We start from the raw sequence: 57,671 nt of genomic DNA on the forward strand, positions 1-57,671 counted from the left end.
CCGGGGACATCGCCGCCGTCGAGTTCAACGTGTCCTGCCACAACGTGAACTTCGACTTCAACGCCATCATCGAGCAGGTGCTGGCGCAGGCGGTGCCGCGCAGCAACCACCCGGTGATCCTCAAGCTCTCCTCGGACTACGACTACATCGGCCACGCCAAGCTGGCCGCCAAGCACGGGGTGTCCGCGCTGACCGCGATCAACACGGTCAAGGGCCTGCGGCTGGACCCGAACACCGGGCAGCCGCTGCTGAAGAACGGTTTCGGCGGGCTCTCCGGGCGGGCGATCAAGCCGATCGGGCTGCGCGTGGTGAAGGAGCTGCGCGACTCCGGTTCGAAGCTGCCGATCATCGCCACCGGCGGCATCCGCAGCTTCGACGACTGCCGCGAGTACTTCTGGGCGGGCGCCGACGCGGTGAGCATGGGCAGCGCCAGCTGGTTCGCCAGCTACCCCGGCTACGCGCTGTCCCCGGTGCACGCCGCGCGCATCCGCAGCGTCCTGCGCCGCATCGAGCACTACCGCCCGCCGAACGGCTGATCGGGTGGTGAATCCCCGATTTCCGGGGATGCCGGGAGCGCGGTGCCGCTACCTTCCGTGATTCGACGTGATCGGATCGCGGGGGTGGCGGATGGCGGGTCTGGACGACGACGTGGGGCTCGTCGGGCGGGAGACCACGGCTGAGCTGATCGATCACCTGGTGCGCCACGTGCGGGACCGGCCGATGCCGATCGTGGTGCTGCACGGCGCGGGCGGCGTCGGCAAGACCGCCGTGATCGAGCACGTGGAGCGGCGCTACGACAAGGCCGTGCCGATGGCGCGCGTCGACTTCGACGAACCCCGCTCGAAGAGCACCTGGGACGTCCTGGAAGCGGTGTACCGGCAGCTCGGCGCCGAGTCGCACCGCGAGTTCGGCAGGCTGGTGCTGCCGCGCTACGAGCTCGCCCGCACCGTCCACGCCACGCTGCGCTTACCGGAGCACGGCCCGGTCCCCGAGGACGACGCCGAGCGCGGCGATCCGGCCGAGGTCGCGACGTCCGCGCAGCGCCGCCGGCAGGTCCGGGAACAGCTCGCGCGGCGGCTCGCCAGCGTGGAGCTGATGACCGACGTGGTCGGGGAGGCGGGCGACTCGGCCCCGGCACCCGTCGCGGGGCTGCTGCTGCGGATGGCGCGGCCGATCCTGCACCGGCTCACCGCGATCGGCGTGGGGGCGCCGCGCTGGGCCCGGTGGATGCTCGCCGGGCCGCGCAGCGCCGCCGCGCTGAGCTGGTTCGAGACCACGGCTGCGGAGCCGCGGCACTTCGGGGGGATCAGCGATCGGGTCCGCATCGACGACGTGGTGCTGCACATCCAGGGCCGGTTCGAGTCCTCCGACGCCCGCGCGTCGGACGCCGCCGAGAAGTGGCACCGGCTCGCGCTGGCGGCGCTGCTGGCCGATCTGCGCGCCGCCTACCTGCGCAGGCGCACGCGCACGGTGAACTGCGTGCTGCTGCTCGACGACGCGGACCTGCTCTCCCCGGACAAGGCGGAGCGGGTGGCGCTGAGCACGCCGCCCACCGAACCGGGCGGCGACCCGGACTTCCTCGACCTGCTCGCGGAGGAGATGCGGGCCGATCCGCGGGTTCCGCTGCTGGTGGTGGCCACCAAGCAGTCCGGTGCGGGCGCGGGCGCGGCGGCGGAACCGGGACCGCCCGGCACCGATCCGGGACGGCAGTGGCGGAAGCGCTACGACGAGTGGGCGGCGCAGTTCCGCGGCGGCGGGCCGCGGACACCGGAACTCGCCACCCGGCTCACCAACTTCGGCCTGGAGGACACCCGCCGGTTCTTCATCGAACGCAGCCGCAGCGAAGAGGCCACCGTGCTCAGCGAGCGCTACGTGCGCGAACTGCACTGCGCCACGCACGGCCACCCGCTGGCGCTGACGCTGGTCAGCGACCGGATCGACTGGAGCTTCCGCCGCGACCGCCGGGTGCCGTCGGCGCGTTCCACGATGGGCATGCGCGTGCCACCGGGGCTGCGCGGCGCCGACCTGGAGGACACCGTCCGCGGCTACCTGCTGATGCGGATGCTGCACCGCTTCCGGACGAACGCGCCGTCCGAGGACGAGGCCGAGGACGCGCACGGCGGGGTGCGGGACCGCACCGTCACCCTGTTCGCGAAGCTGGCCGCGCCGCTGCTGCTCGACGAGCCGGTGGTGCGGTTGCTCGCCGGTGACCGGGGCACGGCGGGCGTCCGGCAGATCGTCGAGGCGCTGGACATCTTGAGCTTCGTGCGCCCCGGCCCCGCCGAATCGGGCGGGAATCGGACCTGGGCGTTGGATCCGCTGCTGCGCGACCTGCTGGTGCGGGAGCTGCTCGACCGGTCCGACCACTCCTACGAGCAGGTGCACCGCGACCTGGCCGAGCACTACGAGTCGATCGAGCGCCACGATTCCGCCGCGTACCTGCGCGCCCAGTACCACCGGCTCGCGCTCGGCGAGGTGAGCCGCGTCGCCAGGGTCCTGTCCACCCGCGCGGACAGCGGGGACGTGAGCTGGCAGCGGGACCTGGCCCGAGTGCTGGCGTGGGCGCCGGTCGCGGTGTTCCGCCGGCCGTACCAGGTGCGCGAGCTGGTGCAGCGCGCCTGGTCACCGGTGGTGCGCGGCGAGAGCACCGAGGCCATCGCGGACCTGCTGCGAGCCGTGCAGGCGCTGTGCTCCTGCACGGTCGTGGGCCCGTGGGACGACAAGGCGTTCGCGGAGGTCGCCCGCGCGCAGCGGGAAGCCCCCGGCACGGCGGGCGTGGACCTGGGGAAGTGGAACTCCGCGTTCGCGCGGCTGCGCCCGCTGAACTCGCAGGACGAGCGCGGCCTGCCGGACAGCTCACTGGCCAAGCGCAAATTCGGTTACCCGGCCGTGTGGCCGCGCCGGGGAGCGATTCCGCGCGGCGCCGCCGCCGTCCTGGTCACTGCACTGGTCGCCTACGGCGCCGTGTACGCCGTGCACGTCGTGCAGGACTGCGATGCCGACGGCAACCCGCTGGACGTCGCGGAGGTGAGCACCACCGCGCTCCGGGATCCGCTGCGGTTGAACAAGGTGGGAGCCCAGTGCATCGGCGTGACTGACCGCGCGAACTCGTTCACCACCGAAGCGGGGGATTCGTCCGCCGTCACCGCGGAGATCGCAGCGCTCAGCGCGGCCGTGGTGCGGGAGAACGGTCGAGTCGCGGGTGAACGCGCCCCGTACCGCAGGCCGCTGGTCAAGGTCGCGGTGGCGACGATGCTCAGCAGCGACCAGGAAGGCGAGCGGCGCGAACTGGCCGTCGGCGTCAACGAGCTGCGCGGGGCGCTGCTGGCGCAGCGGGCGTGGAACTCCGGCTTCCTGACCGGCGGTCTCACACCTGAGGTGAAGGTGCAGCTGCTGCTCGCCAACTTCGGTGGCAGTTCGGACCACGCCGTCGAGGTGGCCGGGAACCTGCGCGAGCTCGCGCGTCGTGATCCGTCGTTGGTTGCGGTTACCGGGCTCGGGCAGAGCCGTCCCTCCACGGTCCGCGCCGTGGAGCTGCTGGGCGTGCGGGACGGTGACGGCGGCTCGTTGCCGATGATCGCGTCGGCGGCCTCGGCCCACGCGTTCAGCGGCAAGCCCGGTTTCTTCCGCGTCGCGGCCACCAACGAACGCCAAGCTCGGGCCGCCGTCGAGTTCGCCGCCGGAAGGTTCCCGCAGCACCCGTCATACCTGCTGACCGATCCTTCGGACGAGTACAGCCTCGACCTCTACTCGCAGCAGTCGAACGCGCTGCTGGAGAAGGGGAAACTGCCGAAGTACGTGAGTTACCAGCCGGGCTCCCGGTCGCTGATTGACGCGATCAAGGGGATCTGCGGTGCTCCGGGCGACCCGCTGATCTTCTACAGCGGCCGGGCGAACGACTTCCCGTTGGTGGTGCGTGAGCTGAAGAAGGAGGCGTGCGCCGAGCGGGCCACCGTAATAGCGGGGGACGACCTCACCCAGTTCGCCAACGGGGAGTGGGAGAGCTCTGTCTCGGTACCCGGTGGTTATCCGCAGGATCGGTTGTTCTACACGGGTCTGGGCCCGAGCGTGCCGGAACCGCTCGGGCCGGATCGCGCGGAGGAGCTGTGCAGGCGACCCGAGCCGATCGGCGGTTTCGAGCGGTGCCGGTTCTTCGCGAGCTACGCGAAGCTGCAGGACGAGCCGGGGAAGATGATCGGCCGGACCGGGCCGACCGGTCACGTGCTCGTGGCCTACGACGCGGTGCGCCTGGCGATGGAATCGGCGCGACGGGTCGCGGCGGGCACCGGCGGCGAGGTGGCGGGGCGGCCGATGTCCGTGGATCGGGCCGCGTTGCTCGGGGAGCTGGCCGGTACTCGCGGCGACGACGAGTTCGCGGGCGCCTCGGGGGTGATCGACTTCAGCGCGTCACCGCCGTCCGAGCTGACCGGGGACCCGGTGGAGAAGTTGATCGTGGTGCAGCGGATCGAGATCACGGCGGACGGCGCGGCCCGTTCGGACGTGGTCACCCACGTCGGGCGTCCGTGAGAGCGCGGTCCCGGCTCGAAAACGGTGATCTTGGGAAATGCCGATCGGATGAATGATCTCGACACGAACGGGTTGAAGATCGTTGACTTTCCGGAGGGGGACCTCACCGGGCGGGCCGGTGAGCGAGCAGCGGTGATCGGGGAGGGGCGCATGTCCGGGTACGGGACGTTCGGGAGCAGCTTGCGGGATCTGCCGAGGCTCCGGCAGTCCAAGCGGGGGCGGGTGTCCAGCTGGGACCGGACCGGGGGCAACACCGACAACATCCGGCTGCAACCGGGGGAGAGCCGCGAACTCGCGCGCCTCACCGGGCCGGGCGCGGTGACCCACATCTGGTGCACCGTGGCGGTGGAGGACGGGCCGCACCGGGCCGAGGTGGAGGGCGACTACCTGCGCAGGCTCGTCCTCAAGATCACCTGGGACGACGCGGCGCACCCGAGCGTGCTGGTACCGCTGGGGGACTTCTTCGGCATCGGCCACGGGCGGACCGAGAACTTCGTGTCCGCGCCGCTGCAGATGAGCCCGCAGGACGGCAAGGGCTTCAACTGCTGGTTCGCGATGCCCTTCGCCGAGGGCGCCCGGTTCGAGCTGATCAGCGAGATGAGCCTCAAACCGGTGATCTTCTACTACTACATCGACTACGAGCAGTACCGGCAGGTCGACCCGGAGCTGGGCTACTTCCACGCGCAATGGCGCCGCGAGGACCCCACCGACGGCGTGGAGCAGGGCGACCAGACCAACGACGAGTTCCTGTTCGGCGGCATCAACCTCGACGGGACCGGCAACTACACGATCCTGGAGGCGGAGGGCCGCGGGCACTACGTCGGGTCGGTGCTCAACGTGCACAACCTGCGCTCCACGACCGACTGGAACTGGTACGGCGAGGGCGACGACATGATCTTCATCGACGGTGAGCCGTGGCCGCCGAGGCTGCACGGCACCGGCACGGAGGACTACTTCAACACCGCTTGGTGTCCCAGCCAGCCGTACCACGCGCCGTACCACGGGCTCACGTTGCCGGGCGGGCGGAACTGGAGCGGGCAGGTGTCCTACTACCGGTTCCACGTGGAGGACCCGATCACCTTCGACTCCTCGATCCGGGTGAGCATCGAGCACGGGCACGCGAACAAGCGCAGCGACGACATCTCCTCGGTCGCCTACTGGTACCAGGCCCTCCCGTCGAAGCCCTTCGGCCTCCTCCCCGTCCAGGACCGCCTCCCGCACCCCCTCTGAGCCACCAGCGGACCACTCCCGCAATTTCGCGAGAAACGTGCCCACCCCAACCGCTCTCGAAGATCACCGAGCGAGCCCATGAACTGGGTTTTCGATGACGATCGGACGGGTTCTCGGTGCGAGCACCCCCGCAATTCCTCGCGAAATTGCGGGGGTTGGGCAACGTTCGGCCGGGTTGTCGGGGGTGCGGTCGTCAGTCCTCGGGCGGGCGGCCGTGCACGGCGAGGGCCCAGATGACGGCGACGTCCACGGCGATGATCAGCAGGGACCACAGGGGCTGGTACGGGATGAACAGGAACGCCGCGAGCGCGCTGACGCCCACGACGACCATGGCGGGCACCCGAATGCCGGGCAGGCCGGCCAGCAGCGCCGTGCCCGCCACCGCCGCCACCACGCCCAGCGCCAGGTGCAGCCAGCCCCACGCGGTCACGTCGTAGCTGAAGACGTAGCTGTTGAGCACCACCGCGAACGACTCCTGGAACAACGTCGCCGTCGCCACCCCCGCGTGGAACACGCCGATGATCACCATGACGATCCCGGCGAACTGCGCCAGCCCGTCCTCGCGGCGCACGGCGTGCGCGCTCGCGCGCCCGGCCTGAGCCATCCGGACCATCTCCTCCGATCCCGCGCCCCGACGTGCCGCCGGGTGACCGTCCGTGCACCCTCCGCCGCAGTTCGCCGCGGGTGCGCGAACACCGCCGAGCTCGGCCCCCGCGGCATCGTGCCGCCCTGCGCACGAGCCCGAAGCCGGATACTCAGGACAACGCACGCGGCTCCGATGACCAAGGGGCGAAGGTCCGCGCGCAGGCCGCGATGCCGTGACGGGGAGTGTCGGTCGCGCACGTAGGGTGGAGCCGTGGCCGACCCGTCGACGTACCGCCCCGCACCCGGAACCGTTCCGGACGCGCCCGGCGTGTACCGCTTCCACGACGCCGAGGGGCGGATCATCTACGTCGGCAAGGCGAAGAGCCTGCGCAGCCGGCTCGCGAACTACTTCGCCGACCTCTCGGGGCTGCACCCCCGGACCCGCCAGATGGTCACCACCGCCACCGGGGTGCGCTGGACCGTGGTCGGCACCGAGGTCGAGGCGCTGCAGCTGGAGTACTCCTGGATCAAGGAGTACGACCCCCGGTTCAACGTGCGCTACCGGGACGACAAGTCCTACCCGGTGCTCGCCGTGACGCTGCACGAGGAGTACCCGCGGCTGCACGTCTACCGCGGTCCGCGCCGCAAAGGCGTGCGCTACTTCGGCCCGTACGCGCACGCGTGGGCGATCCGCGAAACGCTCGACATGCTGCTGCGCGTGTTCCCCGCCCGCACCTGCTCCAGCGGCGTGTTCAAGCGCCACGGCCAGATCGGGCGGCCCTGCCTGCTCGGCTACATCGGCAAGTGCGCCGCGCCGTGCGTGGGCCGCGTCGACGCCGACGAGCACCGGGCGATCGTGGACGACTTCTGCGACTTCCTCAGCGGTCGCACCGACACGTTGACGCGCAAGCTGGACCGCGAGATGAAGCAGGCCTCCGCGGAACTCGAATTCGAGCGCGCCGCCCGGCTGCGCGACGACCTCGAAGCGCTGCGCCGCGCGATGGAGAAGCAGGCCGTGGTGCTCGGCGACGGCACCGACGCCGACGTGATCGCCTTCGCCCAGGACGAGCTCGCCGCCGCCGTGCAGGTCTTCCACATCCGCGGCGGCCGGGTGCGCGGGCAGCGCGGCTGGGTCATCGACCTGGACGCGGAGACCGGCCTCGGGGAGCTCACCGGCCGGTTCCTCAGCCAGTTCTACGGGGAGCAGGCCGCGCTGGCCGATCAGGCCGACGCGGGCGGAACCCCGGTGCCGCGCGAAGTGCTCGTCCCGGAACTGCCGGAGGACTCCCCGGCGCTGGCGCAGTGGCTCGGCGAGCTGCGCGGCAGCCGGGTCGACCTGCGGGTGCCGCAGCGCGGCGACAAGCGGGCCTTGATGGAAACGGTGGAGCGCAACGCGAAGGAGGCGTTCACCCAGTACAAGCTGCGCCGCGCGGGCGACCTCACGGCGCGCTCCGCGGCGCTGCAGGAGCTGCAGGAGGCGCTGGACCTGGACACGGCGCCGCTGCGGATCGAATGCGTGGACGTGAGCCACGTGCAGGGCAGCGACGTGGTGGCCTCGCTGGTCGTGTTCGAGGACGGGGTGGCGCGCAAGTCCGAGTACCGGCGGTTCTCGGTGCGCGAGGGCGCCGAAGGCGGCGACGTCGGCTCCATCGACGAGGTGGTGCGCCGCCGGTTCGCCCGCTACCTCAAGGAGACCGGCCCGGACGCGTCGGAGTCCGAAGTGGACGCCCCCAACGTGGCGGCCGCGCACGGCACCGGCGCGGACCAGGCCGAGACCGACGGCGGGACCGCGCCCGGCATCGACCCGGAGACGGGCAGGCCGCGCAAGTTCGCCTACCCGCCGAACCTCCTGGTCATCGACGGCGGCGCCCCGCAGGCGAACGCGGCGGCCGACGCCCTCACCGAACTCGGCATCACCGACGTCGCCGTGATCGGCCTGGCCAAGCGCCTCGAAGAGGTGTGGCTGCCCGCCGAACCCGACCCGGTCATCCTGCCGCGCACCAGCGAGGCGCTGTACCTGCTGCAGCGGGTGCGCGACGAGGCGCACCGGTTCGCCATCAACTACCACCGGCAGAAGCGCTCCAAGCGGCTCAGCCGGTCCGTGCTCGATTCCGTACCCGGACTTGGGGAGGCCCGGAAAACCGCTTTGCTCAAGCACTTCGGTTCGGTGCGCAAGCTGAAGCAGGCGGGGATCGAGGACATCATGGCGGTGCCCGGCTTCGGCCGGCGCACCGCCGAGACCGTGTGCGCGGCCCTGGCCACTGAGGCCGGGGCAGGCGGGGGAGACACCAGCACTGAAGGGGAGAATCAGTGAGCGAGGAGAAATCGGGCATCGAGGTCGCCGTGGTCAGCGGCCTTTCCGGCGCCGGGCGCAGCACCGCCGCCAAGTGCCTGGAGGACCTGGGCTGGTTCGTCGTGGACAACCTGCCCCCCGAACTGATCGCGACGATGGTGGAGCTGGGGGCGCGCTCCAGCGGCGCGATCACCCGCGTCGCGGTCGTGATGGACGTGCGCAGCCGCGCGTTCACCGAAGACCTCGGATCGGTGATCAAGGACCTGGACGCCCGCGGCTACAAGCCGAAGGTGCTGTTCCTGGAGGCCACCGACGAGGTGCTGATCCGCCGCTTCGAGCAGGTGCGCCGCGGCCACCCGCTGCAGGGCGAGGGCCGGTTGGCCGACGGCATCGCCAACGAGCGCGCGCTGCTGTCCCGGCTGCGCTCCGAGGCGGACCTCGTGGTGGACACGACGGGCCTGTCGGTGCACCAGCTGCGCACGAAGATCGAGGACGCGTTCGGCACCGAGGCCGAGACCCGCACCCGGGTCACCGTGCTGTCCTTCGGCTACAAGTACGGCCTGCCGATGGACGCCGACCTGGTGATGGACTGCCGCTTCCTGCCGAACCCGTTCTGGATCCCGGAGCTGCGCGAGTTCAACGGCCTCGACGAGGAGGTCCGCAACTACGTGCTCGGCCAGGAAGGCGCCGAGGAATTCCTGGAGAGCTACCAGGGATTGCTGCGGCTGGTCGGCGCCGGCTACCACCGGGAGGGCAAGCGGTACCTGACGCTGGCGCTGGGTTGCACCGGTGGCAAGCACCGCAGCGTCGCCCTCGTCGAGGAGATGGCCCGCAGGCTCGCCGACGACGAAGGGATGATGGTCAAGACCGTCCACCGGGACCTGGGGCGCGAGTGAGCACAGCCGCACCACCGAACGACCCGCCCGCCGAGCGCCCGCTGCGCGCGGTCGCGCTCGGCGGCGGCCACGGCCTGCAAGCCACGCTGGCCGCGCTGACCCGGTTGACGCCCGACGTCACCGCCGTGGTCACCGTCGCCGACGACGGCGGTTCCTCCGGGCGGCTGCGCCGAGAACTCGGCATGCTGCCACCCGGTGATCTGCGCAAGGCGCTGGCCGCGCTGGCCGCGCCGGACGACAACGGCAGGCGCTGGGCGCAGGTGTTCCAGCACCGCTTCGGCGGCAACGGGGCGCTCGCCGGGCACGCCGTCGGCAACCTGCTGCTCGCCGGACTGCTCGACGTGGTCGGCGATCCCGTCGACGTGCTCGACGAGGCCTGCCGGCTGGTCGGCGCCCGCGGCCGGGTGCTGCCGATGTCCGTCGAACCGCTCGACATGGAAGCCGAAGTCGTCGGCCTCGACGCGGATCCCGATGCGGTGCGCACCATTCGCGGCCAGGTCGCCATCGCGAGCACCCCGGGACGGGTCAAGCAGGTCCGCCTCGCCGCCGCCCACGGCGACCAGGGCACCCCGCGCGGCTGCCCCCAAGCGGTGCGCGCCGTGCTCGACGCCGACATGGTGCTGCTCGGGCCCGGTTCCTGGTTCACCAGCGTGCTGCCGCACCTGCTCGTCCCGGAACTGCACGAGGCGCTCGTGACGACCACCGCGCGCCGCGTCGTGGTGCTCAACCTGATCCCACAACCGGGCGAAACCGCGGGGTTCTCCCCGGAACAACATCTCGACGTACTCTCGCAGCACGCACCCCGGCTGACCGTGGACGCTGTTCTGGCGGACGCCGGATCGGTGCCGACACCTGATCGGCTTCGTGCTGCGGCGACCGGGCTGGGTGCGCAAACTCTGCTCGACACAGTCGCCTCGCCCGCCTCGCCGGGCAGGCACGACCCGGAGGCGCTCGCGGCGAGTCTGACGGCCGCGCTGGAGAGGAGGACTGACCGGTGGCGATGACCGCGGCGGTCAAAGACGAACTGAGCCGGTTGCCGGTGACCAAGACCTGCTGCCGCAGATCCGAGGTCTCCTCGCTGCTGCGGTTCGCGGGCGGGCTGCACATCGTCGCCGGCCGCGTCGTGGTGGAGGCCGAGCTCGACAGCGGCTCCTCGGCCCGCAGGCTCCGCAAGGAGGTCCACGAGCTGTTCGGGCACCACTCCGACGTGCACATGATCACCTCCGGTGGGTTGCGCAAGGGCACCCGGTACGTGGTGCGCGTGGTCAAGGACGGCGAGAGCCTTGCCCGCCAGACGGGCCTGCTCGACCCGCGGGGACGCCCGGTGCGCGGTCTGCCCGCGCACGTCGTCTCCGGCGGATCGTGCGACTCGGAATCCGCGTGGCGCGGGGCGTTCCTCGCCCACGGCTCGCTCACCGAACCGGGCCGCTCCTCGGCGCTGGAGGTGACCTGCCCCGGACCGGAGGCGGCGCTCGCCCTCGTCGGCGCGGCGCGCAGGCTCGGCGTGCAGGCGAAGTCCCGCGAGGTCCGCGGTGCCGACCGCGTCGTGGTCCGCGACGGCGACGCCATCGGCGCGCTGCTGACCAAGCTCGGCGCGCACTCCAGCGTGCTGTCCTGGGAGGAGCGGCGGATGCGCCGCGAGGTGCGGGCCACCGCGAACCGGCTCGCGAACTTCGACGACGCGAACCTGCGCCGCTCCGCCCGCGCGGCGGTCGCCGCGGCGGCCCGCGTGCAGCGCGCGCTGGACCTGCTCGGGCCCACCGCGCCCGATCACCTGCTGGTCGCCGGTCGGCTGCGGCTCGCGCACCGGCAGGCGTCGCTGGAGGAGCTGGGCCAGCTCGCCGATCCGCCGATGACGAAGGACGCGGTGGCGGGCCGCATAAGGCGTCTGCTGGCGATGGCGGACAAGCGGGCGCGGGAGCTCAACCTCCCCGACACCGAATCGGCCGTCACGTCGGAGCTGCTCGAAGCCGAGGTCTGAAGGAGTTCGAGCGCCGAACGAGCGGACCGTTCGCCCGAGGTGGGCGAACGGTCCGCTTTTTCCTTGCGAGCGCCCGATTCCGCCGGGCGATCAGATCACTTGTTGTAGACGGCGATGTAGTCCACGAGCATCGGGTGACCGCCCTCGGTGGCCTCGGTCGGCGTGGTGATCCCCGAGTTCTTGTCCGGGAACTGGCCGCCGATCGCGACGTTGAGCAGCACGAAGTAGCCCTCGTGCGACGTCATGTTCGTCCACGCGGTCGCGTTCACGTCGGTTTCCTTCACCGAGTGGTACTGCTGGCCGTCCACGTACCAGCGGAGCTCCTCGACGTCACCGGTGCGGTCCCATTCGAACCGGTAGGTGTGGAACGCCTCCTGGCAGGTGCTGTCCGGGCATTCCCGGCTGTTGACCAGACCGTCGGTCTCCAAGCAGGAACCGCCGGGGGAGACGTCGCAGTGCAGCACGCCGTACACGCGGTTCTCGGCGTTGACGTTCTCCATGATGTCGTACTCGCCGATGCCGGGCCAGCTCCAGAGATCGTCGCGGTACGGCGAGCCGAGCGCCCAGAACGCGGGCCAGTACCCGAGCGCCTTGTCCGCGGCCACGTCCGGCATCTGGATGCGGCCCTCGATGCGCATCACTCCGCCTTCTTCGGCCTTGAAGTCGCCGCGCTGGGTCTCGATGCGCGACGACGTCCAGTTGCCGGCGTCGTCCTTCTGCGGGGTGATCACCAGGTTGCCGTTGCCGTCCTGGCCCAGGTTGGCGGGGTCGGCGGTGTAGTTCTGGATCTCACCGGTGCCCCAGTTGCCGGGGCCGCCGGGGTAGCCGTGGCCGGTGTCGACCTTCCAGTCCTCGCCGGGAGGCGCACCGGCCTCGCCGGTGAAGTCGTCGCCGAAGCTGAGCGTCCAGCCCTCGTCCGGCGGCGGGACGTCCGCTCCGGCGGGGGCGTTGACCAGGCCGGTGAGGCCGATGCCCGCGGCGAGCGCGACGGCGGCCACGCGGCCTCGCCGCCTCGGCGCGAGTGCGGTCGCGCCCTCGTTGGTGTGCCGCGACTTTCCGGGCAGCGCCATTCGGAGTCCTTCCTCCAGTCGAATCCGGCCGGGTGCCGGACTGCGCCGGACCGCTGCGACGATCTCCGCGCCGGGAACGGTGCAGAGATGCCGATCACGGTCGACGTGCACATTCTTGAGAGCGCTCTCACGGCTGGTCAACCGACGGATGTCGCACGTCGTGGCACCCGAAAGGCAGAACGAGCGGTTCGAGCGGGTGATCTCGTCCGGATGCACGACGGCGTCGATCAAGATTCGCCTGAAAGCGGTGCGCCCGGCCGTCTGTGCAGCTGCCGCGGACCGATAGGGTGCGAATGAGTCCATCAACCGCTCACCCGTCGCGTCGAGGCGGCAGGGTCAGTAACCGAGGAGATAGGCGTGACCGTTCGCGTAGGCATCAACGGCTTCGGTCGCATCGGGCGGAACTTCTGGCGTGCGGCGACCGCCAGTGACCACGACATCGAGATCGTGGCCGCCAACGACCTGGGCGATGTCGCGACCATGGCCCACCTGCTCAAGTACGACAGCGTCCTCGGGCGCCTGGAGCAGGACGTGAAGGTCACCGGCGAGGGCATCGAGGTGGGCGGCAAGCCGATCAAGATCCTGGCCGAGCGTGACCCGGGCAAGCTGCCCTGGGGCGACCTGGGCGTCGACGTGGTCGTCGAGTCCACCGGGTTCTTCACCAACGCCGCCGACGCCCGCAAGCACGTCGACGAGGGTGGCGCCAAGAAGGTCGTCATCTCCGCGCCCGCCAAGGGCGAGGACCTGACCGTGGTGCTCGGCGTCAACGACGACAAGTACGACGGTTCGCAGACGATCATCTCGAACGCCTCGTGCACCACCAACTGCCTGGCCCCCATGGTCAAGGTGCTCGACGACACCTTCGGCATCGAGCACGGCCTGATGACCACGGTGCACGCCTACACCGCGGACCAGAACCTGCAGGACGGCCCGCACAAGGACCTGCGCCGCGCCCGCGGTGCCGCGATCAACGTGGTGCCCACCAGCACCGGTGCGGCCAAGGCCATCGGCCTGGTGCTGCCGGAGCTCAACGGCAAGCTCGACGGTTACGCCATGCGCGTGCCGGTGCCGACCGGCTCGGTCACCGACCTCACCGCGACCGTGGGCAAGGAGACCTCCGCCGAAGAGGTGAACGCCGCGTTCCGCGCCGCCGCCGGCGAGGGCAAGCTCAAGGGCGTGCTGCGCTACAGCGAGGACCCGATCGTCTCCAGCGACATCGTCACCGACCCGGCCTCGACCGTGTTCGACGCGCCGCTGACCAAGGTCATCGGCAACCAGGTCAAGATCGTCGGCTGGTACGACAACGAGTGGGGTTACTCCAACCGCCTCGTCGACCTTTCTGCCTTGATCGGGTCGAAGCTTTCCTGACGGGCTCGTTCTGCTCTGAGCTCGGGTAGCGGAACCTCAGGTGGCCTCTCGCTGCGGGATCTTTTTCCCAAGTGGCTCCGCCACGAGGGAAAAAGCCGTCCTCGCGAGAGGCCACCTGGGAACCCGCCGGTGGTCCGGCTGCGTGCGTGGTCACTGCTCAGCGGCTTCGCCGCTGACAGGACGATGGTCGGCAAGGGCGGACGCTCGGGCGGCGGGCTCACGAGTTCGGGCTGTCGGAAGTTTGCTGAAGGTCCCGCATGAGCATTGCTCGTGCGGGCCTTCTCTTTCATGTGAGGAGCAGACGTGAACAACCTCGACGATCTGCTGTCCGAAGGGGTCCGGGGGCGACGCGTGCTGGTGCGCGCCGACCTCAACGTTCCGCTGGACGGCGACAAGATCACCGACGACGGCCGGGTGCGGGCGTCGCTGCCGACGATCGAGAAGCTGACCGGGGCCGGTGCGCGGGTCGTCGTGACCGCCCACCTCGGCCGCCCGAAGGGCGAGCCCGACCCGCAGTTCTCGCTGGCGCCGGTGGCGCGCAGGCTCGGCGAGCTGCTGGGCACCGAGGTGCCGGTCGCCGGTGACGTGACCGGTGACTCCGCCCGTTCGGTGGTGGGCGGACTGGCCGACGGGTCGGTGGCGCTGCTGGAGAACGTGCGCTTCGACGCCCGCGAGACCAGCAAGGACGAAGCCGAGCGCGGCGCGTTCGCCCGCGAACTGGCCGACGTCGTCGGCGACGGCGCGGCGTTCGTGTCCGACGGCTTCGGCGTGGTGCACCGCAAGCAGGCCTCCGTCTACGACGTGGCGAAGCTGCTGCCGGGCTACGCGGGCGGCCTGGTGCTGTCCGAGGTGGACGTGCTGCGCACGCTCACCGGCGACCCGCGGCGGCCGTACGTGGTGGTGCTGGGCGGCTCCAAGGTCTCCGACAAGTTCGGCGTGATCGAGGCGCTGCTGCCGAAGGTGGACAAGCTGCTCATCGGCGGCGGCATGGCCTACACCTTCCTGGCCGCCCAAGGCCACCAGGTCGGTTCCTCGCTGCTGCAGAACGACCAGCTCGACGCGACCCGCGAACTGCTGGCGAAGCACGGCGACAAGCTGGTGCTGCCGGTGGACGTCGTGGTCGCCGACGCCTTCGCCGCCGACGCGAAGACCCAGGTGGTCGACGCCGACGCCATCCCCGAAGGCTGGATGGGCCTGGACATCGGCCCGCGCAGCGTGGAGCTGTTCGCCGAGACCCTGCGCGGCGCCGGGACCGTGTTCTGGAACGGGCCCGCGGGAGTGTTCGAGTTCGAGGCGTTCGCGGCCGGCACCCGCGGCGTGGCGCAGTCCATCGTCGACTCGGACGCGTTCAGCGTCGTCGGCGGCGGCGACTCGGCCGCGGCCGTGCGCAGCCTGGGCCTGCCCGAGGACGGCTTCTCGCACATCTCCACCGGTGGCGGCGCCTCGCTGGAGTTCCTGGAAGGCAAGGACCTGCCGGGCGTCGCGGTGTTGGAGGGGAACGACTGATGGCCAGAACTCCGCTGATCGCGGGCAACTGGAAGATGAACCTGAACCACCTCGAGGCGATCGCCCTGGTGCAGAAGGTCGCCTTCGCGTTGCCGGAGAAGTACTTCGCGAAGGTCGAGGTGGCGGTGATCCCGCCGTTCACCGACATCCGCAGCGTGCAGACCCTCATCGACGGCGACAAGCTGCTGCTCAAGCACGGCGCGCAGGACGTCTCCGAGCACGACTCCGGCGCCTACACCGGTGACGTGTCCGGGCCGATGCTGGCCAAGCTCGGCTGCAGCTACGTCGTCGTCGGGCACTCCGAGCGCCGCGAGTACCACGCCGAGACCGACGAGGTCGTGAACCGCAAGGTGCGGGCGACGCTGAAGAACGGCATGTCGCCGATCCTCTGCGTGGGCGAGCAGCTCGACGTCCGCGAATCCGGCGGGCACGTCGAGCACTGCACCGCGCAGCTGATCAACGCGCTCAAGGGCCTCAAGGCCGAGCAGATCCGCGAGGTCGTGGTGGCCTACGAGCCGGTGTGGGCCATCGGCACCGGCAAGGTCGCCACCGCCGCCGACGCGCAGGAGGTGTGCGCGGCGCTGCGGGCGGCGCTGGCCGAGAAGTACGGCAAGGAGATCGCCGACGTGGTCCGCGTGCTCTACGGCGGCTCGGTGAAGTCCAGCAACATCGGCGAGCTGATCGGCCAGACCGACGTCGACGGCGCGCTGGTCGGCGGCGCGAGCCTCAACGGCGACGAGTTCACCAAGCTCAGCGCCATGGCGGCCGGCGGCCCGCTGCCGTGATGACCTGGTCCGCGCGGCGTCGTCCGATCGACCCGCGCGGACCGGTACCCTCACCACCCGTGCCCGCTCGAAGAGCGGGTCCGGCCCTGGCCGGAGCCAACCGATTCACGATGGAACACCGGCGCTGCCGAGTCCTCGCGGACTGATCTTCGGTCGTTGTCCTGTCAGCGAGGGAGCCGCTGAGGTTCCGCTACCCGGACAACTGTCCAGATCATGCCGAAAGGACCGCTAAGGCGGACGGCGGTCCACCGGATGAACGCCACCCGGTACTCTCGGTGGCGAACCGCTGTGTGAACGAGGACGTGATGAATCTAATCCTGCAGATCGGCCTGATCCTGACGAGCGTGCTGCTGGTGCTGCTGGTCCTGCTGCACCGGGCCAAGGGCGGCGGGCTCTCCTCGCTCTTCGGCGGCGGCATGCAGTCGAGCCTGTCCGGTTCCAGCGTGGCGGAGAAGAACCTGGACCGGATCACGATGGTGGTCATCGCGGTCTGGGTGATCTGCATCATCGGAACCGGGCTGCTGATCAAGATCGGTTGACGGTCCGGGCGAGCTGGCAGCGGTCAACCAACAGCGGCCGGCCGGTGGGCGGCCGGTCCTCCGTGCGGCTTGGTGGGTGAGAGTGCATGACTGGCGGTAACGCGATCCGGGGCACGCGCGTCGGCGCGGGCCCGATGGGCGAGACCGAGCGAGGCGAGTCGGCCCCGCGCAGGCGAGTTGACTACTGGTGCGCCAACGGCCACCACACGCGGCCGTTCTTCTCGATGGACGCCGAGGTCCCGGACGAGTGGGACTGCCCCCGTTGTGGTCTGCCCGCGGGCCAGGACGAGCAGAACCCGCCGGAGGCGCGGCGCAACGAGCCTTACAAGAGCCACTTGGCGTACGTCAAGGAGCGGCGCAGCGACTCCGACGGCTTGGCGATCCTCGAAGAGGCGCTGACCAAGTTGAAGGAGCGCCAGGGGCGCTGACGACGTCGTCCGCACGGGCGGGCCGGAGATCTCTCCGGCCCGCCCGTGCGCTGTTCTGCGGGCCCTCGGAGGGGTGGACATCGAGTTGTGCCCCGCGCCGGGGCGGTTTTAGCTTGGTCGCACCGCGTCACGGCGTCGTCGCAGGAAAGCAGGCCCGTATGGTGTCGTCCGAGGTCCACCCGCCCGCCGAATCGTGGGTGGAGGTGCCGGGAGTGTCGGACCTCGCGCAGGGGGAGATCGTCACCACCCGGGTCGCGGGGGAATTCATCGCCGTCTGCAATGCCGACGGGGTCGTGCGCGCCTTCCGCGACGAATGCCCGCAGTGCGCGTTGCCCATCGGGGGCGGGCGGTTGCTGGGCGAACTGTTGTGGTGCGCCGGATGCGTGGAACCTTTCGACGTGCCCGCGGGCGGTGTCGGCAGGAAGCGCGCGAGGCTGCGCCTCACCGCCAGGTCACTGACCGTTTCCGGCGGCACCGCGCGCATTGCTCTGTCCGCGTGATGTGTGCGCGATGCGCGTTTCGCAGGCCTTTCCGGTATGGAGAACCGTCCGGTTCTCTGCAACGATGAGATGATCTTTACCGCGTTGGGACGGATCCGCCGGAGTCCGCCTGGACGCCACACTGGAGGTGGAAGTGACCATGCGCGGTGGGTACGCAGCGGCGGGCCGCGCCGGGGTGCGGGTATCGGGACCGGACTTCCCCGAACCCGGCGGCGGGCCGGGGCGGTACTGTTCGGACGGTTCGGTGCCGAGGCAGCGGGTCGCCGACGCGCTCGCCGAGCGGACCAGGGACTCGTTGGCACGCCGCAGGATTCTCGCTCTGAACCTGATGAGCTCGCCCGGTTCCGGGAAGACGACGCTGCTGGAGCGCACGCTGCGCGAGCTGGGCGCGACGATGTCCATCTCGGTCATCGAGGGCGACCAGGAGACCCACTTGGACGCCGATCGGCTGCGCGTCGCGGGCTGCCGGGTGGTGCAGATCAACACCGGGTCCGGCGGGCATCTGGACGCCGACATGGTCGACGAGGGATTGCGTTCGCTGCAGCCCGCCGGACGTTCTCTCGTGTTCATCGAGAACATCGGAAATCTCGCCGCTCCCGCGTTGTTCGATCTGGGAGAACATCATCGGGTGTTGATCGCTTCGGTCACCGAGGGCGAGGACAAACCGTTGAAATATCCGCACGTATTCCGCAGCACCGATCTGGTGTTGCTGAACAAGACGGATCTGCTGCCGCATCTGGATTTCGACGTCGAGCGTTTCATCGCGCACGCGCAGCGGATCAATCCGCGGATCCGGGTGTTGCAGTTGTCCGCGAAGCGCGGTGACGGGCTCGCCGATTGGTGTGGCTGGCTGCGCGCGCACCACGGCGGCGCCGCTTCCGCCTCCGCCTGAGCTCGCCCGCCCGCGCGGGCTGTGGTGTTGCTCGCGTGTTCCCTCTCGCCCGATGATCGGGCGATACGCTCTGCCGAATCATGCTCCGAGCGCTTCGCCGCCCCGCCGCGGCGGTGGTGTCGCGCCGGAATCGGTTCGGCGCCCGGGGCGGCTCGCGGCGCCGAAGGCTCAGGCGAGGGAGATCGAAATGGACCTGTCGACCGCCGACCTCGCGGACCGCGAAGGCCCGGCCATCCGCAGCTGCGACGTGCAGTTCCGGCAGTACGGCGGGCGCGAGGCGTTCGCCGGGCGGATCCGCACGGTGACCTGCTTCCAGGACAACGCGCTGCTGAAGAAGATCCTCTCCGAGCCGGGGGAGGGCCAGGTGCTGGTGATCGACGGCGCGGCCTCGGTGCACACCGCGCTGGTGGGCGACCTGATCGCGGAGCTCGGCCGCTCCAACGGCTGGAACGGGATCGTCGTCAACGGCGCGGTGCGCGACACGGCGGTGCTGGCCGGCATGGACTTCGGGGTGAAGGCGCTCGGCTCCAACCCGCGCAAGAGCAGCAAGAACGGTGACGGCGTCGTCGACGACCCGGTGGAGATCGGCGGCGTGCGCTTCGTACCGGGCGAATACCTCGTGAGCGACCACGACGGCGTGGTCGTGCTCGCCGAACCGTGATCGGCGCGGAACCCCGGGCGGCACCGCCCGGGGTGGGTTCCGCCCGGATCGCGGAATGTCCGGTCCGGTTACGCGCGCGACATCTCCAGCGCCACCTGATAACCCGCCGGAAACCTGAACGTCGCGGCTTCGGCCACTCCCGGTCCTACCGTCCGGGGAGTGGGAAACGTGGCCGGATGAGCGCTGTTCGAGAGACGCCGAGTCCCGGTGAACCGCGGATCCGGCGCGCGGTGGACGCCGTCGCCGGGCGCCGGGACACCGGGTTCGAGCGAGCCGTGCGACCCGAACTCGGGCGGACCCGGTGGGCGGCCGAGCACGACTGCCTGGTCGTCGTCGGCGAGCAGGGTGAGTTGTTCGTGACCGTGCTGCTCGACGTGCTCACCGGCCTCGTCGACACCGAGCAGGTCGCGAAGACCGCCGCCGTCGCGCATTCCGCCGGGACCGCGCCCGCGGTGCGCGGCGTCGCCGCCGAGGCGGGCGCCATCGCCTACGAGCGGCTGCCGAGCACCTACCACCCGTTGCAGCCGCACCACCTGCGCGAACCGGAGGTCCTCGGCGCGGTCGCCGCCGTGAAGCGCGCGCTGCACCGCGGGCCGGCGATGCCGGTGGACCGGGACGTGTTCGACGAGGCCGAGCAGTGGGCGCGGCTCGCGATCGACGCGGGCGCGGACCTGCCCGCGGACTTCGGCTGGATGCGCGACCGGGTCCGCCGGATCGGCGCGGTGCTGCGCGCGGCGGGCCGCGACGTGCTGCCCTGCCACCGGGACGGCAGTCCGTCGAACGTGCTGCTCGGGCCGGGCAACGACGTGCGGCTGGTCGACTTCGACATCGCGGGCAACGCCGACCCGCACCACGACATCGCGGCGATGCTGGTGGAGACCTGCCAGCTCGACGACGAGTGGCGGCTGGCCGCGGAGATCATCGACGGCCGGCCCGACGAGCAGCGGTTGGCGCGGTACCGGCTCAACGCCATCGCCGACGACCTGGCGGTGGGCACCTGGGCGGTGCTGATCGGCGCGCGCGGCGCCGCCGGGTTCACCGGGTACGGCCAGTGGCGGCTGCTGCGCTGCCGCTACGCCCTGCGGCACCGCCTGCTCGACGGGTGGCTGCGCAAGGCGTGAGGCCGGGTCAGATCCGGCGGTCTGCGATGTGCGGCGGGACGGGGATGTCCGCGGCCAGGTCCGGAGCGGGAACCGGGGTGCCCCACCGGCTGTGCAGCGGGAGCAGGCCCGCCCAGGCGGGGGAGGAGAGCTCCGCCGGGTCGTCCGTGGGCGGGCCGGTGCGGGCCTTCACCGAAGCTTCGTCCAGCGGCAGCGCGAGCACCGTCACCGCCGCCAGTTCCTTGGCGTTCGGGACGCGGGCGTGGTCCCACGAACCGGGGGCGAGGTGGTCGGAGAGCACCCGCAGCGCGTGCTCCTTCTCCGCCGGATCCACCACCGGGCGCGGCCTGCCGTAGATCACGGCGCTGCGGTAGTTCATCGAGTGGTCGTTGAGCGTGCGCGAGTACACGACCGCGTCGAGCAAGGTGACGGTCACGCACACCTCGGGTTCCTCCCCGGCCGCGAGCATGCTGCGCGCTCCGCTGGAACCGTGCAGGTAGAGCACGTCGCCGTCCCGGCCGTACCCGGTGGGCAGCACCTGCGGGTGGCCGTCGAGGACCAGGCCGAGGTGGCAGATCAGGCCCGCGTCGAGGACCTCGTGCAGGCACGCGCGGTCGGTGCCCGCGCGGTCCTTCTTGCGCCCCAGGGTGGTGCGGGGCGTCGCGGACAGGGGCGGAGCGGGGGAGGCGGTCGGCTCGGTCATGCGAACATCCTCCGAGCGGAAGTGGCCGTCTCCAAGGTCCAATTTCCGAAGAATTCGGAAGGCCACTCAAGACAACGGGCCGTTCGCCCCGATCGAGGCGAACGGCCCGCGTGCCGTGGGACGTGTCAGTTCCGGTGCGGAACCTGCGCCGCCGCGGCCGTGTCCAGCAGCCACACCGTCCGTTCCCGGCCGAGCGCTCCGGCGGCCGGGATGGCGTCCGCCTCCGCTCCGCCCAGCGCCTCGGCGACCGGCTCGGCCTTCGCCGCACCCGTCGTCATCAGCCAGACCTCCACGGCCGAGCGGATCGTCGGCAGCGTCAGCGAGATCCGCGTCGGCGGCGGCTTCGGGCAGTCGTGCACGCCCACCACCGCCCGCTGCGCCTCCCGGACGTACGGCGTGGCGGGGAACAGCGAAGCCGTGTGCCCCTCCTCGCCGACGCCGAGCAGCACCACGTCGAACCGCGGCGCCGGGAAGTCGGCGGCCGGGTCGGCGGTCGTGGCCAGCAGTTCCGCGTAGTGCGCGGCCGCCGCGTCGGCGTCTTCGCCGAACTTGCCGTCGGACGGGGCCATCGGGTGCACCCGGGCCGGATCGACGCCCACGTGGTCGAGCAGCGCCGAGCGGGCCTGGGTCTCGTTGCGGTCCGGATCGCCGTCCGGCAGGAACCGCTCGTCGCCCCAGTACACGTCGACGTTCGCCCAGTCGACGGCGTCGCGGGCGGGGGAGAGCCGGACCTGGTCGAGCACGCCGATGCCGGTGCGACCGCCGGTGAGCACCACCGAGGCCGTCCCGTGCGAGGCCTGCGCGTCCACGATCCGGGTGATCAACCTGGCGGCGGCCGCCGCCGCCAGGACTTCGCCGTCGCGGTGCACGACGACCTGGTGCCTGGTCATGCGTCGCCTTCCGCCTGCTCCTGCGTCGAACCGTCCTGCTCCGCCCGCGGCGGCTCGGGGTCCGGTTCGTCGGTGCGCCGGATACCGCCGAGCCCGCCCAGCGTCACTTCGTAGATCTCGTCCGGGTCGAGCCGCCGCAGCTCCTCGGCCAAGCAGTCCCGGACCTCCCTGCGGTGCAGCGCGATCCGGCGGTCCGGCTGACCAGGCTGGGTCAGCGTGCCCACCTTGCCGTCCGGGCGGACGATCTTGACCGAGCCGGAGGGACGCCGCAGTTCGGCCGAGACGATGCCCGGCCCGCGCGGGTGCTCCACCCGCTGCACCGGGACCTCCAGGTAGGCGCCGAGCCACGCGGCCAGCAGGTCCGTCGACGGCGATCCGGCGGCACCGGTGACGACCGCGCTGGTCACCGCCTCGTACGGCGGCAGGTCCAGCGCCGCGGTGAGCATCGCGCGCCACGACGTGAGCCGGGTCCACGACAGGTCCGTGTCACCCTCCACGTAGGACTCGAGGCGGGACTGCAGGAACCGGATCGGGTCGGGCTCCGCCGCGGCGTCGGTGATCCGGCGGTGCGACAGCAGCCCGATCGGGTCCTTCGCGGGGACCTCCGGAGCCTCGGTGGGCCACCAGGCCACGACCGGCGCGTCCGGCAGCAGCAGCGGCACCACCGAACCGGCGCCCTCGTCGGCCAGCGCGCCGTAGAGGCGCAGCACCACGACCTCCGAGGCACCCGCGTCCCCGCCGATGCGGATCTGCGCGTCCAGCCGCGGCGCGGCCTCCTTCGAGCCCCGCGCCACCACGATCACCCGCGCCGGGTGTTCCCGGCTGGCGTCGTTGGCGGCCTGGATGGCCTTCTCGGTCTCCGTGCCGTCACCGGTGACGATCACCAAGGTGAGGACTCGGCCGAGCGCGACCGCACCACCGGTCTCGCGCAGCTCGACCATCTTCTTGTTGACCTGCGAGGTGGTGGTCGAGGGCAGGTCGATGATCACGGTCGCCTCCAGACGCGTCCGGTGCGGGCCATCATGGCGTCCGCGGAAGGCGGACCCCACGTCCCGGCCTTGTAGTTCTCCGGCGCTCCGCGCGCCGCCCAGTGGTCCAGCACCGGGTCGAGGATCTTCCAGGACTGCTCGACCTCGGCGTTGACCGGGAACAGCGACGGCTCGCCCAGCAGCACGTCCAGGATCAGCCGCTCGTAGGCCTCCGGGGACGACTCGGTGAACGCGTGGCCGTAGCCGAAGTCCATCGTCACGTCCCGCACCTCCATCGAGGTGCCGGGGACCTTCGAGCCGAAGCGCATCGTCACACCCTCGTCCGGCTGCACCCGGATGACCAGGGCGTTCTGGCCCAGTTCCTCGGTCATCGTGTCGTCGAAGGGCAGGTGCGGGGCGCGCTTGAACACCACGGCGATCTCCGTGACGCGACGGCCCAGCCGCTTGCCGGTGCGCAGGTAGAACGGCACCCCGGCCCAGCGCCGGCTCTCCACTTCGAGGGTGATCGCCGCGTAGGTCTCGGTGATCGAGTCGTCGGCGAAGCCGCCCTCCTCGTGCAGGCCCGGCACCAGCGAACCGCCCTGCCAGCCGCCGGTGTACTGCCCGCGCGCCGTCGTCTCGTCGAACGGGCCGACGGGCTTGGTCGCCGAGAGCACCTTCAGCTTCTCCGCGCGCAGGTCCTGCGGGGCGAAGCTCACTGGCTCCTCCATCGCGGTCAGCGCCATCAGCTGCAGCAGGTGGTTCTGGATGACGTCGCGCGCGGCGCCGATGCCGTCGTAGTACCCGGCCCGGCCGCCCAGCCCGATGTCCTCGGCCATCGTGATCTGCACGTGGTCGACGTAGTGGGCGTTCCACAACGGCTCGAACAGCTGGTTCGCGAAGCGCAGCGCCAGGATGTTCTGCACCGTCTCCTTGCCGAGGTAGTGGTCGATGCGGAACACCGAGTCCTCGGGGAACACCTCGTTGACGATCTTGTTGAGGTGCTGGGCGCTCTCCAGGTCGTGCCCGAACGGCTTCTCGATGACCACCCGGCGCCACTGGTCCGGGGACTGGTCGGTCAGCCCGGAGCGGGACAGCTGGGTCAGCACCGTCGGGAACGCCGACGGCGGCACCGACAGGTAGAAGGCGTGGTTGCCGCCGGTGCCGCGCTCCTTGTCGAGCTGCTTGACGGTCTCGGCGAGCCGGTCGAACGCCTCCGGGTCGTCGAAGGAGCCCGGCACGAAGCGGATGCCCTCCGCCAGCCGGTCCCAGACCGACTGGTGGAACGGCGTGCGCGCGTGCTCCTTGACCGCCTCGTAGACGACCTGCATGAAGTCCTGGTCCTCCCAGTCCCGGCGGGCGAAGCCGGTCAGGGCGAACCCCGGCGGCAGCAGCCCCCGGTTGGCCAGGTCGTAGATGGCGGGCATCAGCTTCTTGCGGGACAGGTCCCCGGTCACGCCGAAGATCGTCAAGCCGGACGGCCCGGCGATCCGCGGCAGCCGCTTGTCGCGCGGATCCCGCAGCGGATTGCGCGGCAGGTCTCGGGAGCTCACGCTCCACCCCTCTCTTCGTGCAGGTCCTGGACGGCCTTGACCAGTTCGACCAGACCGGCGGCCCGGTCGGTCAGGTGCAGCCGCAGCACCGGACGGCTGTGCTGCACCAGCACCTGCCCGTCGCCCAGCGCCTGGGCCCGCTGCAGGCCGGCCAGGGCGTAGGGCCGCTCCGGGACGTCCAGGTCGTCCTCGGGCTCACCGGTGATCTGCAGGAACGCGCCGTTCTGGTGGCCGCCCTTGTGGTACTGGCCGGTGGAGTGCAGGAATCGCGGACCCCAGCCGAAGGTCGTCTGCAGCCCGGTGCGGCGCGCCAGCTCCGGGCGCAGCAGCGCGGCGGAGGCGTCGTCCAGGCGGTCCAGGTAGGCCTGCACCGCGAGGTAACCGGTGCTCGGCGCGGACTTGACGAATGCGCGCAGCGCCTCGGCCACGGTGCCCACGCCCGCGCTGAACCAGTCGCCGGAGGCGTAGACCTCGATGGAGCCCGACACCAGCGCCGGGGTCACCACCGGGCCGCCGTCGGGGCCGTCGAGCAGCGCGCGGGCGGCCTTCTTCGCGGCCTCCACGTCGGGCTGGTCGAACGGGTTGATGCCGAGCAGCTTGCCGGCCAGCGCCGTGGCGAACTCCCACAGCAGGAACTGGGCCCCCAGCGGGCCGGTGGTCGCCAGCTGCGCGCCGTCGACGACGCCGCCGACGGCGATGGTCGTGGCGTCGCGGCCCGCGTCGGCGAAGCCGGGGGCCTGCGGGTTCTCCACGACCACGGGCAGCAGGCCGATGCCCTGCTTGCCGGTGGACTCGGCGATGAGCTGCTCGGCCCAGTCGCCGAAGCCGGGGATGCCGGAGCCGCCGTCGGCCAGCACCAGCTTCTCGGCGCCGCGCTCGTGCGCCGCGGCCCACGCCGCGGCCAGCTCGATCGCCGGGTTCGTCTCGGTGTCAGCGCTGACCAGGTCGAACGCGGCAGCGGCCTCGTCGAGCAGGCCCGCGATGTCCGCGCCGGCGAGCCCGGCAGGGACCAGGCCGAACGCGGTCAGCGCGGAGTAGCGGCCGCCCACGTTCGGGTCGGCGGTGAACACCCGGCGGTAGCCGGCCTCCCGCGCGGTCGTCTCCATCGGTGACCCAGGGTCGGTCACCACCACGATGCGGGTAGCCGGATCGATTCCGTTCGCGGAAAAAGCCGCCTCGAAGATGCGGCGGTGGCTGTCGGTCTCGACGGTGTTGCCCGACTTCGACGACACGACCAGCACGGTGCGGTCCAGGTCGCCGGACAGGGCGTCACCGACCTGACCCGGGTCGGTGGTGTCCAGCACCGTCAGCGGCACACCGGCGGTCGCGGCGATCACCTCGGGCGCCAGCGACGAACCGCCCATGCCCGCGAGCACGACCCGGTCCACGCCGTCGGCGTGCAGCTCCGCGCGCAGCGCGTCGATCTCCGCGAGCAGCGGGCGGGAGCTCTCGTGCAGCGTGGTCCAGGAAAGCCGGATCGACGCTTCGCTCTCGGCCTCCGGACCCCACAGCGTGGCGTCACCGGCCGCGAGGGCGCTCGCCGCCTTGTCCGAGGTCAGCCGTTCGGCCAGCGGACGAGCCTCCCCTGCCAGCCCCTCGTCTGCGATCTCGACTGAAGTTTCGGTTGCCATCTGCTTCCTTGTGTCTAGGGGATGGGCGGCGTTGGCGGTGAGCGGTCCGGCCACCACCGCGGGTGCACCGACCGGCCACAGCACCCGGGGCACGCGCGTTCCGCAGAACGACGCGTGCCCCGAGCCAGGCGCGGGGCACACCCGCGGTGGACCAGCCGACTACTTGGCCTGGTCGAGCTGCTCGCGCACAGTGTCGAGCAGCTCCTCCCAGGATTTCTCGAACTTTTCGACGCCCTCGCGCTCCAGCACCGCGAACACGTCGTCGAGGTCGATGCCCGCCGCGGTCAGGTCGTCGAACACCTGCTGCGAGGCGTCCTTGGTGCCGCTGACCTGGTCACCGTCCACCTGAGCGTGGTCGGCGGTGGCGAACAGCGTCGCCTCCGGCATGGTGTTGACCGTGTTCGGCGCCACCAGCTGGTCGACGTAGCGGGTGTCGGAGTACGACGGGTCCTTCACGCCGGTCGAGGCCCACAGCGCGCGCTGCGGCTTCGCGCCGGACGCGGCCAGCGCCTGGAAGCGGTCGGAGGAGAAGACCTCCTCGTAGGCCGCGTAGGCCAGCCGGGCGTTGGCGATGGCCGCCTTGCCCTGCAGGTCCTGGCCGCCCTCGATGCCCTCCAGCCGCTTGTCGATCTCGCTGTCCACGCGGGACACGAAGAACGACGCGACCGAGGCGATGGTGCTCAGCTCGTGGCCGTTGGCCTTGGCCTGCTCCAGGCCGGCCAGGTACGCGTCCATCACGTCCCGGTAGCGGTCCACGGAGAAGATCAGCGTCACGTTCACGCTGACGCCCTCGGCCAGCACCCGGGTGATCGCGGGCAGGCCCTCGACCGTCGCCGGGATCTTGACCATCAGGTTCGGCCGGTCCACGGCCTTCCACAGCTCGAGCGCCTCGGCGACCGTGCGGTCGGTGTCGTGCGCCAGGCGCGGGTCCACCTCCAGCGAGACCCGGCCGTCGTCGCCCGCCTCGTAGACGTTGCGGAAGACGTCGGCGGCGTCGCGCACGTCCTTGGTGGTCAGCTCGCGGACGGTGTCGTCCACGCTGGCACCGCGGGCGGCGAGCTCACGCACCTGGTCGTTGTAGTCGGCCGCGTTCGACAGCGCCTTCGCGAAGATCGTGGGGTTGCTGGTGACGCCCACGACCGCGTAGTCGTTGATCAGCTCGGTCAGGTTGCCGGACGTGATCCGCTGGCGGGACAGGTCGTCCAGCCAGATCGCCACGCCCGCCTGGCTGAGCGCGGTGAGGTTCTGGTTGTTCGTCACTGGGATACCTCCACTCACGCGTGGGAGCGCGCGTTCTCCAGGCTCCGCCGGGCGGCGTCGACGACCGCCTCGGTGGTGAAGCCGAACTTCTCGAACAGGGTCTTGTAGTCCGCCGAGGCGCCGAAGTGCTCGATCGAGACGTTCTCGCCGAGGTCACCGGTGAACCGGTGCCAGGACTGGGCGATCCCGGCCTCGACGGACACGCGGGCGCGCACCGACGGGGGCAGCACCTGCTGGCGGTAGGCCTTGTCCTGCCGGTCGAACCACTCGACGCACGGCATCGACACCACACGAGTGGCAACGCCGTCGGCCTCCAGGATCTTCCTGGCCTCGACGGCCAGCTGGACCTCGGAACCCGTGGCGATGATCACCAGCTCGGGGGTGCCGGAGGACGCCTCGGTCAGCACGTAGCCGCCCTTGGCGACGCCCTCGGCGTCGGTGCCCTCCAGCGTCGGCACGCCCTGGCGGGTCAGCGCCAGCCCGGCGGGGGCGGTGGTGTCCTCCAGCACGGCCTTCCACGCGAACGAGGTCTCGTTCGCGTCCGCCGGGCGCACCACGGACAGGCCGGGGATGGCGCGCAGCGAGGACAGCTGCTCGATCGGCTGGTGCGTCGGGCCGTCCTCGCCCAGACCGATCGAGTCGTGCGTCCACACGTAGATCGTCGGCGCCTTCATCAGCGCCGCGAGCCGCACCGCGGGACGCATGTAGTCGCTGAAGATCAGGAAGGTGCCGCCGTAGGGACGGGTGCCGCCGTGCAGCGCGATGCCGTTGAGGATCGAGCCCATGGCGTGCTCGCGGACGCCGAAGTGCAGCGTGCGGCCGTACGGCTGGGCGTTCCACGAGTTGGTGGAGATGTGCGCGGGGCCGAACGAGTCGACGCCCTTCATCGTGGTGTTGTTGCTCTCCGCCAGGTCGGCGGAACCGCCCCACAGCTCCGGCAGCACGTCCGCCAGCGCGGCCAGCACCTCACCGGAGGCCTTGCGGGTGGCGACGCCCTTGCCGTCGGCCTCCCACGTCGGCAGCTTCTCGTGCCAACCGGCGGGCAGCTCGCGGACGCGGATGCGGTCCAGCAGCGCCTTGCGCTCCGGGTTCGCCGCGGCCCACGCGTCGAAGCCCTGCTGCCACTCGGCGTGCGCGGCCTGGCCGCGGTCGACGACCTTGCGGGCGTGCGCGAGGACCTCGTCGGAGACCTCGAAGGTCTTGTCCGGGTCGAAGCCCAGCGCGTTCTTGATGCCGGTGATCTCGTCGCCGCCCAGCGCGGCGCCGTGCGCCTTGCCGGTGTTCATCTTCGTCGGCGCCGGGAAACCGATCACGGTGCGCAGCACGATCAGCGTCGGCTGGTCCGGCTTGCCCTTGGCCGCGTCCAGCGCGTCCAGGATGCTGGCCACGTCCTCGCCGCCGTCGACGGTCACCACGTGCCAGCCGTAGGCCTCGTAGCGCTTCGCGGTGTCCTCGGACAGCGCGATCCTGGTGTCGTCCTCGATGGAGATCTCGTTCGCGTCGTAGATCACCGTGAGGTTGCCCAGCTGCTGGGTGCCCGCCAGCGAAGAAGCCTCGGAGGTCACGCCCTCCTCGATGTCACCGTCGGAGGCGATCACGTAGATCTGGTGGTCGAACAGGCTCTCGCCCGGGGCCGACTCCGGATCCAGCAGGCCGCGCTCGCGGCGGGCGGCGATGGCCATGCCGACGCCGTTGGCCAGCCCCTGGCCCAGCGGGCCGGTGGTGGTCTCGACGCCGGGCGTGTGCCAGTACTCCGGGTGACCGGGGGTCTTGGAGTCCCAGGTGCGCAGCGCCTTGATGTCGTCCAGTTCCAGCCCGTACCCGGACAGGAACAGCTGGAGGTACAGCGTCAGGCTGGAGTGGCCGGCGGACAGCACGAAGCGGTCGCGGCCGATCCAGTCGGCGTCGGTGGGGTCGTGCCGCATGACGCGCTGGAACAGCGCGTAGGCGGCGGGGGCCAGGCTCATGGCGGTGCCTGGGTGCCCGCTGCCGCATTTCTCGACCGCGTCGGCGGCCAGCACCCGGACCGTGTCCACGGCGCGCTGGTCCAACTCGGTCCAGTCTGCGGGCAGTCGCTTGGTGGTCAAGCGGGCAAGATCGTCGGTGACGGACACGGACGCAGCTCCAAGTTTCAATCGAAGCGGTCCTTCGCGGCTCCGGCGCGTCGCCCGCTGACCCGGACCGATTCGGACCGCAGTTATCCCTCGTCCAGCGGGCAGCCTAGCCGTGACCCCGTGGGCACGCGGCGGCCCGCCTGAATTGATGCGGTCCCCCACCGGGGTGAGAGGATCGCGGGTCGGCCGACCATCGTGGGCGGTGACCCCTCGCCGTTCGCCGGAACGCCTTCCGCGCAGCCCACCCGCCGGTGCCGCGCTCGTTCCCGAGCCCGCCGACAGATGCCCCGTGCGCTGCGCGGGAGCGGAGCCGTGCGCTGCGGTTCTCGCCGCGCGCGGCGAACCCCGGCCGGGACGACGCGGCGCCGATGGCCGACGCCGACCGCGCTGCGCGTCCGACGGCTCACCCCACGGTACCGGCGCGGCGCGGCGCCCGGGCGTCGGCGTGCGCGCGGGCGCGAGGCAGGACCCTGCGGAGGGCCGCGGGGCGTAGCGCGCCTACTATTCAGGGCGGTCGGCCGCCGTCGTTCCGGCCGGTCACCCGAGCTGACTAGGAGTCCCATGCCTTCGGTGCGCTTCGCTTTGGGCGGACACCCCGGCGCGGCCCCGGCCGCGCTCCCCGGCGGCACGGCGCTCGAGGTGGCGTGCGGAGCGGCCTCGTGACCACCACCGACACCACCGCGGCCGAGCCCCGGCAGCACGCGACCCGCCCCGGCGACCTGCTGAAGGCCTACCTCGGGCTGCTGAAACCGCGCGTCATCGAACTGCTGCTGGTCACCACCATCCCGGCGATGCTGCTGGCCGAACGCGGCATCCCCTCGCCGTGGCTGGTGCTGTCCACGCTGATCGGCGGCACCATGGCCGCGGGCAGCGCCAACGCGCTCAACTGCGTGGCCGACGCCGACATCGACCAGGTCATGCAGCGCACCCGCGCCCGGCCGCTGGTCCGCCACACCGTCTCGAACCGGCACGCGCTGATCTTCGGCGTCGTGCTGGGCCTGGGATCGTTCGGCTTCCTCTGGGCCACCACGAACCTGCTGGCCGCGGTGCTCGCCGTCGCCACGATCCTGTTCTACGTCCTGATCTACACCCTGGTCCTCAAGCGCCGCACCGCGCAGAACATCGTCTGGGGCGGTGCCGCGGGCTGCATGCCGGTCGTGATCGGCTGGGCCGGGGTGACCGGCCGGGTGGACTGGCCCGCGCTGGTCATGTTCGGGATCATCTTCTTCTGGACGCCACCGCACACGTGGGCTCTGGCGGTGAAGTACAAGGCCGACTACGAGCGCGCGGGCGTGCCGATGCTGCCCGTCGTGGCCGAGCCCTCCTACGTGTCCCGGCAGATCGTCGCCTACAGCTGGCTGATGGTGCTGTGGACGCTGCTGCTGGCCCCGGCGACGGGATGGCTCTACACGGCGTTCGCCGTGGCCTCCGGCGCCTGGTTCCTGTGGCTGGCGCACCGGCTGCACACCGCGACCAAGCGCGGCGAACCCACCAAGCCGATGCGGCTGTTCCACATGTCCAACACGTACCTGATGATCGTGTGCGTGGCGCTCGCGGTGGACTCCGCGCTCGGCCTGCCGATCCTGGGCTGGCCCTGGTCCTGACAACCCGGCGCGGCCTCGGCGCCGTCCCCGAAGTGCGAGTGCGCCCCATCGTCCTGTGAGACGGTCGGGTGAAGATCACCGACGGAGGGATGGACGATGAGCGCGGAACTGCCCCCGCGGCAGCGGCGGGCGTTGGAACGCCTCGTGGAACGCGGCACGCTCACCACCGAGCAGAGCGAAGCGGTGGCGGCGGAGCTGTCGGCCGACACCGCACCGCAGCGCCCCGGCGGACTCTGGGAAGTGCTCGGATACGCGGGCGGAGCCCTGGTGCTCGGCGGCGCGTCCCTGCTGCTCGGCATGTCGTGGGAAGACCTCTCCCGAACGGCCCGGGTGGGGATGCTGGCCGCGGCCACCGCGCTGCTCGTCGCGGCCGGGATCTTCATCGCCCGATCGCCGCGCGGCGTGCGCGCGCTCGCGGTGACCGAGCCGTCCCGGCGCAGCCGCATCGTGGCCGTGCTGTTCGCGCTCGCATCCGGGACGACGGCCATGGCCGTCGGCTCCGGGCTCGACCACCTCGACTCGCTGAACGTGGCGATGGTCGCCACCGGCGCGGGACTGCTGGTGGCGGCCGTCGCCTGCGCCGCGCTGCCCTCGGTGCCCGGACTGCTCGCCACCGGCGGCTTCGCGTACGGATTCGTGCTGTCGCTGCCCGGCGACTGGATCGGCGGCGAACAGATCCCCGAAATGGTGCTGCTCATCGCGCTCGGCGCGGCGTGGGCGGCGCTGAGCGCGGGCGGCATCCTCGAACGCCCCGCCCGAGACCGCGCCGGGCGGATCCGGCGCGAAGTGGGCTTCGGGATCGGCGCGGCCACCGCGCTCTCCGGCGCGCAATGGACCGTCATCGGACACCAGTCGTGGAGCTACGCCACGACCTTCGTGCTCGCCGTGCTGTGCTTCGCCGCGTTCCTGCGGCTGCGCTCCACCGTCCTGCTCGTGTTCGGCGTGCTCGGCGTGACCGTCGCCGTCCCCGAAGCGCTCTACGACTGGACCGGAGGAGCCCTGGGCGGCCCGCTCATCGTGCTGCTCGTAGGAGCAGTACTACTGACCACCGGCGGCCTCGGCCTCCGCTTGCGGAATCGCTTGGGGTGATTGCACGGCTCTTTTTGCTTTGGTGTCCGGGTAGCGGAACCTCAGGTGTCTTCTCGCTGCGGGATCTTTTTCCCAAGTGGCTCCGCCACGAGGGAAAAAGCCGTCCTCGCGAGAAGCCACCTGAGAACCCCGCGGGTGGTCGGCTTTTCGACGTGGGCTATGTGCTTCGCACATACAGGCACGGCTTCGCCGCGAGGCGGGCTTGCTTCGCAGCCCGCTGCACGGCTTCGCCGCGAGGCGGGCTTGCTTCGCAGCCCGCTGCACGGCTTCGCCGCAGAGCACGGCCTTCGGCCGCGAAGCAGGCCCGCTTCGCCGGTGGCGTACGTGAGAAATCGATCCCGTGGCGAGGGAGCCGCTGAGGTTCCGCTACCCGAGCCGCTATGCAGGTCGTTCTGGAAGGGGATCAGAGGAGGAGCAGGAGTTTTCCGGTGCTGCGGCGGGATTCCAGGTCCTCGTGGGCTTGGCGGGCCTGGTTCAAGGGGTAGGTGCCGCCGATGCGGACGTCGAGGTCGGAGGACTTGATCGCGGCGAAGATCTCGCCTGCTCGCCAGTCGAGCTCCTCCCTGCTCAGGATGTGGTGCGCGAGGGACGGGCGGGTGAGGAAGACCGAGCCCGCCGAGTTCAGGCGCTGCGGGTCCACCGGCGGGACCGGGCCGCTGGAGGCGCCGAAGAGGGCGAGCGTGCCGCGGGGGCGCAGGACCGCGAGGCTGCCGTCGAAGGTGTCCTTGCCGACGCCGTCGTAGGCCACGTCCACGCCGCGCCCATCGGTGAGGTCCCGGACCTCCTCGGCCACGTCCGCCTCGGTGTAGCGGATGATCTCGTCCGCACCGGCGGCGCGGGCCAGCTGCTCCTTCTCCGCGGTGGACACGGTGCCGATCACGTTGCCGCCCCGGGCCTTGATCAGCTGGGTCAGCAGCAGCCCGACCCCGCCCGCCGCCGCGTGCACCAGCGCCGTCTCGCCCGCGCGCACGGGATGGGTGGACGAGACCAGGAAGTGCGCCGTCATGCCCTGCAGCATCGCCGCGGCGGCGGTCCGCTCCTCGACGCCGTCCGGGATGCGCACCGCGTTGCGCGCGGGCACCGCGGCGCGTTCCGCGTATCCGCCGGGCGACATCGCCCACGCGACCCGATCGCCGGGGGAGAACCCGGTGACGTCCGGGCCGACCTCGCGAACCGTGCCCGCGCCCTCCACGCCGGGGGTGAACGGCAACGGCACCGAATACAGCCCGCTGCGCTGGTAGGTGTCGATGAAGTTCACCCCGGCCGCGGCGACCTCCACCAGCAGCTCACCGGATTGCGGAGCCGGCTGGTCGAGCTCGGCGGACTCCAGCACTTCCGGTCCGCCGTGGGCCGGTATCCGGATCGCGCGCATGCGTGCCTCCCTGCGTTCGTCGTTCGCACCGGCGGCGGAACCGCCACCGGGCCGGCCCCCACTCTCGCAGGAGCGCGCCCGCGCGGCGGTGGCCTGGGTAACTGTTCCGCCCCCAGCGTCGGGGTCGTTGTCTAGGATCACCCGCATGGCAGCCGACAACGAGACCGAGCAGACCACCGCCCCCTCGCCGAAGGCGGTCGCCACGGCGAAGGCGTTCGCGCTGGCGCACGGCGGCTCCGCCCTCGCCGTCGTGGAGAACATCGGTCAGGCGGGCGCTCGGCTCGTGCTGATCGGCGAGGACGGCGCGCTCGGCGACGTGCTCGTCACCGACGTCGCCGCCGGTGAGGCCGTCATCGAGGCCGTCGAGCAGCTCACCGCCAGCGAATGGGACGGCGAGACGACCGCCGCGCTGCAGATCGGCCCGGCGCACCGCCGCAAGATGGCCGGCCCGCGCGCCCGGTGAGGCCCGGCGCCCGAGTCCTGCTCGCGAGCTGCGCGGAGTTGCCGCGCTCCGGCGCCGACGAGGACGACCTGCCGGACGTGCTCGCCGGGATCGGCGTGACCGCGCAGTGGGCTCCCTGGGACGACCCGGCCGCCGCGTTCGGCGAAGCCGACCTCGTGGTGCTGCGCAGCACCTGGGACTACCCGCTGCGGCGCAAGGAGTTCCTCGGCTGGTGCGACTCGGTGCCCGCGCTGGCGAACCCGGCCGGGGTGGCGCGCTGGAACACCGACAAGACCTACCTCGCGGACCTGGCCGAGCGCGGTGTCCCGGTGGTGCCGACCGAACTGATCCGGCCCGGAGAGCCGTTGCGGTCGCCGTGGCCGGACGTCGACTTCGTGCTCAAACCCTCGGTGGGGGCGAGTTCGCGGGGCGCCGCGCGGTTCGCGCCGGGCGAGTTCGATTCGGCCGTCGCGCACCTCGCCGGGCTGCACGCTAACGACCAGCGAGTGCTCGTGCAGCCCTACCAGCGCGCCGTCGACCGGGAAGGGGAGACGGCGCTGGTCTTCTTCGGCGGGACCTATTCGCACGCGTTCGTGAAGGGCGCGATGCTCCCGGATTCGGCAGTGCCGGACACGGCGCCGGGGGAGCGGTTCGGCGTGCGGCCGGACCCGGCGCTGCGCCGCGCCGCGGAGGACGCGATGGACGCCGCCGCCGGGTTGCACGGCCTGCGCCGCGCGGACCTGCTGTACGCGCGGGTCGACGTCGTGCGCGGCGACGACGGCGCACCGCTGCTGCTCGAACTGGAGCTCACCGAGCCGTCGCTCGGTTTCGCGCAAGCCGACCCCGGCGCCAAGGCGCGCTTCGCGTCCGCCGTGCGCGCCGCCCTGCGCTGAGCACGACCTCCGATCGGCGAGCGTGTCGGGGTGGATTTCCGCTTCTCCGGCGTTTATGTTTTCAGCAACGGTTGAAGTCGATCAGTCGGAGGCACTGAGGTGACCGAGTACGCGCAGCGCACCGATCGTCCGGCGATGTCCGAGTGGATCGAGCAGATGGCCGCGCACTTCGAAGCCACCGAAGGCATGCCGCTGATCGCCGGGCGGATCCTCGCGTTCCTGCTGATCTGCGACCCGCCGGAGCGCACCGCCGCGGAGCTCTCGCACGGGCTCAACGCCAGCAGCGGCTCCATCAGCACCAACGTCCGACTGCTGCTGCGGCTCGGAGTGATCTCCAAGACGACCCGGCAAGGCCGCGAAGCCGCGCTGTACCGCGTCGAGGAGCAGCGCTGGCCGGAGCTGGTGCGGCACCGCATGCAGCAGGTCACCGGGCTCGAACAGCTCACCGAAGAAGGTCTGCGCATGTTCAGCGGGCAAGGCGAACGTGCCCGCAGGCTGCGCACCGTCCACGAGTTCTACAAATGGCTCGCAGGCGAAATGCCCGAACTCTGGCAGCGCTGGGAACGCGAACGACGTGGTCATCGGTTCTGACCCGCGCGGTCGTTTTGCTTTGGTGTCCGGGTAGCGGAACCTCAGTCGGTCTCTCGCTGCGGGATCTTTTCCCGAGTGGCTCCGCCACGAGGGAAAAAGCCGTCCTCGCGAGAGACCGGCTGAGAACCCGCGGGTGAGCCGGTTTTCGACGTGGGCTATGTGCTCCGCACATACAGGCACGGCCTTCGGCCGCAAGGCAGGCGTGGCTTCGCCCGCCCAACTGCACGGCTTCGCCGCTTACTGCACGGCTTCGTCGCTGGTAGGACGTGATCGGCAGCGGGTTAGGTGCTCTGGGGGGTTCTAGGCCGCTGTGGGGGTGGGCGATGCTTCGGTGGGGGTGGACGGCTCGGGGAGCTTGCCGCGGTAGCGGGATTCGCCCCACAGGAGGGCCGTCACGGTGATCACCAACGTGGAGCCGAGCACGTGCAGCACGACCATCGCTTCGGGCACGCCGAGCAGGTACTGCGCCGAACCCAGCGCGCCCTGCGCCAGCACCAGGACGCACGCCGCGGTGTACGCGCGCAGCAGCGCCTTGGTGGGCCGCGCGCTGCGCAGCCACACGCCGAACACCGCCAGCAGGCACACGTACGCCATCACCAGCAGGCCGTGCGCCTGCACCAAGGTCGGCACCGCCACGACGAGGCGGGGCGTGTCGGCGTCGCCCGCGTGCGGGCCCGCCGCCGTGACCAGCGTGCCCGCGATCAGCATCGCGGCCGTCACCGCGGTCAGCGCCACCAGCAGCCGCCGCATGTTGCCGGGGACCACCGGCGTGGGCTCCTCGTCGCCTTCGCCCGCGGCCTTGAACAGGCAGGCCGCCAGCCAGATCAGCACCGCCGAGGCCATGAAGTGGATCGACACGCTCCACCAGCTCAGGTCCACCAGCACGGTGATGCCGCCGATGATCGCCTGCACGACCACGCCGACCGGCATGATCAGCGCCAGCCGCACCAGGCGCGGACGGCGCGGACGCACCTGCCACGCGGCGATCAGGCAGGCCAGCGCGACGAAGCCGACCAGCCCGGTCAGCGTGCGGTTGCCGAACTCGATCACCTGGTGCAGCTGTGCGACCTCGGGGTGCTCGATGGGCACCATGCTGCCGGGGAAGCACTGCGGCCACGTGGGGCAGCCGAGTCCCGAGCCGGTCACCCGGACGACGGAGCCGGTCACCGAGATCAGGGCCTGGGTGATGAGAACGGCGAGCGCGAGCCAGCGTACCAAGCGGTGGCTGGACGCCGGAATCCGGGACGACAACGAGGACATCGGCACGTCTCGATGGTAGGTGCCGCCCCGGATCGACCGGCCGCCAGGTCGGGTGCGGCGGTTACTGGCGCTCGCCGTGGGCGAAGGCCTGACCCGGGAAGGCGCCAGCCTTCGCGACCTTCCTGCTCAGCTGCTTGCCGTGCGCGGCGAGGCGCTGCGCGTTCTCGGCGCCCAGGTGCGCCCACGGGGCGGCGGCCAGGACGTCGGTCCGCTGCTCGATGCGTTCCCGCAGCGCGGCGCCCTCGTCGGTGATCGCGCCGTCGGCGTCGAGCAGGCCGCGCTCGCGCAGCTCGTCCTGGGCCTGCGCCCATTCCTCGTCGGACCAGCCGCGGCTGAGCTGGGCGAACTTGCGCGACAACCCCTCCCCGCTGGTGATCTGCAGGACGAGCGCGTGCAGGCCGGACAGTTCTGCCTGCTGCAGCGCCATCAGGTGGCCGTCACCGCGGTGCTCGCGCAGCAGCGAGATCGCGTGCCAGAGCACCAGGTGCGGCTCGCTCGGCCACTCCAGGTCGGCGTGCCCGGCGTAGAGCGGGCGGGCCTCGGGGCGGCAGGCCTCGGTGGCGCGGCGGGCCAGCGCGGCGGCCTCGGCGAGCTCGTCGGAGGCGATGACGTCCTCGCCGAGCAGCTTGCGCAGCGTGGTGTCGGCGGCGCGGAAGCGAGTTTCGACGACCGTGGCCGGGGACGCGATGGACCACGCGTGCGGGATCACCTCGGCGATGATCCGCGGGTTGAAGTTGTAGAAGGTGGCGGCCACGACTCCGGCGCCGACGGCGCCCATCGGGGCGGCGCGACCGGCGAAGTAGCGCATCGTGCGCGTGTCGAGTCCCAGTGCGGTGAACGCCTCGTCCGCGTCGGGGCTGAAGTAGATCAGCGCGTGCAGCGCTTCGAGGGCTTTGTGGCAGGGGCGGGCCAGTTCGGCGCCGGGCGTCACGTCGGTGTGCGGCTCAGTCATGCCGCCACCCTACTTCCGGTAACAGGCGGGCTCGATATCTCGCGCTCCTGCCGGGCCGGTCGGGGCTCGACATCTCGTGTCGCCCTCCACCCGGCGAAGTCGCGGTCCGCCGCCGGGGCCGTCCCACTGGCCGCTGCTCAGCGACGTCGCCGCTCGTGGACGTCCTCGACGCCGCGTCCGGATCAGGTGAGGCGAGTCGTGCGCACGGCGAGCGCACCGGCCGCGCCCGCCCAGACCAGCAGCACCAGCACCGGCTGCCACCCGGGCAGCGCGGCGTGCTCCAAGGTCGTCTCCAGCGCGGTGGCCAGCGCCCCCGAAGGCAGCAGCCCGGCGGTCACGCCGACCGGCCCGGGCAGATCACCGGCGGGGAGCGCGAGCCCGCCCGCCAGCAGCAGCACGAACCAGATCGCGTTCGCCACCGCCAGCACGATCTCCGCCCGGAACGCGCCGCCGACCAGCACACCGGCCGCGCCGAACGCGAAGGTGCCCAGCACCAGCACCGGCAGCGCCGCCAGCACCCCGAGCGGACTCGGCGTCCAGCCCAGCAGCACCGCCGTGATCCCCAGCAGCACGGCCTGCAACGCCACCACCAGCAGCGTCGCCAGCACCCTGCCGCTGATCAGCGTCCACCGCGGCAGCGCCGTCGCCGACAGCCGCTTGAGCACGCCGTAGCGCCGGTCGAAGCCGAGCGCGATCGCCTGGCCGGTGAACGCCGTGGACATCACCGCGAGCGCGAGGATCCGCGGCGCGACCGAGTCGACCCGCGGCTCCGGCACCGTGCCGATGTGCAGCGTGCTCAGCCCGATCAGCAGCGCCAGCGGGATGATCAGCGTGAGCAGCGCCTGCTCGCCGTGGCGGATGATCAGCAGCGCCTCTATCCGGGTGTGCGCGGCCAGCATCCGCAGCGCGCGGCCGCGTCCGGGAGCGGGCGCGAACGTGCCCGCCGGGAACCGCCCGGCGCCCGAGCTCGGCCGGTCCTGGCGTGCGAGGTCCGCGCCGGCCTCGCCTGTCTCCGCGCCACGGTTCACGAGCGCAACTCCCGTCCGGTCAGGTCCAGGAACACGTCCTCCAGGCTGCGCCTGCTCACCCGGAGTTCGTTGGCCAGCACGCCGTGCCGCGCGCACCACGCGGTGACGGCGGAGACGACCTGCGGGTCGATGGTGCCGCGCACCACGTACTGCCCGCGGCGCTGCTCGGTGGCCTCGTAGCCCTCCGGGAGCACGGCCAGCAGCAGGTCGAGGTCGAGCGCTGGTTCGGAGTGGAACTTCAGCTCCTGCTTGCCCTGCGGGTCGGCGGTGAGCTCGGCGGTGGTGCCGTCGGCGACGGCGCGGCCGTGGTCGACGACGACGACCCGGTCGGCGAGCGCCTCCGCCTCGTCCATCAGGTGCGTGGTCAGCAGCACGCCGACGCCGTCGCGGCGCAGCGCGGCGACCAGGTCCCACACCAGGTGCCGGGCCTGCGGATCGAGCCCGGCGGTGGGCTCGTCGAGGAACACCAGTTCCGGGCGGCCGACCAGCGCGCACGCCAGCGACAACCGCTGCTGCTGCCCACCGGAGAGCCGCTTGTACGGGGTGCGCCCGGCGGAACCGAGCCCGAGCGTGTCCAGCAGCCAGCGCGGGTCGATCGGATCGGCGGAGCACGCCGCGACGAGGTCCAGCATCTCGGCCGCGCGCACTCCCGGGTACGCGCCGCCGCCCTGGGGCATGACGCCGATGCGGGGGCGCAGCCGCTCACCTTGGGTGGCGGGGTCGAGTCCGAGCACCCGCACGGATCCGCCGTCAGGCCGTTGGAAGCCCTCGCAGATCTCGACGGTGGTCGTCTTGCCCGCCCCGTTGGGGCCGAGCAGGGCGAGCACGCTGCCGCGGGACATGCGCAGGTCCAGCCCGGCGACGGCCACGGTGTCGCCGAAGCGCTTGGTCAGCCCGCGCACGTCGAGTGCGGTGCCGTCCGTGGCCGAGGCGTCGACCGGGGGTGTGCTCGCGGCTTCGTTCACGACGTCCAAGCCTATGACGTGACGGGCCGCCGGCCCTTGCGGGTGGGCAGCAGCGGTGGAACCTTGCCGCGCATGAGCCACAGCAGGACGCCGAAGGCGATCAGCGAGGCGATCACGGCGAACGGGATCTGGTAGGCGCGCAGCAGGAAGGCGGCACCCGTCGGCGGCACGACCAGCGCGACGATGGAGCAGATCGCCGCCGCGCCCAGCCGGAACCGGTGGTCGTTGGTGGACAGCGACAGCGGCACCACCATCCACAGCAGGTACCAGGGGTGCAGCACCGGCCCGAACACGGCGAGCGTGCCGAGGGTGATGCCGAGCGCGGCCAGCGGTTCGATGCGCCCCTTGAACGACAGCCACAGCAGCCGCAGGCAGACCCCGCCGGTGATGGCGTAGCCGAAGATCTTGGTGATGACCAGCATCGAGTTGGTGTGGTTGCCGAGCCCGAGCAGCATCCCGAGGCCGCCGCCGGTCATGCCGAACGCGGTCATCGGCGCCAGCCAGGTCTTGATCCGGTTCGGCACGTCGTAGGTCTCGATCCAACCGAGCCCCCAGCCGCTGGACACCGTGATGATCGTCATCGTGACGAGCAGCACCACGCCGAGCAGCGCGGCCACGCCGACCAGGTCGCGCATCCGGCCGCCGCGCCTGCGGGCGACGTAGATGCCGAAGAAGCCGAGCGCGACGAAGCCGGGAGGTTTGATCGCGCCGCCGATGCTCAGCAGCACGCCGGCGGCGATCACGCCGAGCGGGGTGCGCCAGCGCAGTCCGAGCTCGATGGCGGCGAGCATGATGCCGACCAGCAGCGCCTCGTTGTGCGCACCGCTGACCACGTGGAACAGCGTGATCGGGTTGGCGGCGGAGAGCCACAGCGCCGCCACCGGGTGCACGCCGCAGCGCGCGGCGAGCCGCGGGATGGCCCAGATCGCCAGCACCAGTCCGATGATCATCACGACTCGCCACAGCAGCACGCCGAACACCACGTCGTCGCCGATGACGCGGGCGATGTGCTGGCCGAACATGAGGAACAGCGGGCCGTACGGGGAGGGCGTGTCGCGCCAGATGTTCGGCACGTTCGCGACCAGCGGGTTGTCCACCCCGAGTGCGGTGCCGGGCCCCAGCGAGTACGGGTTGATGCCGAGCGCGGCCACCGCGTTCTGCGCCAGGTACGTGTACATGTCGGTGCTGAACAGCGGCGGGGCGATGGCCAGCGGCAGGCCCCACATCACGACGGTGCGGTCCATCTGGGTGCGGCTGACCATGCGGTCCCGACCGGGCCAGGAGAGCTTGCCCAGCCACAGCCACGCGGTGACGACCATGAGCATGCCGAGCCAGGCGCAGGCCATCGCGACGGTGGGGATGCGCGCGGGCAGTCCGAGCAGCCGCACCCCGATCAGCGGGTTGTCGACGGGGGCGGCGCCGGCGCCGATCGCGCCGAAGGCCAGCACGAGCGAGCCGGTGGTGCCGAAGCGGCGGACGAGGTCGAGCTGGCGGCGTTCCGGCGGGTCCAGCGGCGCGGGTTGCCGGTCGGTCGGCGCGGCGCCCGCGTACGCGGTGTCGGTGCTCGGTCCCGCGGCCTCCGCGGTCCGGACCGCGGCGCCTTCGGCCGCCGTCGTGGCCTCGCCCCGTTCACCGTCGTCGCCGGGTCCGGCGTCCTCGGGCCGCGCACCGGATCGCGCGGGAACGTCCCGTCCGGCTCCGTGCCGCTTGTTCGTCTCGCCTGCACCCACGACGCCGAAGCTTAGGCCAGACGGTGATCGCCCCGCGTCGCCGTCGCACAACCGCCGTCCGGGGTGAGCCGAGTCACGTTGTCGGACCTGCGCTCTGGCGTGCTCGACCTAAATAGGTAACATCAGTGTTGTGAAAAACGCCGGAACCTCCTCACCGGCCGCGGCCGCCGACCCGGGTGCCGCGGCACCGGGTGCGGGCGTCCCGTCCGGGGACGGGCGCACCCGGCATTCGGTCGCCCGCCTCCTGCTGGAGCGCGGGCCGATCACCGCCGCGGCGGTGGCCGAGGAACTCGGGCTCAGCTCCGTCGCGGTGCGCAGGCACCTCGACGCGCTGGTCACCGAGGGCGAGGCCTACACCAGGGAGTCCTCGGCGCGGCAGCGCAGGGGACGGGGCAGGCCCGCGAAGCTGTTCCTGCTGACCGAGGTCGGCAGGGCCAGGTTCGGGCACGCCTACGACGACCTGGCCGTGGCGGCGCTGCGGTTCATCGCCGAAACCGACGGTGAGCAGGCGGTGCGGGAGTTCGCGCGCAAGCGGATCTCCGCGCTGGTCGCTCACCACCGGGAGGCGCTGGCCGCCGCGCGGACCACGGCCGAACGGGCCGAGGTCCTCGCCGGTGCGCTGACTCGCGAGGGCTACGCTGCCTCGACGCGCAGCGTGGCCTCCGGTGAGCAGCTCTGCCAGCACCACTGCCCGGTGGCGCACGTCGCTGCGGACTTCCCGCAGCTGTGCGAAGCCGAGACCGAGGCGTTCGCCGAGGTCCTCGGCATCCACGTGCAGCGGTTGGCCACCATCGCCAACGGCGATGCGGCCTGCACCACGCACGTACCGCTCACGCGGTCCGCGCGACATGCCGCGAACGGCCCGGAGACCGAGCAGGTCCTTCCGGCGTCGGCTCCGGCCGCAACCGATCCGGCTGCCCCCGCCCGGTCCCAGACCGGTGGGCAGCAGACCGCCCCGATTCCTGACGGAGGGGAGTCCGTATGACTGCCGCTGCCGAGCAGCGCACACCCACCACGGTGCCGAACAACTCTGGCCAGCTCAGCCAAGAGGAGACCCTGGCGACCCTGGGCAACTACGAATACGGCTGGGCCGACAAGGACGTCGCGGGCGAAGGCGCGCGTCGTGGGCTCAACGAGGACGTGGTCCGGGAGATCTCGGGCAAGAAGAACGAGCCGGAGTGGATGCTCGAAGCGCGGCTGAAGGCGCTGCGGCTGTTCGAGCGCAAGCCGATGCCGAACTGGGGCGCCGACCTCTCGGGCATCGACTTCGACAACATCAAGTACTTCGTGCGCTCGACCGAGGAGCAGGCCCAGAGCTGGGAGGACCTGCCCGAGGACATCAAGAACACCTACGACCGGCTGGGCATCCCGGAAGCGGAGAAGCAGCGGCTCGTCGCCGGTGTCGCCGCCCAGTACGAGTCCGAGGTGGTCTACCACAAGATCCGCGAGGACCTTGAGGAGAAGGGTGTCCAGTTCCTGGACACCGACACCGCGCTGCGCGAGCACCCGGAGACCTTCAAGGAGTACTTCGGCTCGGTCATCCCGGCCGGGGACAACAAGTTCTCCGCGCTGAACACCGCGGTGTGGTCCGGCGGCTCGTTCATCTACGTGCCGAAGGGCGTGCACGTCGACATCCCGCTGCAGGCCTACTTCCGGATCAACACCGAGAACATGGGCCAGTTCGAGCGGACGCTGATCGTCGTGGACGAGGACGCCTACGTCCACTACGTCGAGGGCTGCACCGCCCCGATCTACTCCAGCGATTCGCTGCACTCGGCGGTCGTGGAGATCGTGGTCAAGAAGGGCGCTCGCTGCCGCTACACGACCATCCAGAACTGGTCGAACAACGTCTACAACCTGGTCACCAAGCGGGCCAAGGCCGAAGAGGGCGCGACCATGGAGTGGGTCGACGGCAACCTCGGCTCCAAGGTCACCATGAAGTACCCGTCGGTGTTCCTGATGGGCGAGCACGCCAAGGGCGAGGTGCTCTCGGTGGCGTTCGCCGGTGAGGGCCAGCACCAGGACGCGGGCGCGAAGATGGAGCACATGGCTCCGCACACCTCCTCGACGATCGTCTCCAAGTCGATCGCCCGCGGTGGTGGCCGCACCTCCTACCGGGGTCTGGTGAAGGTCGCCAAGCGCGCCAACCACTCGGCCTCCACGGTCAAGTGCGACGCGCTGCTGGTGGACACCATCAGCCGCTCGGACACCTACCCCTACGTCGACGTGCGCGTCGACGACGTGTCCATGGGCCACGAGGCCACCGTCTCCAAGGTCAGCGACGACCAGCTGTTCTACCTGATGCAGCGCGGTCTGACCGAGGACGAGGCCATGGCGATGATCGTGCGCGGCTTCGTGGAGCCCATCGCGCGCGAGCTGCCCATGGAGTACGCGCTGGAACTGAACCGCCTGATCGAGCTGCAGATGGAAGGGGCCGTCGGCTGACATGACGAGCACCACTGACACCGCCGACGCCCAGCACGGCCTGAGCGAGCACTCCCACGGGGGCGCGGTCGTGCCGCAGTCGTCCCGCGGGCAGCGCTTCACCTCCTACGACGTCGACGCCTTCGAGGTGCCCGGCGGTCGCGAGGAGGACTGGCGCTTCACGCCGACGAAGCGGCTCAAGGGCTTGCACGACGGCACCGCCAAGGCCACGGCCTCGCTGAACGTCGAGGTCGAGGCCGGTTCCGACGTCACCGTCGAGACCGTCGGCCGCGACGACGAGCGCCTCGGCAAGGGCGGCGTGCCCGCCGACCGGGTCGCGGCGCAGGCCTGGAGCTCCTTCGAGCAGGCCACCGTCATCACCATCCCGAAGGACGTGCAGCCGGCCGAGCCGATCAGCGTCGTCGTGCACGGCCCCGGTGCGGGCGAGACGGCGTTCGGGCACATCCAGATCCGCGCCGAGCGGTTCGCCGAAGCGGTCGTCGTGCTCGACTACCGCGGCTCCGGCGTGCTGGGCGAGAACGTCGAGTTCGTCACCGACGACTCCGCCCGGCTGTCGGTCGTGTCCGTGCACGACTGGGCCGACGACGCCACCCAGGTCAGCTCCGAGCACGCCTACCTGGGCCGGGACGCGGTGTTCCGGCACTTGGCCGTGACCCTCGGGGGCGACCTGGTGCGGGTCAACACGACGATCACCTACGGCGACAAGGGCGGCGACGCCGAGCTGCTCGGGCTGTACTTCGCCGACGCCGGTCAGCACCTGGAACACCGGATGCTGGTCGACCACGCGCAGCCGAACTGCCGCAGCAACGTGCTCTACAAGGGCGCGCTGCAGGGCGACGGGGCGCACTCGGTGTGGATCGGCGACGTGCTGATCCGGGCCGCGGCCGAGGGCACCGAGACCTTCGAGCTCAACCGGAACCTGGTGCTCACCGAGGGCGCTCGCGCCGACTCGGTGCCGAACCTGGAGATCGAGACCGGTGAGATCGAAGGCGCCGGCCACGCCAGCGCCACCGGCCGGTTCGACGACGAGCAGCTGTTCTACCTGCAGGCTCGCGGTATCCCGAAGGAGCAGGCCCGCCGACTGGTGGTGCGCGGTTTCTTCGGCGAGATCCTGCAGAAGATCACCGTGCCGTCGGTCCGGGAGCGGCTGGAGGCCGCGATCGAGGCCGAACTGGCCGTCGTCGGCGCCTGACGCCGCCCCCCACTCGCCTTCTTTCCCCAAGTACCAGGAGAACACAGCACAATGGCCACCCTGGAGATCAAGGACCTGCACGGTTCCGTCCTCACCGAAGAGGGCGCCAAGCCGATCCTCAACGGTGTGAATCTCAAGATCGACTCCGGTGAGATCCACGCGATCATGGGCCCGAACGGCTCCGGCAAGTCCACCCTGGCCTACGCCATCGCCGGGCACCCCAAGTACCAGATCGACTCCGGTTCGGTCCTGCTCGACGGCGAGGACGTGCTGGAGATGAGCGTGGACGAGCGCGCCCGCGCGGGCCTGTTCCTCGCCATGCAGTACCCGGTGGAGGTGCCGGGCGTGTCGATGTCGAACTTCCTGCGCAGCGCCGCCGGTGCGGTCCGCGGCGAGGCCCCGCAGATCCGGCACTGGGTCAAGGAGGTCAAGAAGTCGATGACCGACCTCGACATCGACCCCTCCTTCGCCGAGCGCAGCGTCAACGAGGGTTTCTCCGGCGGCGAGAAGAAGCGCCACGAGATCCTGCAGCTCGACCTGCTCGACCCGAAGTTCGCGATCCTCGACGAGACAGACTCCGGTCTGGACGTCGACGCGCTGCGCGTCGTGTCCGAGGGCGTGAACCGCTACAAGGAGAAGGGTGACAAGGGCGTGCTGCTGATCACGCACTACACCCGCATCCTCAACCACATCACCCCGGACCACGTGCACGTGTTCTCCGGCGGCAAGGTCGTCGAGTCCGGCGGGCCGGAGCTGGCCGACGAGCTCGAGAAGAACGGGTACGTGCGGTTCACCAGCAAGAAGGAGGCCGTCGCCCAGTCATGACCGCTCAGCCTCTCACCAGTGCAGGTGCGGCCGCGGGGCCGCTGGACGTCGCGGCGATCCGCTCCGACTTCCGGATCCTGGGCCGCACGATCCGCGATGATCGGCGCCTGGTGTATCTGGACTCGGGGGCGACTTCGCAGCGTCCGCGCCAGGTGCTCGACGCGGAGCGGTCGTTCTTGGAGACCTCCAACGCGGCGGTGCACCGCGGTGCGCACCAGCTCGCGGAGGAGGCCACGGACGCGTACGAGGACGCCCGCGCCAAGATCGCCCGCTTCGTCGGAGCGAGCGTGGACGAAGTGGTGTTCACCAAGAACGCCACCGAGGGCGTCAACCTCGTCGCGTACGCGATGAGCAACGCCGCGACGTCCGGCCCGGAAGCGGAGCGCTTCCGCATCGGGCCGGGCGACGAGGTCGTGGTGACCGAGATGGAGCACCACGCGAACCTCGTGCCGTGGCAGGAGCTGTGCAGGCGCACCGGGGCGACGCTGCGCTGGTTCGGCGTCACCGAGGACGGTCGGCTCGACCTGTCCGACGTGTCCGGCGTGATCAGCGAGCGCGCCAAGGTCGTCGCCGTCGCGCACCAGTCCAACGTGCTCGGCACGGTCAACCCGCTCGACGAGATCGTGGCGCGGGCGCACCAGGTCGGCGCGCTGGTGGTGCTCGACGCGTGCCAGTCCGTGCCGCACGCGCCGGTGGACTTCGCCGAGCTCGACGTGGACTTCGCGGTGTTCTCGGGGCACAAGATGCTCGGCCCCTCCGGGGTCGGGGTGCTCTACGGGCGCAACGAGCTGCTGCGCGCGATGCCGCCGTTCATCACCGGCGGTTCGATGATCGAGATGGTGCACATCGACCACTCGACGTTCGCCGAGCCGCCGCAGCGGTTCGAGGCGGGCGTGCCGATGACCTCGCAGGTCGTCGGGCTCGGTGCGGCCGTGGACTACCTGTCGGTGGTCGGCATGGAACGCATCGCGGCGCATGAGAAGAAGCTCGCCGCCGCTGCTCTGGAGGAGCTGTCGGCGATCGACGGGGTCCGCATTATCGGCCCGGCGAACACCGACAGCCGTGGTGCCACGGTGTCGTTCGTGGTCGACGGCGTGCACCCGCACGACGCCGGCCAGGTGCTGGACAGCCTGGGCGTCGAGGTGCGCGTCGGCCACCACTGCGCGTGGCCGCTGCACCGGGCGTGCGGGGTGCCCGCGACGGTCCGCGCGAGTTTCTACCTCTACAACGATCTGGACGAGGTCCGGGCGCTCGGGGAAGCTGTGCGGGAGGCCCAGCGTTTCTTCGGTGTCGGGTGAACGGCTGAAGGACGTGTGATGCAGCTCGAACAGATGTACCAGGAGATCATCCTGGACCACTACCGCAACCCGCACGGGCACGGCCTGCGGGACCCGTTCGACGCGGAGTCCTCGCAGGTCAACCCGGTGTGCGGGGACGAGGTGACGTTGCGCGTCCGGTTGGCGGGCAGCGGCCTCGACGCGATCGTCGAGGACGTCTCCTACGAGGGGCAGGGCTGTTCGATCAGCCAGGCCTCGATCTCGGTGCTCACCGACCTCGTGGTCGGCAAGCCGGTGAAGGAGGCCATGCAGCGGCAGGCCGCCTTCAGCGAGCTCATGCAGGGCCGCGGCAAGGTCGAGCCCGACGAGGACGTCCTGGAGGACGGCATCGCGTTCGCCGGTGTGGCGAAGTACCCGGCGCGCGTGAAGTGCGCGCTGCTGGGGTGGATGGCTTTCAAGGACGCCGTTTCGCGCGTCGTCGACGAGGTGGGAGCGTCATGACAGAGCAGACCGACGTGCAGGACGAGGCCGCCGCGGGCGCGGCCACCGACGTGGCGCGCGGCGCCGAGAACCTGCCGGAGCCCCCGGCCCCGGCGGCGGAACTCGCCGCGCTGGAAGACGTGGAGGAGGCGCTGCGCGACGTCGTCGACCCCGAGCTCGGGATCAACGTCGTCGACCTCGGTCTCGTCTACGACGTCCGCGTCGAGCAGGACAACAGCGCCACGGTGGACATGACGCTGACCTCCGCGGCCTGCCCGCTGACCGACGTGATCGAGGAGCAGGCCCGCTCCGCGCTCACCGGCGGTCCCGGCGGCGGCCTGGTCAGCGACTTCCGCATCAACTGGGTGTGGATGCCGCCGTGGGGACCGGAGAAGATCACCGAGGAAGGCCGCGAACAACTGCGGGCCCTCGGCTTCACGGTCTGATCTTGATTTCGGCTCGCTGTGCTTAGCGGGTCGGGTAGCGGAACCTCAGCGGCCTTCTCGCTGCGGGATCCATTTCTCAAGTAGCCCTCTACTCAGCGAAATGGCTGTCCTCGCGAGAAGGCCGCTGAGAACCCGCCGCGGTGCCGGTTGCGTGCGGGGTCGCGGCTCAGCGGCTTCGCCGCTGACAGGACAAACGATGAAAATCTTTCTTGTCGACGTGTAGTCGCCGATCGCCCCTGGCTTGTGCCAAGGGCGATCAGTGTTTTCCGGTCGGGTTTCCGGGCTCCCTGCTCAGCGGCGTGGGGCTTGGGATCGGGCCTGGGGCAGGTCCGGGTCCGGGTCCTCGGTGGGGAAGTGCATCGCCGACGGGTCGGCGGAGCCTCCTGGTCCGGCGGGCGGCGGTGGGCCGGAGCCGGGTGCGAAGCCGGGTGGCGGCGTCGCCGGTCCGGGGAACGACGGCGGGGGCTGCTGGGACTGCGGTTTGCCGCGCAGCACGTCGACGTGCTCCGAACCGGGGCGGGACATCACCCAGCTCGATCCGGTCAGCGCCTTCGCGTCCTGCTTGAGCGGCGCCAGCATCCGCGACACCTCGTCGTAGGTGCTCACGGTGCTCTGCGTGCACACCAGCGTCGCCAGCGACAGCGTCACCCGCACCCCACCGGCCTCCCGCTCCGGATCGAGCAGCAGTTCCGACAGCGGCACCAGATCGTCCAGGTCGGCCACCAGCAGGAAGTCGTCCCCGCCGACGTGCCCCACGGTCACCGAGGTCAGCGAGGTGGCCGCATCGGTCAGCACCCGCCCGATCGTGCGGATGAGGTCGTCGCCCGCGGAGAACCCGACGCTGTCGTTGACGGACTTGAAGCCGTCGATGTCCAGCCAGCTCACCGCGAACACGTCACCGGCGGCGATGCGCCTGCCGACGTCCCTGGCGATGGCGTCGCTGCCGGGCAGCCGCGTCAGCGGGTTCAGCGCCGCGGCCTCCTCCACCTTCAGGTCCGCCATGCCGCGGATGAGGTGCCCGGCGCGCACCGCGCCCAAGCAGCGGCCGGCCTCGTCGACGACGATCGCGTCGTCGTACATCCGGTACTGGTCGGAGCGGGTGACCAGGCTCAACGCCTCCATGGCGGTGGTCGCGGTGGTGACCATCCGCGGTTCGTCCGCGAGCCGCGAGGCGGGCCGCTTCGCGTGCAGCGCGTGCCCGTACGGGCCGGTGACGGCGAGCAGGAACCGGTTGCGGTCGATGGTGAACTGCGGGCGGTTGTGCTCGTCGACCAGCACCACGCCGCTGATCTCGGGGTGGTCGGCGAGGACGCCGCGCACCTTGTCCGCGGTCGCGTCGACCGACAGCAGGGTGGCGGGGGAGAGGAACTCGGTGACGCGCGGCCCGGCCGCGAGCGTGTTCACCGGCTGCCCGGACGGGTCGGTGACCTCGGCGGCCACTCCCGGAACGGTGATCGTCGTCGGTGGCCGGCGCGCGGCCGGGGCCAGCAGGTTGCCCTGCACCAGCCGCACCCCGGTGCGCCGCAGCGCCGAGAGCTGCCGGTCGTTCTCCACGCCTTCGGCGACGAGGTCCGCGTTCGCGGCCTCGCACAGGTGCCGCACCGATTCGAGCACCGCGCGCCGCGGCGCCGAATCCGGCAGACCGCTGACCACGCCGCGGTCCAGCTTGACCATGCCGGGTTCCATGTCCGCGATCAGCGTCAGCGGCACGTCGCCGTCACCGACGCCGTCCACGGCGATCTGGAACCCGTCCGACTTGAGGGACTGCACGCCTTCGACCAGCTGGACGGGGTCCAGCCGCGCGAACGGCGGACCGATCTCCAAGGTCACTTCCTGCTCGCGGCGGCCCACTTCGCGCAACCGGTCCAGCACCAGTTGGAGCCGGGGCAGGTCGTGGGTGACGGTGCCGCCGAAGATGTTCAGGTGCAGGGGTAACAGCGTCTCGTGATCCGCGGCCGCGGTGATCGCGGCCCGAGCCAGTTCGATGTCGAGCTCGGTGAGCTTGCGGTGCCGTGCGGCCTCCCGGAACAGGTCATGGACGTCCCCACCGGTGGGCCGGGCGAGCGCTTCCACCGCGACGATGGCACCGGTCTTCACGTTGATCAGGGGCTGGAACGCGAAGCGCACTTCGTTGACCAGCGCGAGCACGGGGTCGATGCTGCCTGCACTCATGGCTCTCCATCGAGCGGGTTCACGACCTGTTCACCGACATCTCAGCTGCTCCTCGCCTGGGGACGACGGGCATTGCCGACCGCCAACCTAGCGCGCCCACCGGGGCCGGAGCACACAACTCGCCCACCCGTTGTGGGAACTCACACAACGTCCTGACGTGCTGCTCGTCCGCGTCCGGCGGGTCAGAGGCCGCCGAAGCCGTGCTGCGCCTCGCCGCCACCGGGACCGAAACCGCCCGCGACCAGCCTCCGCCGGACGGGCCAAGGGGCTCGGCGGAACAGCGCCGTCATCACCGCCGCCGTCCGGGCGGGGTCGTGATCGGCCGCGAGGAACGCGGCCTGGTCGGCCTCCGGGAGGGAGAAGAACACCTCGAAGAAGTCCGGCACCAGCGACGGCGGGAACGTGAGCAGCGCGCGCAGCGCACGCCTGCGCAGGGCGTGCGTCGCCATCGCGCGCGGCGGCCACAAGATCGACCAGGCGGCCTTCGCGGCCTTGGCCGGGCCGGAGGTCAGCCCCGCGCTCAGCGCTCCCGCCACCCAAGGGGCCTGCCGCAGCGCGGACGCCACGCTGAAACCGCTGGCCGGGTGCACCAGCCCGCCAGAGGCGCCGAACGGCACCACCCGGCCGGGCAGCGGGATCGGGTCGTCCACCGGGAACCGCACCCGCTCCTCGGCGGCGTCGTCGGGCACGGTGATACCGGCCGCGGCGAGCCGCCCGTGCAACCGCCTGCGCAGCAGCGTCAGCGGCATCGCGGGCCGCCGGGCCAGCGAGGTCTCCTCCAGCAGCACCTGCCCGGAACCGAACCGGACGCAGTACAGGAACGTCGGCCAGCCGCCGCGGGTGTCGGGCGCGGAACGCCAGTCCATGAACACCCCGGACCCCTCCGGGCACAGCGGTTGCGCCGCCGCCGAATCCAGCACGACGCCCACCGCGGACTGCTGCGCCGCAGTCCGGGACGGGCGGCCCCCGGAGAGCACCCGCGCGGCACCGGTGGCGTCGATGACGGTGGCCGCCGCGAGCCTCCGGCCGTCCTTGAGGTGCACCGTCGAACCGGTGGGACCGTGCTCGGCGCCCACGACGCGGCCGGTGACGTCCTGCACGTCGGGGCGCCACAGGTGCTTCCACAGCGCGGAGTTGTCCAGCACCGCGTACGGCCTGGCCAGCTCGTGCGGGGAGGTACCGAAGGTGCGCATGCTGGCCGTCACGGACCCCAGCGCCGAGTGCGGCACCGCCGCGGGCAGCTCGTCGAGCCACGAGCCGTAGGTGTGCGGCCAGCCCCGGCGCGGCGCCGGATCCACCACGGTCGTGGCCAGTCCGGTGTCGGCGCACGCCGCCGCCACCGCCCGGCCCGCGGGCCCCGCCCCCACGATGAGCACGTCCACCACGCGAGCATCAGATCACGGCGGGTGCGGGTGCCGCCGCACGGCCGGGCGGCGCTAACGTGCCGGACATGCGAACCGATCCGCCGGTCGAGCGAACCTCCCGCCGCAGCGACCCCCTCCGCAACGGTCGCCCGGCGTCGGATCTGGCGACGAGCCCGTTCCGGGCGGATCGGGACCGGGTGTCGAGCTCGGCGTTCTTCGCGCGCCTCGGCGGCGTGACGCAGGTCGTGAGCCCCAGCGGCTCCGGAATGCTGCTGCACAACCGGCTCACGCACAGCTTGAAGGTGGCGCAGGTGGCGCGGGCCATCGGCGAGCGGCTGCGCGCGGAACCCGACGCGGCGGCCGCGATGGACGAGCTCGGCGGGTGCGACCTGGACGTCGTGGAGGCCGCCGGGCTGGCTCACGACCTCGGGCATCCGCCGTTCGGGCACCTCGGCGAGACCGTGCTGGACCGGATCGCGCGCGTCGACTACGGCTTGCGGGACGGCTTCGAGGGCAACGCCCAGTCGTTCCGCATCGTCAGCTCGATCGACGTGCGCGGCGACCCCGGCGGATCCGGCGACGGGCTCGACCTCACCGCGGCGGTGCGCGCGGCGCTGCTGAAGTACCCCTGGACGCGGCTGCACCGCCCGTCCCCGCACCCGCGCGACCTGCGGGTGCCGCCGCGCGGGGCGTCGGAGCCGGACGAGGCGCCGGGCACCGGGTCGGCGAAGTTCTCCTGCTACGTCACCGAGCTCGACGACATGCGCGACTGCCGTTCGGCGTTCCGCGGCCTGGTGGAGAGCTGGCAGCAGACCGTCGAGGCGTCCGTGATGGACACCGCCGACGACATCGCCTACGCCATCCACGACCTGGAGGACTTCCACCGGGTCGGCATCCTGCAGCACACCACCGTGTCGAACGAGCTCGTCGAGTGGCTCGCCCACCAGGTGCAGCTGGCCGCGCTGGGCGACGCCGAGCTCGCACGCACCGAGCACCTGGCGGGCCGGTCGCTGGAGCGGCTGCGGCGCAGGCTGCACGCGAAGGACTCCTGGATCGCCTCCGACGAGGCCTTCACCCAGGCGGTGCGGAAGGTCCTCGACGAGCTGGTGACGAAGCTGCTGCGAGCTCCGTTCGACCGCTCGAAGCAGGCCGAGCAGGCGGTGGCGGTGTTCTCCGGCGAGTGGACCCGCAGGCTGGTCGAAGGGGTGCGCGTCGAGCGGCGGCCGACGGTGCGCTCGGGTCACGTGTCGCTGGGGCCCGAGCAGTGGCACGAGGTGCAGGTGCTGAAGTTCGTGCACCGCCGCTTCGTGCTGCAGCGGCCGGACCTGGCGCTGCATCAGCGCGGCCAGGACCGCCTGCTGACGAAGCTGGTCACGGCGCTGGACTCGTGGCTGATCGACCGCAGCGAGGCGGCGCGGCTGCCGCACCGCCTCCGCGACCTGTTCGACCGGGCGCGCGAAGAGTTCGGCAGGCTGCGCTCGACGGATCCCGTCGCGCTCGCGCCCGACGGCGACGAGATCAGCGGTGAAGACCTGGAGCGCCGCGCCCGCGGCCGGGCGGTGATCGACTTCGTCGCCTCGCTCACCGACGACCAGGCCGCCTCCTTGCTGGAAGCCCTTTCCGGCCGGACCACGCGGCTGTTCTCGGAGATCTCGATCTGAGGTCCGGTCACGTCCGGGCGGGGGCGGGATCGTCGGTGAGGCCCTTGCGGAACGTCTCGGCCAGCAGGTAGCTGGAGCCGAACGAGATCAGGCACAGCACCACCACGTACCCGGCGATGGCCATCGACGACCCGGTCCAGCCGTAGAGGGCGGTGCAGATCATCGGTGCCAGCCCGCCGCCGAGGATCGCCGCGAGCTGGTAGGCCAGCGAAGCCCCGCTGTAGCGGAAGCGGGTGCTGAACAGTTCGGAGAAGTACGCCGACTGCGGCCCGTACACCGCGGTCCGGCACACCTGCACGACGATCCCGCCGAGCAGGAACAGCATGATCGAACCGCTGTCGACCAGCAGGAAGTACGGCACCGCGAACACCGCCAGCCCGGCCATGCCCGCCATCGACATGCCGCGGCGCCCGATGCGGTCCGACAGCAGGCCGAACGCCAGCATCAGCGGGATGTCGACGAAGCTCAGCAGTGCGTTCGCGTTCAGGATCGAGGTCCGCTCGTAGCCGAGGGTGGTCGTCGTGTAGGCGACGATCCAGGTGGTGCCCACGTAGAAGGTCGCGTTCGTGGCGAGGAAGGACCCGGCGGCCAGCGCCACGACGCGCGGGTGTTCGCGCAACACGTCGAGCACCGGGGTGCGGGTGTGCTGCTGCCGCTGCGCGGCCCGCTGGAACACGGGGCTCTCGCTGATCCGCAGCCGGATGACGAACCCGACGATGATGAGCAGCGCACTGCACAGGAACGGCACCCGCCAGCCCCAGGCGAGGAATTCGGCCTCGGTCAGGCCCGCCGACAGCGCGGAGAACGTGAGGTTGCCCAGCAGCAACCCGGCGGGCACGCCGATCTGCGGCCAGCTGCCGTAGAAGCCGCGCCGGTGCTCCGGGGCGTGTTCCACGGCCATCAGCGCCGCGCCGCCCCATTCGCCGCCGACGCCGATCCCTTGGGCGAACCGCAGCACCGTGAGCAGCAGCGGAGCGGCCACGCCGATCGTGCCGTAGGTCGGCAGCACGCCCATCAGGACGGTCGCCAGCCCCATCAGCAGCAGGGAGGCGACCAGTACGGGTTTGCGGCCGTGGCGATCACCGAGGTGCGCGAACAGGACGCCGCCCAGCGGCCGGGCGATGAACCCGACCGCGAACGTCGCGAAGGAGGCCACGGTGCCCGCGACCGGTTCGAACTCGGGGAAGAACAACCGGTTGAACACGAGCGCGGCGGCGGTTCCGTAGATGAAGAAATCGAACCACTCGATGGTCGTGCCGATCAGGCCGGCCGCAGCGACCCGGCGGGCGCTGGAGGGAGGAGGAGCCATCGCGACGCGCCCTTCGGGTGGTGTGTCCCAGATAACTAACGCTGTAAGTCCGAGCACGTTAATGAGGCGGCGACCGCCGGGGCAAGGGTGCGAACGGAAAAAATCCGGCACTGCGCCGAATGCCCGCCGCCGCGAGCGCACCCGCGTGCTGGGATGGGGGCATGCGAGGCAGGGAACTGGCCGGCGGTGGACGCGCGGTCCCGGTGCCACCGGAGCGGCTGGCGGGCTGGTTCGAGCGGTTCGGCACCCGCCACGGCGGCATCGCGCGCACCGAACTCGCCGCGCGCCGCGTGGCGGTCACCGCCACCGACGGCGCCACCGCGGTCGTGGAGGTGCCGTTCGAGCAGCTGCCCGGCCCGCACGGTGAGCACCCCGGTCTCGCGGTCGGCCCGCTGGTCGAGCACGTGCGCGTGCCGCGCCGGATCGGACTGGTGCTGGTGCGCCTCGGCGCGCACAGCGTCGGCATCGCCCGCGCGGGCACCGTCGAGGTCTCCTCCACCGACCGGCACCTCGTGCACGGCCGGAACAAGGCGGGCGGGCAGTCCCAGCAGCGGTTCGCCCGGCGCCGCGAAGGCCAGGCGCGGCGCTCGCTGGAATCCGCCGCCGCCGACGTCGCGCGCGTGCTGCTGCCCGAACGCGACCGGCTCGACGCCGTGGTGCTCGGCGGCGACCGCCGGGCGCTGGAGGCGTTGCGCGCCGAACCGAAGCTGCGCGACCTGCTGGCCGGTGCCGAACCCCGCGTGCTCGACGTGCCCGAGCCCCGCCGATCGATCCTCGACGACGCCGCCGAACGCGCGATCGCCGTCGAGGTCCGCATCCACGAAGCGTGACGACCGGTCGCTCGTGGCGGAGTGCACGCCGGTGACGAGGGACCGACCGCTACACTGGGGACGTGGTGAGCAAGCGCGCAACGAAGAAGTGCGCGGCGAAACTCCGCCTGCGAGGGCCGCGCACAACCGTCTCCGCTGATTAGCGGCGACGTTCTCGGCCCATCCGATTCCGGCCGTCACCGGCCAGCGGTGGGCTTTTTCGTGAACTCGCTCGACCACTACGTCTTCGGAGCCTTCCTTGATCTCTGCCACGGGCCTTGAACTGCGCGCGGGTTCGCGCATCCTGCTCTCCGGCGCCACGCTGCGCGTGCAGCCCGGTGACCGCGTCGGCCTCGTCGGCCGCAACGGCGCGGGCAAGACGACGACGCTGCGCGTGCTCGCCGGGGAAGGCGAGCCCTACGCCGGTGAGCTCATCCGCCGCGGCGAACTCGGCTACCTGCCGCAGGACCCGCGCGAAGGGGACCTGTCGGTCTCCGCGAAGGAGCGGGTGCTCTCCGCCCGCGGCCTCGACAAGCTGCTGCGCGACATGGAGAAGGCGCAGACCGAGATGGCCGAGCTGGCCGACGACCGCCAGCGGGACAAGGCCATCAACCGCTACGGCAAGCTGGAGGAGCGGTTCTCCGCTCGCGGCGGCTACGCGGCCGAGAGCGAAGCGGGCCGGATCTGCTCCAACCTCGGGCTGGCCGATCGAATCCTCGAACAGCCGCTGCAGACGCTCTCCGGTGGTCAGCGCAGGCGCGTCGAGCTCGCCCGCATCCTGTTCGCCGCCTCCGAAGCGGGCCCCGGCGGCAGGTCGGCGACGACGCTGCTGCTCGACGAGCCGACGAACCACCTCGACGCCGACTCCATCAACTGGCTGCGCGAGTTCCTGCGCTCCCACGACGGCGGGCTCGTGGTCATCAGCCACGACGTGGAACTGCTGGCCGACGTGGTGAACAAGGTCTGGTTCCTGGACGCGGTCCGGGGCGAGGCCGACGTCTACAACATGGACTGGAAGCGCTACCAGGAAGCGCGGGCCTCCGACGAGAAGCGCCGCCGCCGGGAACGCGCCAACGCGGAGAAGAAGGCCTCCGTGCTCATGGCGCAGGCCGACAAGATGCGCGCCAAGGCCACCAAGGCCGTCGCCGCGCAGAACATGGCCCGCCGCGCGGAGAAGCTCGTCAACGACCTGGAGGACGAGCAGGTCGACGACAAGGTCGCGAAGATCCGCTTCCCCGACCCCGCGCCTTGCGGGCGGACCCCGCTGACCGCGAGCGGGCTGTCGAAGTCCTACGGCTCGCTGGAGATCTTCAGCGGCGTCGACCTGGCGATCGACCGGGGCGCCAAGGTCGTGGTGCTCGGCCTCAACGGCGCGGGCAAGACGACACTGCTGCGGCTGCTCGGCGGCATGGAAGAAGCCGACGCGGGCGCCATGGTCCCCGGTCACGGCCTGCGCGTGGGCTACTACGCGCAGGAGCACGAGACCCTCGACCACGACGCCAGCGTGTGGTCGAACATCCGCAGCGCCGCCCCCGACACCCCCGAGCAGCAGCTGCGCACCCTGCTCGGCACCTTCCTGTTCCGAGGTGAGCAGCTCGACCAGCCCGCCGGCACGCTCTCCGGCGGCGAGAAGACCCGGCTGGCGCTCGCGGGCCTGGTTTCCAGCGCGGCGAACGTGCTGCTGCTGGACGAACCGACGAACAACCTCGACCCCGCCAGCCGCGAACAGGTCCTCGATGCGCTGCGCAGTTTCAGCGGAGCGGTCGTCCTCGTCACGCACGATCCCGGTGCCGTGGAGGCGTTGGAGCCGGAACGGGTGATCCTGTTGCCCGACGGGACCGAGGACCACTGGTCGGCTGATTACTTGGAGCTAGTGCAACTCGCCTGACGAGTGGTTTTTCCCACCCCGCGGCTCATGTAACGGATCATGACCTGCTGCGACGGGCGGTCGTCACCGTCGGCGACCGGCAGCTGATCTCTCTCCGTAACAACGCTCTGAACAGCGAAAATGCTGTGGGATGGCGGTCTTCACCGCCGGATGTCGCGAGACGGCTAGACCGATCGGTCGAGCGCATTCCGGTGATCGCAGCCTCTCGATCTCAACCGTTGGGCGATCTTTTTGCATGATCGCCTGGCGTTTACGGCCGTCCTGTTCGATCATTGCGACGACAGGGGTCGCGAGCGGCCCGACCTGTTCGGAGGGAAGGCGGGGACACTGTGGCTGACCTGAAGAAGGGTGCGCGAATTACAGGGAGCGCCCGGGACAAGCTTGCCAGTGACCTGAA

At 71.3% G+C, this 57,671-nt stretch carries 50 protein-coding genes (2 of these 50 running past the window's edge); 32 read left to right on the forward strand and 18 right to left on the reverse strand.

Going from position 1 to position 57,671, the window contains the following annotated elements; genetic code table 11:
- The 3 genes from BJ969_RS08140 to BJ969_RS08150 form a co-directional block, all read left to right on the forward strand.
- On the forward strand, nt 1-536 hold the 3' portion of the coding sequence (locus BJ969_RS08140; RefSeq protein WP_343071301.1) for a beta/alpha barrel domain-containing protein. The gene continues 487 nt to the left of window position 1, outside the view; only the last 536 of its 1,023 coding nucleotides appear in the window; its start codon lies off the left edge, out of view; the stop codon is at nt 534-536.
- 91 nt (nt 537-627) lie between these two features.
- Nucleotides 628-4,527, forward strand: coding sequence for an AAA family ATPase (locus BJ969_RS08145; RefSeq protein WP_184478203.1), 3,900 nt, complete (start codon nt 628-630; stop codon nt 4,525-4,527).
- A 150-nt stretch (nt 4,528-4,677) separates the two neighbouring features.
- The gene (locus tag BJ969_RS08150) at nt 4,678-5,757 is read left to right on the forward strand and encodes a glycoside hydrolase family 172 protein (RefSeq protein WP_184478204.1); all 1,080 of its coding nucleotides are present in this window, start codon (nt 4,678-4,680) and stop codon (nt 5,755-5,757) included.
- A 193-nt stretch (nt 5,758-5,950) separates the two neighbouring features.
- On the opposite strand, the gene BJ969_RS08155 is transcribed toward BJ969_RS08150, so the two are convergent.
- Nucleotides 5,951-6,361, reverse strand: coding sequence for a DUF7144 family membrane protein (locus BJ969_RS08155; RefSeq protein ID WP_246456716.1), 411 nt, complete (start codon nt 6,359-6,361; stop codon nt 5,951-5,953).
- Nucleotides 6,362-6,613: 252 nt separating this feature from the next.
- Between BJ969_RS08155 and uvrC the strand changes: the two genes are divergently transcribed.
- Genes uvrC through whiA form a run of 4 tightly spaced genes read left to right on the forward strand, consistent with a single transcriptional unit; the run spans nt 6,614 to nt 11,512 of the window.
- Nucleotides 6,614-8,656, forward strand: a complete 2,043-nt coding sequence (uvrC, locus tag BJ969_RS08160; RefSeq protein WP_184478206.1) for an excinuclease ABC subunit UvrC — start codon at nt 6,614-6,616, stop codon at nt 8,654-8,656.
- On the forward strand, nt 8,653-9,531 hold the full coding sequence (gene rapZ / locus BJ969_RS08165) for an RNase adapter RapZ (RefSeq protein WP_184478207.1): 879 nt from the start codon (nt 8,653-8,655) through the stop codon (nt 9,529-9,531). Before uvrC ends, rapZ begins: the two co-directional genes overlap by 4 nt.
- 41 nt (nt 9,532-9,572) lie before the next feature.
- Entirely contained in the window at nt 9,573-10,535 is a 963-nt protein-coding gene (locus BJ969_RS08170; RefSeq protein WP_184485010.1) for a gluconeogenesis factor YvcK family protein, read from the forward strand.
- Entirely contained in the window at nt 10,526-11,512 is a 987-nt protein-coding gene (gene whiA / locus BJ969_RS08175) for a DNA-binding protein WhiA (protein WP_184478208.1), read from the forward strand. The genes BJ969_RS08170 and whiA overlap by 10 nt, the downstream gene beginning before the upstream one ends.
- A 95-nt stretch (nt 11,513-11,607) precedes the next feature.
- Here whiA and BJ969_RS08180 read toward each other — a convergent pair whose 3' ends face one another.
- Nucleotides 11,608-12,582, reverse strand: a complete 975-nt coding sequence (locus BJ969_RS08180) for a glycoside hydrolase family 16 protein (protein WP_184478209.1) — start codon at nt 12,580-12,582, stop codon at nt 11,608-11,610.
- Between the two features lie 357 nt (nt 12,583-12,939).
- Between BJ969_RS08180 and gap the strand changes: the two genes are divergently transcribed.
- The 9 genes from gap to BJ969_RS08225 all read left to right on the forward strand — a co-directional run bounded on the left by gap (nt 12,940) and on the right by BJ969_RS08225 (nt 20,382).
- Nucleotides 12,940-13,950, forward strand: coding sequence for a type I glyceraldehyde-3-phosphate dehydrogenase (gap, locus tag BJ969_RS08185; protein WP_184478210.1), 1,011 nt, complete (start codon nt 12,940-12,942; stop codon nt 13,948-13,950).
- Nucleotides 13,951-14,253: 303 nt separating this feature from the next.
- Nucleotides 14,254-15,456, forward strand: coding sequence for a phosphoglycerate kinase (locus tag BJ969_RS08190; RefSeq protein ID WP_184478211.1), 1,203 nt, complete (start codon nt 14,254-14,256; stop codon nt 15,454-15,456).
- Nucleotides 15,456-16,241 (forward strand): triose-phosphate isomerase, encoded by a 786-nt coding sequence (tpiA, locus tag BJ969_RS08195; RefSeq protein ID WP_184478212.1) that lies wholly within the window; start codon nt 15,456-15,458, stop codon nt 16,239-16,241. The genes BJ969_RS08190 and tpiA overlap by 1 nt, the downstream gene beginning before the upstream one ends.
- 305 nt (nt 16,242-16,546) lie before the next feature.
- On the forward strand, nt 16,547-16,780 hold the full coding sequence (gene secG / locus BJ969_RS08200) for a preprotein translocase subunit SecG (RefSeq protein ID WP_184478213.1): 234 nt from the start codon (nt 16,547-16,549) through the stop codon (nt 16,778-16,780).
- An 86-nt stretch (nt 16,781-16,866) separates the two neighbouring features.
- Nucleotides 16,867-17,208: an RNA polymerase-binding protein RbpA gene (locus tag BJ969_RS08205; protein WP_184478214.1), complete on the forward strand. Its 342-nt coding sequence runs from the start codon at nt 16,867-16,869 to the stop codon at nt 17,206-17,208.
- A gap of 158 nt (nt 17,209-17,366) precedes the next feature.
- Nucleotides 17,367-17,708, forward strand: coding sequence for a Rieske 2Fe-2S domain-containing protein (locus BJ969_RS08210; RefSeq protein WP_184478215.1), 342 nt, complete (start codon nt 17,367-17,369; stop codon nt 17,706-17,708).
- A gap of 139 nt (nt 17,709-17,847) precedes the next feature.
- Nucleotides 17,848-18,600 carry a hydrogenase nickel incorporation protein HypB gene (gene hypB / locus BJ969_RS08215; RefSeq protein WP_184478216.1) on the forward strand — a complete coding sequence of 251 codons (753 nt, stop codon included), beginning with the start codon at nt 17,848-17,850 and terminating at the stop codon, nt 18,598-18,600.
- Between the two features lie 187 nt (nt 18,601-18,787).
- Nucleotides 18,788-19,261, forward strand: coding sequence for a ribonuclease E activity regulator RraA (gene rraA / locus BJ969_RS08220; protein ID WP_184478217.1), 474 nt, complete (start codon nt 18,788-18,790; stop codon nt 19,259-19,261).
- 176 nt (nt 19,262-19,437) lie between these two features.
- Nucleotides 19,438-20,382: a phosphotransferase family protein gene (locus BJ969_RS08225; RefSeq protein ID WP_184478218.1), complete on the forward strand. Its 945-nt coding sequence runs from the start codon at nt 19,438-19,440 to the stop codon at nt 20,380-20,382.
- A 7-nt stretch (nt 20,383-20,389) separates the two neighbouring features.
- Here the strand turns inward: BJ969_RS08225 and BJ969_RS08230 are convergent, their stop codons facing one another.
- The 7 genes from BJ969_RS08230 to tkt form a co-directional block, all read right to left on the reverse strand.
- Nucleotides 20,390-21,064 (reverse strand): pyridoxamine 5'-phosphate oxidase family protein, encoded by a 675-nt coding sequence (locus tag BJ969_RS08230; protein WP_184478219.1) that lies wholly within the window; start codon nt 21,062-21,064, stop codon nt 20,390-20,392.
- A gap of 125 nt (nt 21,065-21,189) precedes the next feature.
- Nucleotides 21,190-21,954 carry a 6-phosphogluconolactonase gene (gene pgl / locus BJ969_RS08235; RefSeq protein WP_184478220.1) on the reverse strand — a complete coding sequence of 255 codons (765 nt, stop codon included), beginning with the start codon at nt 21,952-21,954 and terminating at the stop codon, nt 21,190-21,192.
- On the reverse strand, nt 21,951-22,943 hold the full coding sequence (gene opcA / locus BJ969_RS08240; protein WP_184478221.1) for a glucose-6-phosphate dehydrogenase assembly protein OpcA: 993 nt from the start codon (nt 22,941-22,943) through the stop codon (nt 21,951-21,953). Before opcA ends, pgl begins: the two co-directional genes overlap by 4 nt.
- Nucleotides 22,940-24,475, reverse strand: a complete 1,536-nt coding sequence (gene zwf, locus BJ969_RS08245) for a glucose-6-phosphate dehydrogenase (protein ID WP_184478222.1) — start codon at nt 24,473-24,475, stop codon at nt 22,940-22,942. Before zwf ends, opcA begins: the two co-directional genes overlap by 4 nt.
- Nucleotides 24,472-26,106: a glucose-6-phosphate isomerase gene (locus tag BJ969_RS08250; RefSeq protein ID WP_184478223.1), complete on the reverse strand. Its 1,635-nt coding sequence runs from the start codon at nt 26,104-26,106 to the stop codon at nt 24,472-24,474. Before BJ969_RS08250 ends, zwf begins: the two co-directional genes overlap by 4 nt.
- Nucleotides 26,107-26,265: 159 nt before the next feature.
- Nucleotides 26,266-27,366 carry a transaldolase gene (gene tal / locus BJ969_RS08255; protein ID WP_184478224.1) on the reverse strand — a complete coding sequence of 367 codons (1,101 nt, stop codon included), beginning with the start codon at nt 27,364-27,366 and terminating at the stop codon, nt 26,266-26,268.
- Nucleotides 27,367-27,380: 14 nt separating this feature from the next.
- Complete coding sequence (gene tkt, locus BJ969_RS08260) at nt 27,381-29,480, reverse strand: transketolase (protein ID WP_343071302.1); 2,100 nt, start codon at nt 29,478-29,480, stop codon at nt 27,381-27,383.
- A 719-nt stretch (nt 29,481-30,199) separates the two neighbouring features.
- Between tkt and BJ969_RS08265 the strand changes: the two genes are divergently transcribed.
- The gene (locus BJ969_RS08265; protein ID WP_221316305.1) at nt 30,200-31,084 is read left to right on the forward strand and encodes a heme o synthase; all 885 of its coding nucleotides are present in this window, start codon (nt 30,200-30,202) and stop codon (nt 31,082-31,084) included.
- Nucleotides 31,085-31,180: 96 nt separating this feature from the next.
- The gene (locus BJ969_RS08270) at nt 31,181-32,173 is read left to right on the forward strand and encodes a DUF2157 domain-containing protein (RefSeq protein WP_184478227.1); all 993 of its coding nucleotides are present in this window, start codon (nt 31,181-31,183) and stop codon (nt 32,171-32,173) included.
- Nucleotides 32,174-32,576: 403 nt separating this feature from the next.
- Here the strand turns inward: BJ969_RS08270 and BJ969_RS08275 are convergent, their stop codons facing one another.
- A complete protein-coding gene (locus BJ969_RS08275; protein ID WP_184478228.1) occupies nt 32,577-33,545 on the reverse strand; it encodes a quinone oxidoreductase family protein in 969 nt (322 codons plus the stop codon).
- A 145-nt stretch (nt 33,546-33,690) separates the two neighbouring features.
- Here BJ969_RS08275 and BJ969_RS08280 point away from each other — a divergent pair, with 145 nt between their 5' ends.
- The 3 genes from BJ969_RS08280 to BJ969_RS08290 all read left to right on the forward strand — a co-directional run bounded on the left by BJ969_RS08280 (nt 33,691) and on the right by BJ969_RS08290 (nt 35,471).
- Entirely contained in the window at nt 33,691-34,008 is a 318-nt protein-coding gene (locus tag BJ969_RS08280) for a hypothetical protein (protein WP_184478229.1), read from the forward strand.
- A 38-nt stretch (nt 34,009-34,046) separates the two neighbouring features.
- Nucleotides 34,047-34,880 carry an ATP-grasp domain-containing protein gene (locus BJ969_RS08285; RefSeq protein ID WP_246456718.1) on the forward strand — a complete coding sequence of 278 codons (834 nt, stop codon included), beginning with the start codon at nt 34,047-34,049 and terminating at the stop codon, nt 34,878-34,880.
- Between the two features lie 99 nt (nt 34,881-34,979).
- Nucleotides 34,980-35,471 (forward strand): transcriptional regulator, encoded by a 492-nt coding sequence (locus BJ969_RS08290; protein ID WP_184478231.1) that lies wholly within the window; start codon nt 34,980-34,982, stop codon nt 35,469-35,471.
- A gap of 300 nt (nt 35,472-35,771) precedes the next feature.
- On the opposite strand, the gene BJ969_RS08295 is transcribed toward BJ969_RS08290, so the two are convergent.
- The 5 genes from BJ969_RS08295 to mptB form a co-directional block, all read right to left on the reverse strand.
- Complete coding sequence (locus BJ969_RS08295; protein WP_184478232.1) at nt 35,772-36,737, reverse strand: COX15/CtaA family protein; 966 nt, start codon at nt 36,735-36,737, stop codon at nt 35,772-35,774.
- A gap of 55 nt (nt 36,738-36,792) precedes the next feature.
- On the reverse strand, nt 36,793-37,683 hold the full coding sequence (locus tag BJ969_RS08300; protein ID WP_221315745.1) for an SCO6745 family protein: 891 nt from the start codon (nt 37,681-37,683) through the stop codon (nt 36,793-36,795).
- 182 nt (nt 37,684-37,865) lie between these two features.
- Entirely contained in the window at nt 37,866-38,711 is an 846-nt protein-coding gene (locus BJ969_RS08305) for an ABC transporter permease (RefSeq protein WP_343071304.1), read from the reverse strand.
- Nucleotides 38,708-39,613 carry an ABC transporter ATP-binding protein gene (locus BJ969_RS08310; RefSeq protein ID WP_425503600.1) on the reverse strand — a complete coding sequence of 302 codons (906 nt, stop codon included), beginning with the start codon at nt 39,611-39,613 and terminating at the stop codon, nt 38,708-38,710. Before BJ969_RS08310 ends, BJ969_RS08305 begins: the two co-directional genes overlap by 4 nt.
- Nucleotides 39,614-39,687: 74 nt before the next feature.
- Nucleotides 39,688-41,406 (reverse strand): polyprenol phosphomannose-dependent alpha 1,6 mannosyltransferase MptB, encoded by a 1,719-nt coding sequence (gene mptB, locus BJ969_RS08315; RefSeq protein WP_184478234.1) that lies wholly within the window; start codon nt 41,404-41,406, stop codon nt 39,688-39,690.
- Between the two features lie 130 nt (nt 41,407-41,536).
- Between mptB and BJ969_RS08320 the strand changes: the two genes are divergently transcribed.
- Genes BJ969_RS08320 through BJ969_RS08350 form a run of 7 tightly spaced genes read left to right on the forward strand, consistent with a single transcriptional unit; the run spans nt 41,537 to nt 48,071 of the window.
- Nucleotides 41,537-42,391, forward strand: a complete 855-nt coding sequence (locus tag BJ969_RS08320) for a helix-turn-helix domain-containing protein (RefSeq protein WP_184478235.1) — start codon at nt 41,537-41,539, stop codon at nt 42,389-42,391.
- On the forward strand, nt 42,388-43,851 hold the full coding sequence (sufB, locus tag BJ969_RS08325; protein ID WP_184478236.1) for a Fe-S cluster assembly protein SufB: 1,464 nt from the start codon (nt 42,388-42,390) through the stop codon (nt 43,849-43,851). Before BJ969_RS08320 ends, sufB begins: the two co-directional genes overlap by 4 nt.
- 1 nt (nt 43,852) lies before the next feature.
- The gene (sufD, locus tag BJ969_RS08330; RefSeq protein ID WP_184478237.1) at nt 43,853-45,043 is read left to right on the forward strand and encodes a Fe-S cluster assembly protein SufD; all 1,191 of its coding nucleotides are present in this window, start codon (nt 43,853-43,855) and stop codon (nt 45,041-45,043) included.
- A gap of 51 nt (nt 45,044-45,094) precedes the next feature.
- The gene (gene sufC / locus BJ969_RS08335) at nt 45,095-45,868 is read left to right on the forward strand and encodes a Fe-S cluster assembly ATPase SufC (RefSeq protein ID WP_184478238.1); all 774 of its coding nucleotides are present in this window, start codon (nt 45,095-45,097) and stop codon (nt 45,866-45,868) included.
- Nucleotides 45,865-47,166 (forward strand): cysteine desulfurase, encoded by a 1,302-nt coding sequence (locus tag BJ969_RS08340; RefSeq protein ID WP_184478239.1) that lies wholly within the window; start codon nt 45,865-45,867, stop codon nt 47,164-47,166. Before sufC ends, BJ969_RS08340 begins: the two co-directional genes overlap by 4 nt.
- An 18-nt stretch (nt 47,167-47,184) precedes the next feature.
- Nucleotides 47,185-47,646: a Fe-S cluster assembly sulfur transfer protein SufU gene (gene sufU, locus BJ969_RS08345; RefSeq protein WP_184478240.1), complete on the forward strand. Its 462-nt coding sequence runs from the start codon at nt 47,185-47,187 to the stop codon at nt 47,644-47,646.
- A complete protein-coding gene (locus tag BJ969_RS08350; protein ID WP_184478241.1) occupies nt 47,643-48,071 on the forward strand; it encodes a metal-sulfur cluster assembly factor in 429 nt (142 codons plus the stop codon). The genes sufU and BJ969_RS08350 overlap by 4 nt, the downstream gene beginning before the upstream one ends.
- A 291-nt stretch (nt 48,072-48,362) precedes the next feature.
- Here the strand turns inward: BJ969_RS08350 and BJ969_RS08355 are convergent, their stop codons facing one another.
- Entirely contained in the window at nt 48,363-50,243 is a 1,881-nt protein-coding gene (locus BJ969_RS08355) for a GGDEF domain-containing protein (RefSeq protein ID WP_184478242.1), read from the reverse strand.
- Nucleotides 50,244-50,425: 182 nt separating this feature from the next.
- Nucleotides 50,426-51,625, reverse strand: a complete 1,200-nt coding sequence (locus BJ969_RS08360; protein ID WP_425503537.1) for a lycopene cyclase family protein — start codon at nt 51,623-51,625, stop codon at nt 50,426-50,428.
- 68 nt (nt 51,626-51,693) lie between these two features.
- Between BJ969_RS08360 and BJ969_RS08365 the strand changes: the two genes are divergently transcribed.
- Nucleotides 51,694-53,268, forward strand: coding sequence for a deoxyguanosinetriphosphate triphosphohydrolase family protein (locus BJ969_RS08365; protein ID WP_184478244.1), 1,575 nt, complete (start codon nt 51,694-51,696; stop codon nt 53,266-53,268).
- Nucleotides 53,269-53,275: 7 nt separating this feature from the next.
- On the opposite strand, the gene BJ969_RS08370 is transcribed toward BJ969_RS08365, so the two are convergent.
- Nucleotides 53,276-54,577, reverse strand: coding sequence for an MFS transporter (locus tag BJ969_RS08370; protein WP_184478245.1), 1,302 nt, complete (start codon nt 54,575-54,577; stop codon nt 53,276-53,278).
- A gap of 161 nt (nt 54,578-54,738) precedes the next feature.
- Between BJ969_RS08370 and BJ969_RS08375 the strand changes: the two genes are divergently transcribed.
- The 3 genes from BJ969_RS08375 to BJ969_RS08385 all read left to right on the forward strand — a co-directional run.
- A complete protein-coding gene (locus tag BJ969_RS08375) occupies nt 54,739-55,407 on the forward strand; it encodes an acVLRF1 family peptidyl-tRNA hydrolase (protein WP_184478246.1) in 669 nt (222 codons plus the stop codon).
- A gap of 238 nt (nt 55,408-55,645) precedes the next feature.
- Nucleotides 55,646-57,274: an ABC-F family ATP-binding cassette domain-containing protein gene (locus tag BJ969_RS08380; protein ID WP_184478247.1), complete on the forward strand. Its 1,629-nt coding sequence runs from the start codon at nt 55,646-55,648 to the stop codon at nt 57,272-57,274.
- A 329-nt stretch (nt 57,275-57,603) separates the two neighbouring features.
- Nucleotides 57,604-57,671, forward strand: the start of a protein-coding gene (locus tag BJ969_RS08385; RefSeq protein WP_009942935.1) for a helix-turn-helix domain-containing protein. Its footprint extends 142 nt past the window's final position; 68 of the gene's 210 nt are visible here — the first part of the coding sequence; its start codon is at nt 57,604-57,606; its stop codon lies beyond the right edge, outside the window.

Source organism: Saccharopolyspora gloriosae, from assembly GCF_014203325.1.
Taxonomy (GTDB): domain Bacteria; phylum Actinomycetota; class Actinomycetes; order Mycobacteriales; family Pseudonocardiaceae; genus Saccharopolyspora_C; species Saccharopolyspora_C gloriosae.

What these genes read in the sequence shown, in the direction of transcription:
- BJ969_RS08145 (WP_184478203.1), top strand. Translation starts at nt 628, where the DNA reads ATGGCGGGTCTGGACGACGACGTGGGGCTCGTCGGGCGGGAGACCACG.
- BJ969_RS08150 (WP_184478204.1), top strand. Translation starts at nt 4,678, where the DNA reads ATGTCCGGGTACGGGACGTTCGGGAGCAGCTTGCGGGATCTGCCGAGG.
- BJ969_RS08155 (WP_246456716.1), bottom strand. Translation starts at nt 6,361, where the DNA reads ATGGCTCAGGCCGGGCGCGCGAGCGCGCACGCCGTGCGCCGCGAGGAC.
- BJ969_RS08180 (WP_184478209.1), bottom strand. Translation starts at nt 12,582, where the DNA reads ATGGCGCTGCCCGGAAAGTCGCGGCACACCAACGAGGGCGCGACCGCA.
- tpiA (WP_184478212.1), top strand. Translation starts at nt 15,456, where the DNA reads ATGGCCAGAACTCCGCTGATCGCGGGCAACTGGAAGATGAACCTGAAC.
- secG (WP_184478213.1), top strand. Translation starts at nt 16,547, where the DNA reads ATGAATCTAATCCTGCAGATCGGCCTGATCCTGACGAGCGTGCTGCTG.
- BJ969_RS08205 (WP_184478214.1), top strand. Translation starts at nt 16,867, where the DNA reads ATGACTGGCGGTAACGCGATCCGGGGCACGCGCGTCGGCGCGGGCCCG.
- BJ969_RS08210 (WP_184478215.1), top strand. Translation starts at nt 17,367, where the DNA reads ATGGTGTCGTCCGAGGTCCACCCGCCCGCCGAATCGTGGGTGGAGGTG.
- hypB (WP_184478216.1), top strand. Translation starts at nt 17,848, where the DNA reads ATGCGCGGTGGGTACGCAGCGGCGGGCCGCGCCGGGGTGCGGGTATCG.
- rraA (WP_184478217.1), top strand. Translation starts at nt 18,788, where the DNA reads ATGGACCTGTCGACCGCCGACCTCGCGGACCGCGAAGGCCCGGCCATC.
- BJ969_RS08225 (WP_184478218.1), top strand. Translation starts at nt 19,438, where the DNA reads ATGAGCGCTGTTCGAGAGACGCCGAGTCCCGGTGAACCGCGGATCCGG.
- BJ969_RS08230 (WP_184478219.1), bottom strand. Translation starts at nt 21,064, where the DNA reads ATGACCGAGCCGACCGCCTCCCCCGCTCCGCCCCTGTCCGCGACGCCC.
- pgl (WP_184478220.1), bottom strand. Translation starts at nt 21,954, where the DNA reads ATGACCAGGCACCAGGTCGTCGTGCACCGCGACGGCGAAGTCCTGGCG.
- BJ969_RS08250 (WP_184478223.1), bottom strand. Translation starts at nt 26,106, where the DNA reads ATGGCAACCGAAACTTCAGTCGAGATCGCAGACGAGGGGCTGGCAGGG.
- BJ969_RS08270 (WP_184478227.1), top strand. Translation starts at nt 31,181, where the DNA reads ATGAGCGCGGAACTGCCCCCGCGGCAGCGGCGGGCGTTGGAACGCCTC.
- BJ969_RS08275 (WP_184478228.1), bottom strand. Translation starts at nt 33,545, where the DNA reads ATGCGCGCGATCCGGATACCGGCCCACGGCGGACCGGAAGTGCTGGAG.
- BJ969_RS08280 (WP_184478229.1), top strand. Translation starts at nt 33,691, where the DNA reads ATGGCAGCCGACAACGAGACCGAGCAGACCACCGCCCCCTCGCCGAAG.
- BJ969_RS08300 (WP_221315745.1), bottom strand. Translation starts at nt 37,683, where the DNA reads ATGACTGAGCCGCACACCGACGTGACGCCCGGCGCCGAACTGGCCCGC.
- sufB (WP_184478236.1), top strand. Translation starts at nt 42,388, where the DNA reads ATGACTGCCGCTGCCGAGCAGCGCACACCCACCACGGTGCCGAACAAC.
- sufD (WP_184478237.1), top strand. Translation starts at nt 43,853, where the DNA reads ATGACGAGCACCACTGACACCGCCGACGCCCAGCACGGCCTGAGCGAG.
- sufC (WP_184478238.1), top strand. Translation starts at nt 45,095, where the DNA reads ATGGCCACCCTGGAGATCAAGGACCTGCACGGTTCCGTCCTCACCGAA.
- BJ969_RS08340 (WP_184478239.1), top strand. Translation starts at nt 45,865, where the DNA reads ATGACCGCTCAGCCTCTCACCAGTGCAGGTGCGGCCGCGGGGCCGCTG.
- sufU (WP_184478240.1), top strand. Translation starts at nt 47,185, where the DNA reads ATGCAGCTCGAACAGATGTACCAGGAGATCATCCTGGACCACTACCGC.
- BJ969_RS08350 (WP_184478241.1), top strand. Translation starts at nt 47,643, where the DNA reads ATGACAGAGCAGACCGACGTGCAGGACGAGGCCGCCGCGGGCGCGGCC.
- BJ969_RS08355 (WP_184478242.1), bottom strand. Translation starts at nt 50,243, where the DNA reads ATGAGTGCAGGCAGCATCGACCCCGTGCTCGCGCTGGTCAACGAAGTG.
- BJ969_RS08365 (WP_184478244.1), top strand. Translation starts at nt 51,694, where the DNA reads ATGCGAACCGATCCGCCGGTCGAGCGAACCTCCCGCCGCAGCGACCCC.
- BJ969_RS08370 (WP_184478245.1), bottom strand. Translation starts at nt 54,577, where the DNA reads ATGGCTCCTCCTCCCTCCAGCGCCCGCCGGGTCGCTGCGGCCGGCCTG.
- BJ969_RS08375 (WP_184478246.1), top strand. Translation starts at nt 54,739, where the DNA reads ATGCGAGGCAGGGAACTGGCCGGCGGTGGACGCGCGGTCCCGGTGCCA.